Raw genomic sequence first — 56,921 nt, forward strand, 5'->3', positions numbered from 1 at the left:
GTCGGCTGCATTATAGACAAGCAGTTTAGCGGCTTCGACTTGTGTTGCCATGTCAGCCAATTTAAAGGCGATGCCTTGGTTAGCTGAAATCGGTTTGCCGAATTGTTCGCGTTCTTTTGCGTAAGCGACAGCGTATTCATAAGCCGCTTCTGCAATTCCCAGAGCCTGCGCCGCAATTCCGATGCGTCCGACGTTCAAGTTCGCCATCGCGATGCTGAAGCCTTTGTTTTCTTCTCCCAATAGGTTTTCAACCGGCACTTGCATATTGTCGAATGTCAATTGGACCGTTCTGGAACCGTGAAGGCCCATTTTCACTTCGTCTTTCCCGATGATCAGCCCCGGGAAATCTTTTTCTACGATAAACGCCGAGATGCCGCGTGTTCCCGCTTCCGGTTTTGTTGAAGCGAACACAATGTATGTATCAGCTTCACCGCCATTGGTAATAAATACTTTCGAACCGTTCAAAACGTAATGGTCGCCGTTCAGAACCGCTTTTGTTTTCAAGCTTCCTGCGTCCGATCCCGCTGAAGGTTCAGTCAAGGCAAACGCCCCTAAGTATTCCCCGGATGCCAGTTTCGGAATGTATTTTTGAATCTGTTCTTCATTGCCGAAGTTCAGGATCGGGTTAGTGCCGACCGAAGTATGCACGGACAAGATCACGCCGATAACAGCGCTGGCTTTTGATAATTCATGAATGGCGATGATATAAGAAGTGAAATCCATTTCAGAACCGCCGTACTTTTCTGGTGCGGTGATTCCCATCAAACCAAGTCCAGCCATCTTCTTCAGGATTTCCCGGGGAAATTCCCCTTCTTCCATCCGTTCAATAAAAGGTGTGATTTCTTCTTTGGCAAAATCACGGACCATGTTCCGCATCATTGACTGTTCTTCTGTAAAACGCAAATCCATTGTGGTGCCTCCCATTTTAACTGTATTCATAGAATCCGCGTCCCGTCTTTTTGCCAAGCCATCCAGCTTTTACATACTGGCGAAGCAGCGGGCTTGGGCGGTATTTGCTGTCGCCAAATCCGTCGTGCAGCACTTCCATAATGTAAAGGCATGTATCAAGTCCGATAAAATCAGCCAATTGGAGCGGCCCCATCGGGTGGTTCATGCCGAGGCGCATGATGTCGTCAATCGCTTCTTTTGTCGCTACGCCTTCTTGAAGCGTGAAGATTGCTTCGTTGATCATCGGCATTAAAATGCGGTTTGAGACAAAGCCTGGGAAATCGTTGCACTCTACCGGTGTTTTCGACAATTTAACTGTCATTTCTTCAACCGTTTTATATACTTCGTCGGTTGTGGCAAGACCGCGGATGATTTCCACCAGTTTCATCACCGGAACCGGGTTCATGAAATGCATGCCGATCACTTGTTCCGGACGGTTCGTGGCTGCTGCAATTTCTGTAATTGGCAGCGAAGATGTGTTCGAAGCCAGGATGGCATGTTTTGGCGCCACTTCGTCCAAGGTTTTAAAAATGCTGTGTTTGATTTCCATATTTTCGACTGCTGCTTCGATGACGATATCTGCGTCATGCGCGTCTTTTAAATCAAGGGAAGAAGAAATACGGCCAAGAACAGCCGTTTTTTCTTCTTCCGTCATGCGCCCTTTTTCCACATTGCGTGACAGGTTTTTCGTGATTGTCGCGATACCGCGATCATATGCTTCTTGTTTCATATCATTCAATTTCACATTAAAGCCGGATTGCGCACAAACTTGTGCAATGCCGGAACCCATTTGTCCGGCTCCGATCACCATTACGTTTTGAATCGCCATTGTCAGTTAGCCTCCTGTTTTGGAACTTCAATCATGATTGCGTCGCCTTGGCCCCCGCCTGAGCAGATGGCTGCGATGCCGATGCCGCCTCCGCGGCGTTTCAATTCATAAGCCAGCGTCAAAATGATGCGGGCTCCGCTCGCGCCGATTGGGTGGCCTAGTGCAACCGAACCGCCGTTTACGTTTACTTTTTCAGCGTCCAGGTTGGCAATTTGAGAACTTGCCAGTGCTACGGCTGCGAACGCTTCGTTGATTTCCACCAAATCGATGTCATCCAGCGTTTTGCCTGTTTTCTTCAGCAATTCGTTAATGACGATTCCCGGCGTTTCCGGGAATCGGTGCGGCTCAATCGCCACTTCGGTATGCGCTAAGATGGTTGCCAATGCAGGTTTGCCTTCTTTTTGCGCCCGTTCTTCGTTCATCAAGACAAGCGCAACAGCGCCGTCGTTGATGCCAGGTGCGTTGCCGGCTGTGATGGTGCCGTCTTTGCCGAATGCCGGTTTTAATTTCGCCAGCGCTTCAATGGTTGAATTCGCACGCGGTGCTTCATCAAAATCGACAGTGATCGGGTCACCTTTTTTCTGTGGGATTTCAATTGCAACGATTTCTTCTGCGAACAACTCTTTCGCTTTGACTGCGCGCTCATGTGAACGGGCAGACCATTCATCCTGTGCTTCGCGTGTCAGACTGAACGCTTCAGCCGTCGAGTTGCCGTAAGTTCCCATGTGAACTTTATCCGGATGGAACGAGCAAGACAATCCGTCATGGACCATCGAGTCAATGATTGGAGCGTCGCCCATACGAAGTCCCCAGCGTGCTTTAGGCATAATGTACGGTGCATTGGACATCGATTCCATACCGCCTGCAACGATGACTTCTTCGTCGCCAAGACGGATGATCTGGTCAGCAAGCGTAATACTGCGCATGCCGGATGCACATACTTTATTGATTGTTTCAGATTTGACGTTATACGGGATTCCTGCTTTTTTCGCTGCCTGGCGTGATGGAATCTGGCCTTGGCCCGCTTGAAGAACATTTCCCATGATGACTTCCTGCACGTCTTCCGGCTGAATGCCTGCGCGGTTCATCGCTTCTTTGATCGCGACACCACCAAGTTCACTTGCGGATAAAGTGCTCAAGTTGCCGCCGAATTTCCCGAATGCTGTACGTGCTCCATCAATAATTACTGTTTTTGCCATGATATTTCTTCCTCCCTTTGTAAACGTTTTCACCTTTGTGTAAAAAAATATGTGGGCCTTTCCTTGCTGCTGATGTGGAATATTGTCTTATCGCAGATAAAGTACTCATGACCGCAGATAAGTTGTTCTGAATCGCAGATAAAACTTTCGGAAAGCAGATAAAATGCTTACTCAAAAAATCGCTGCGCTAGCTTCGATTAAACATTTGCTCCTGCATCACTTCGCTTCGCTCCGTTGCTTCGTCGCAAATCCATACCTAGCATCGCTTAATACTATTGCCTCTGTTTCTGCATCGCTGCGCTGCTTCGAAACATGAAAGAGCGTTGCATCGCTGCGCTAGCTTCGAGAAAGTTACCGACTTTAGAATTAGTGCCGGTAATAACTTTGCGCCTGCATCGCTTCGCTAGCTTCGGCGCAAATCCTAATGGCCGAACCGGTTCGGCCATTAGGATTGACTGAACGCTCGCTCGGTTTTAAATCGAAACAAAAGGGAGCGCTACACTCCCTTTCATTTTCTTGCTTTATGATTCTATCTTATAGAATTTTCTTTCTTTTGGCAATTATTATTGAATCGTTGCCGGTTCTAATTCTGCTGTACGGTTGCCGATAACTGCCATTTCAAGCAATTCAGCGACATCGTATGTGCCGACTTTGTCTTCGACTTCTTTCGCTTTTGTTCCATCTGACAGCATTGTCAGGCAGTACGGGCAGCCGGAAGAAATCATCGTCGGGTTCACTTCAAGTGCCTGTTCGGTACGGGCAACGTTGACACGATGGCCTGCATCTTCTTCCATCCACATCAATCCGCCGCCGGCTCCACAGCACATGCCGTCCTGGCGGTTACGGACCATTTCGACCAATTCAACGCCTTCGATCGCTTTCAGGATTTCACGAGGTGCATCGTAAACGTCGTTGTAGCGGCCGAGGTAGCAGGAATCATGAAACGTAATTTTTTCATTAACCGGGAATTGCGGTTTCAAACGGCCTTCCTGCACCAATTCAAACAGCATTTCAGTATGGTGGTAAACTTCCGCTTTGAATCCGAAATCCGGATACTCGTTTTTAAAGATATTGTATGCGTGCGGATCGATTGTCACGATTTTCTTGACTTCCGCTTTTTCAAATTCTTTGATGTTTGCTGTTGCCAGCTCCTGGAACAGGAATTCGTTTCCTAGGCGGCGCGGTGTGTCTCCGGAGTTCTTTTCTTTATTTCCAAGAATCGCGAATTTCACACCGGCTTCGTTCATCAAGCGCGCGAACGAGATGGCAATTTTTTGTGAACGGCTGTCGAATGAACCCATTGATCCAACCCAGAACAGGAATTCGAATTCTTCGCCGGCTTTGTTCATTTCTTTTACTGTCGGGATGCTGACGTCAGGTGCTGCATCTCTCCAGTTTTCTTTTTCTTTGCGGTTAAGGCCCCATGGATTGCCTTGCTTTTCGATGTTGGTCATCGCACGCTGAGCATCTTTGTCCATTTTCCCTTCCGTCATAACCAAGTAACGGCGAAGGTCGATGATTTTATCAACGTGTTCGTTCATTACCGGACATTGGTCTTCACAGTTGCGGCATGTTGTGCACGCCCAGATTTCTTCTTCTGTGATGACGTCTCCGATCAGGCTCGGGCTGTATAGTTCATCGATGCTGATCCCTTCAGCACCGGCAGCCATCGCCAACTGATTGCCTTTTGTATTGTTGAACGCCATTGCAGGCACCCAAGGTTTTTGGCGGGTCATTACTGCCCCGGTATTCGTTAAATTGTCGCGAAGTTTGGTAATCAAATCCATTGGAGAGAGCATTTTTCCTGTGCCGGTTGCCGGACACATATTGGTGCAGCGCCCACATTCCACACAAGCATAGAAATCGATCATTTGTGACTGGCTGAAATCCGTGATTTTGCCGACGCCGAATGATGGCATGGCGTCTTCATCTTCTTCGTCTTCCATGGCTTCAAAGTTGATCGGCTTTAAGCGGCCGACATGATCCACTCGGTGGAACCATGTATTGACCGGTCCGAAAATCAAGTGCGCGTGCTTCGATTGCGGTACGTACACAAGGAATGTCAATAGGAACAAAAGATGCGCCCACCACATAACGTAGAAAATAGCGGCTGCTGCAGTTGCAGGAAGCCCAGAGAACAATGTGGCAAATACCGATGCGACCGGCTCGGTCCAAGCAGTTTCATGTCCTTGCCAAATCATGCTTGCGCCGTTTCCGACAAGAACGGAAACCATCAAGCCGCCGATGAAAATCAGCACTAAGCCCGATTTCCAGCCGCGCTTCAAACGGACAAGTTTTTCAATATAGCGTCTGTAGAATGCCCAGACGACAGCGACCAAGATCGTCAATGTCACAATTTCCTGGAAGAATGTAAAGGCCGGGTAAAGCGGTCCAAGCGGCAAATGCGCTCCTGGAACCAAGCCTTTGATGATAAAATCAATGGCACTTGCCTGTACCAGCAAGAAACCGTAGAAGAACATCACGTGGATCGTTCCGCTCTTCTTGTCTTTCATTAATTTCTTCTGGCCAAAGACGTTGACCATGACTTTACGAAAACGTTCTTTGAAGTTTTCTTCAAACTCCACTTTCTTGCCGAGCTTTATGAAATCATACCTGGTTTTCAGCAAATACAGAAACAGGTACACTGCATAAAACGTGATTGCAAGAAACAACACCCAGTTTGCTATGAGCAATGGCTCCATTATGATATCCCCCTTATGTTTGTAAATTCCAAAAATTCCTTATACAAAGTCTACGTGACTGTTGAAAGATTGTCGATACTATGTTCTATATTAAATATGAATGAGCATTCAGTCAATAGATAATGTGAAAGGGTTTACAATTTTTTATTATATAGAAGATTGGACTAAAATAAACCTTATAATTGGCGAATGTGCCCATAAAGGGTCGCCGAGTGATCATAGACTCTTATTAAATGCCCATAGATTCGCTCTGAGTGATCATACCGCCACATATCTGCTCATAGAATAAATGTCCGCAAAAAAACACCACTCAACGTGGTGTTCCCGTCTTTAAAAAATATACATATGTACCAAAATGCTGCTTCATCGATTCAACCTGCTCCTGCTGGACGCCAATGAGCACGCAGCTTGCAGGCCCTCCGGAAACTTCCAGGTCGACATCTGCTGATAAAGTCAGCTTCCGTCCAAACAGCCGCTCTGCTTCGTTCGCGATTCCTTTTGAGCCGACTGGCCACACCCGTTCAATGATGCCCTTATTCAGCGCGTCATGGATTTTCCCGAGGTCTGCAAGCTGTTCTGGTTTCTTTAGCACATCCGGACCAACTAGCGGTTTTCCATAAATGAACCATTGCAATCCTTCACACTGAAGTTCTCTCTTTTGCCGTCCAAGCAGCGTTACAGCTATCCCTGATTGCAAAGTCGGCATATTCGTTTCAGAACTTCCGGCAAGCTGCGGCGGTTCGATGCCAATTTCTTCGAATTGTTCCTTGATTCCTTCGACATAGCGGCCCCATTGTGCCTCGCCGCTGAAATTATGCAGTAAGACCACTTCCGGTTCACTTCCGGCTGCCCATTGTTCGAGCAGGGCGACCCGTGCCGCAAATTTGGCAGTCAGTTTATCCGGTGCAGCCACTGCATCCTGCGGTTTTTCTCCAATGGCGGCGGAATTATCCGATGTAATCACCCATTCGCCAAGTTTCAATTCGTGGCGCATTACCAGACCTTCTCTCCGACTTTATTCATAAACGGCAGAATGATGGCCGCTCCTGCCGCATTGATCGACGCGGCTACCAGCAAACCAGGCACCGATGCGTAAAAGAATGCCGGCGACAATAAGAAGTAAAACGGGAGAGCCGCAAGCAGCCCGTTGCACAGCACAAACACCGGCCATTTCAAAATGTCTTTGCCCACCGCATGCAACTTAGCGAAAATCCAGACCGCAGCCCACATTTCAATCGCAATAATGAGATGAAACGGTCCGAGCGGCATTCCGCCGAACAAAGCAGAAATCAAATGGCCAAACGCTGCGACCGTCCCTGCAAGCGGTGCTGACAGGAACAGCACTGCCACCAATGCCGGCAAGGAATCGAGTGCAATCGAAGCGATCCCGAGCGGAATTTTAATCATGCCACCGACCGCAGCTAAGCTGATGAACAAAGCGGCTAATGTCATTTTTCGAGTCGATAACTTAGTCATTCTTCTTCGCCCGTCCGCCGTTCTTGAACACTTTCGCACTGCGTACATATTCGTTGTCCGGAACGCCGACACGGGAATTGGCGACGCGCGCAGCCGCGAATAAATAATCCGACAAACGGTTTAAATAGCGCTGAACAACCACCGGAAAATCTTCTCCAGCTTTGGCCAAAGTCACTGTCTGGCGCTCTGCACGGCGTGTAATCGTGCGGGCGATATGGAGCGTCGCTGCTGCAGGCGAGCCTCCTGGCAAAATAAAGCGTTCCAATAGCGGCGGTTCTTCCATCAAATCGTCAATTCGCGATTCCAGCACTTCAACCGGCTCTTCGGTCATTTTATACTGAGGCTCTTTGCGGACATCCGCCAAATCCCCTCCGCAATCGAATAATTCATTTTGGATGGCTTCCAGGTCTGCCAGCAAATCCGGAAATTTTTCAGGATCGAGCTCCGTCATTGCTTTGCCAATGAACGAATTGACTTCATCGATGGTGCCGTATGCTTCAACGCGCGGTGCATCTTTGTCCGTGCGTGCCCCGATCAAGCTTGTTTGCCCTTTGTCACCGGTTTTTGTGTAAATCTTCATATTCATCCGCTCCTTTGATTGTTTGTGGTATACCGTACCAAATCCGTGTTGCCTGTTCGGCTCTTTTGAAAAGCTCTTGATACAGCCGGCCTATGACGTCGCGCAGTTGCCGTTCCAACGGATCCACCGGAACAATGCCGCGGTTCATATCCGTCAAAATCCACAGCTGCCGGTTGAACGGCTGGTTGGAAACCGCTTCGTCCACCAGATCCCTAATCCTTTGTTCATCCATTCCGTTTTCAAGCTGCGCTTTCACCCATTCCTCAACTCCGGCAACAACAAGAAACGGCGCCGCTTCGTCCGGCAATTCACCTTCCAGCCAGACATGTTCCCGGCTGCCCAACAACTCTTTTACCCATTGGCGTTTGCCATTAAAGGCTCCACCGAATACGATGTGCATGGCGCTCCCTCCTCATATGCTTCCCGGTTCTGCCAAACCAGCGTATAACAATGCCCGTGAAGCGCGGTTTGCTGCCGGAAATTCTGTCCGCTGGCTTTTTTCAATAAGTACCGGATTGGTCCGCCGTGGGTGACAATATAAAACTCATTTCCTTCCGGAAGAGCGAGGATTGCCCGGTCAATGCGCTTTATCATATCAACGAGGCTTTCCCCTCCAGGCGGCGCTAAATCGATTGGATTGTCTATCCAGTCCCGGTAGCGCTGGTCCCTGTTCAGTTCATCATACGTTTTCTTTTCCCATTCACCGAAATGGCATTCCCGAAAATCGGGATCCGCGTGATAATCAGCGTTTGGAAAAAGACGTTCGGCGGTTTGCCGGCAGCGCAGCAAGTCGCTGCCCCACACACTTTCTACGCCAAGGCATCCATTTGCTGAAAAAGGCAGCACCGCTTCATCGGTCCAGCCGATGTATTGCTTCAAGCCATTGCCTCTTGTCGGTGCGTGGCGGATCAGATGAAGAATAAAAGCACTGTCCATAACAGCAGCTCAGCCCCTTCTATATATGCTCCAAACAAGTCGCCGGTCACGCCGCCAAATTGGCGCAGGCACCATTTCCGGTAAAACCAAAGTACGAGCAGGAAACTCAAAAGAATACCAGCAGCCGGCATAAGCCCCGGCCAATAAATCAGTATGCCTGCACTAATCAATAAATACAGGCAAGCCGCAAGCATCAGCCACTTGCCATCTGCACGGTTGCGGAAAAAGGCGCCGAGACCATTGTTTTTAGCACTTTTGGTAGTGCTGAAAAGCAACAGTAGACCTGTTCTCGATAGCGCAGGTATCAGGAGGAGCAAAACAAGCGGCAGTTCGTAAATCAATTCGGCTGCCACAATGATTTTGCCAAGAACTGCGAACAGCAGCACCATTGTTCCGAAAGCCCCAATTCGCGGATCGCCCATGATTTCCAGGCGGCGCTCTCTGTCCTGATAGGAAAAATAAGCATCGCCCACATCGGCAAGGCCGTCCAAATGCAAGCCGCCCGTCGCTGCCGCTAAAAATAAGACGACCAGAAAAGCGGCAAGCAGCGGGCTCGCTTCCGAATAGTCTCTTAAGATAAAAACGATAAACAGAGAAGCGCCGCCCAGCAAGGCTCCCAATACAGGCAAGCTTGCATACATCGCGGTGACATCTTTCTTTTCAAGCGGCAATTCTTTTCTCACCGGTACCACTGAGAAAAATTGAAAAGCTAAGGCGATTCCATTGAAAAGATGCTTCATCATGGCTTCGCCTCCATGAGCTTTTCAACCGCCTGCCAGTTGATATGCTGCTTTACATGCTGCGCCCAACTAGCGTAACGGTCCTTTTCTTCCGAAAAGTTTGGCTCCGGAAGATTTTTCGCTTCCCGTACCGGGGCGAGAAAGGCACGCCGGAATTCCGGCTGATCAAAAAGGCCATGCAGATGTGTGCCAACAATCCTGCCTTGGCAGTATCCTTCGCTGCCTTTTTCATACCGAATCAATGGCGGAAATACGTTTGTGGAACGCCCGGTATGAATCTCATAGCCTTCTACCGGGACATCGGTTTCCTCCAACCGGACCATCCCTTTGCGCCTCTGGACAAATTTTTCTTCTGTAAAATAGGTCTTCATTCCAGGCACTAAGGCTAATCCCCGTTCCGTTTCCGCTTTAAGCCCATCATGGCCAGAAGGGTCCGACAAATATTCCCCGAGCATTTGAAAACCGCCGCATAAACCGACAATCCACGTTTCTTCCGGCAACGCTTTTAACGCTTCTTCAAGCTGTTGGCCTTTCCAATAGCGCAGATCCGCAATGGTGCTTTTCGTTCCTGGAAGAATCATAACGTCCGGTTGGCCGATTTCTTTAACCAGTTCCACCCAGCGGACCGATACATCCGGTTCCTTTAACAAAGCTTCAATATCCGTAAAGTTCGACAGGTAAGGGTGCTTCAAGACAGCAACATCAATCGGACGCCGCGAAAATGTTTTGGCCAATTCACGGACTCCAAGCGAATCTTCCTGTTCAATGCCGTGTTCCGGCATATAGGGAACCACGCCAAGAACCGGAATTCCTGTATACGATTCCAAAAAAGCGACTCCGTCTTCAAAAAGCCGGAGGTCTCCACGGAATTTATTGATTAGCAGCCCTTTTACCCGTTCAGGATGAGGCATCAATGCCAATGTACCGACGATTGAAGCAAAAACGCCGCCGCGTTCAATATCTGCCACCAGAATCACGGGGACGTCTGCGCGCTCAGCAACCGCCATATTCACCAGTTCCCGGTCGTTCAAGTTTACTTCCGCCGGACTGCCCGCGCCTTCGATGACAAGATGGGTGAAGTCTTGCGACAGATTCAAAAGCGCCTGGTCAATCGCCTCCAGACCTTGTTCATAAAAATGCTGGCGGTAATCCATGCCGTCCATAGCGGACAGCTTTTTGCCAAACAGCACGACTTGCGATTTCATATCATTTTCCGGTTTTAACAGAATCGGATTCATATTGACGGTTGCCACAATTCCTGCTGCTTCAGCCTGGACGCCTTGAGCCCGGCCGATTTCTTCTCCCCATACCGTAACGTAAGAGTTGTTCGACATGTTCTGGGATTTGAACGGCGCTACCCGATAGCCCTCTTCAGCCATGATTCGGCAAAAGGCCGTACAGATCATGCTTTTTCCGACATCGGATGAAGTTCCTTGCACCATGATTCCCTGCATTCCTTCACTTCCTTCTGTAAGCCACTCCATTTTCCACTTCATATGCCTGATCGGACCGGGCGACGAGCCAGAGATGAATCCGGCCCAGCCATTGCTGATACGTCCGGCCGCGAATAAAATCATCCAGTACTTCATTCGATACGATGACGAACAGCTCGGACCGGTTCCGGATTTGTTCGATCGTCTTTTGCAAATCCGACCATTTTTGTTCCATGCAGTCTTGCCGGCCCACGCAAGGATTCTCCTGCTCCCAGCCTTCGTATAATTCATTGGCGAGCCAAGTCGTCACACAATCCCACAAAACGACATCTTGTGGAGCGATTTCCGGAACTGCTCGTTCCAGATGGAGCGGCTGTTCGATGGTATGCCAGCCGTGTTCTTTCCGGTCGTCGCGATGGCGCCGTATGCGGTCTTCCATTTCTGCATCGTAAGCCTGGCCGCTGGCGAGATACACTTTTCTCTGGGCAGGCGTTTCACGGACCAGCCCTTCCGCCCAGGCGCTTTTCCCGCTCCTTACCCCGCCGCTGACGAAAATCAGTTGTCCTGCAGCCACTGTGCAATCGCTCCTCTCAGTTCTTCCATCTGATCGGCCGATTTCATGCCAATTCGGAACCACTCGCCGTCCATGCCGCGAAATGATTTCGTGTGGCGGAGCACAATCCCTTTTGCTAACAGTTTATCGAAAAAGCAGTCTGCGTCTTTCTCAGGCGGCAGCCGGAATGCCAGAAAATTCGCCGAAGAATCAGTTGTTTGGCAGCCGTTCCCGTTTAAAAAACGCACCATTTTGCTTCGTTCCGCTACCGCTTCTTTTACGACCTGATCCCGGTAAGATTGTTCTTTAAAACAGCCTGCCCCAATATGGGCTGAAATCGCATTGACGTTCCAGTGGGCAGCGCCTTGCTTCAATTCATCCAGGATTCCCGGTTTCCCGAGTGCATAGCCGAGACGAAGTCCCGGAATGGCGTACATTTTCGTCATCGAGCGGACAATGATGACATGCGGCAAGGATTTCTGCAGTGGAATCAGTGAAAATTCCTCTCCTGCAAAATCGATAAACGCTTCATCGAGCACCAGTTCACAGCCCGCTTTGGCACACGCGTCCGCCATTTCCAACAGTTCCGAACGCGTCAGCAGCCGGCCGGTCGGATTATGCGGATTGCAGATGTATACAGCAGCGCTCTCTTTTGCGGCTTGTGCGACCTGTTCAATTTCAAGGCACCAGCCGTTTGCAGCGGTTAGTTGGATCGCTTTGATTTCCGCTCCTTCCGCTTCCAGTGTTTTGCGGTATTCGGAAAAGGCAGGTTCAATCAAGACGACTTTCTTTCCGCGGTAACGGCGGGCCAGCCAGGTAAAAATCTCCGCTGCTCCGTTTCCCGCAATCACCCGTTCCGGCTCCACTTCATGGTAATTGGCAGCCGCACTTCGGAACGGCTCGCCGTCCGGATCCGGATAAGACCTTATGAGTTTCTGCATGGACTGCCAGCTTTCCCCGATAAACGCGGGCGGTCCGAACGGATGGACATTTTCGCTGAAATCCAAAATTCTTTGGGGCCGTTCCATGCCCATCTTTTTATACAAACGCTGCGGGTTCGCCCCGTGGTCAGGCAAGTTCAAGGATCAGCCCTCCTATAGCAAAAAGAATAAAAAAACAAATTGTTGCAATGTGCATATGGCGAACTGCTTCTTTTATGTGTCGGGCCTGAAGTCCGTATACCGGTGTTCCCATGCGGGCACGCACCGATTGGACTCCTTTGTATGTATTGACACCGCCCAATTGAATGCCCAACTGGACAGCTGTAGCGGCTTCGAGCCAACCGCTGTTCGGGCTCGGGTGCTTTCGTGCATCCCTTGCCCATTCACGGAAACGCTGACGCATGGTCAGCCCTCTTTCGTTGCGTGTTGCCAGCAGGATAACGGCACCTGTTATCCGGCTCGGGATGAAGTTCAACACATCATCCAAGCGCGCCGAGGCAAAGCCGAACTGTGAAAATTCTTCATTTTTATAACCCACCATCGAGTCGCATGTGTTTACGGCCTTATACAGCCAAAGCCCTGGCGCGCCAAGCAGAAAAGCCCAAAACAGCGGCGCCGTGACACCGTCGCTCGTGTTTTCCGAAACCGTTTCCACGACACCGCGGGTAATTTCACTTTCACCCAGATGCGCCGTATCCCGGCCGACGATCCAGGATAATTTTTCTCTTGCCAGGCCCCAGTTTTTATTGACCAAAGGCTGATAGACCTCTTCCGCTGCATCCCGCAGGCTCTTTTGTGCAAGACCAGCTGCGATTAAAACCGTCTCCACAAGAAAACCGAAACTCCAGTGAATGGCAGCGGCTCCTGCAATCAGCAAATAACTTGCCGCGAAAGCGAGTCCGGCAACAATCGCCACAAGACCAAACCCGTTTCGAAAAGCGTGAGGACCGCGATTCCATTTTTTCGTCAATTTTGAAATGAGTGTCCCGAGCCAGCGCACCGGATGCGGCCAATTTGGCGGGTCCCCGATGATGCGGTCGAGGAGCAACCCACAGCCAATGGCCAGAATATGGCTTACCATGATCCTTTTCTCTCCCGGTACAGTTCAATTGCTTCGACTGTACATTCGTAAACGCCACTGCCGATCAGTTTGCCAAGCTCCGTAATCGGACCGGCATACGGCAGGTGCTCCCCTTGCTGGGTCGCAGCAACGAGGATGCTGTCTGTCGATGTCCCTGTGGCCAAAGTGCCGGTCAAGGGATCTGTCACTTGTTCCTCGTGGAGCGCTTTCGTTTTTGCTTCTGTGGCCGTGATCATCGCCTGGATAAACGCTTCATCCGACAAATTGCCGTTGACCATAATCCAAGTATTGATGGTCCCAACCCGAACCTCGCGTTCAAGCGCTTTGGAAACGTCCACCGCATTTCCAACTCCGGCCGTTACGGCAATGACAACCGAACCAAACGGCGCTTTGTATTCTTTTACAATGGCATCCTCGGTCCGGACGGCTGTCATCATGCCGACCGTATCGGTCGTTTTAAATCCGAGCTCTTCAATAAATCCCGACATTTCAATGAAGCTATTATCGATATTGTAAGTCATATCGACATGGCGATTGATAAAGGTGCGGAACCATCCCGCCCCTGCATTGATTACCGCCGAAGAAACGGTCTTTAGCGGCACCGCGCTTTGAAACAGCACCATTTGAGGCGATACGACAAAATCACTGGCGCGTATCATTGTTTCTGCCACTTGTCGGCGGACGGACGGCAGCAGAGTCACTTGAGGCTTCGGCAATTCCGGGTGCGGGTAGTTGCTGATGCGCGTCTGGTAAACCGCTTCAATGTCCTCTTCCCGTACCACTTCATGCGGCTCGCCCATCCGGACAATGCGCCCTTCATCGAGCAGCAGCAACTGATCGCAGTAAATGGAAGCGATGTTGATGTCATGGAAGATCGAGACGATCGTCAGCTCTTTTTCAATCGCCTGCTTTTTGATGGTATCCAGCAATTCCTTCTGGTGATTGATGTCCAAATGATTGGTCGGTTCATCCAGCAGGAGGATTTTTGCATTTTGTGCCAAGGCTTGCGCGACAAACACGCGCTGCTGTTCCCCGCCGGACAATTGGTCAATCAGCGTATTTTCGTAATGGGTAATATTCATTAAGCGCATTGCTTCTAGAACCGCCTGTTCGTCTTCATCCGACCAGGAGGAAAACCAGCCGCTTTGGTGCGGATAGCGTCCAAGCGATACCGTTTCACGCACGGTATGCGAAAAAGCATGGGCATGAAGCTGCGGCAGCACCGCCATTTGCTTGGCCAGTTCCTTCGCGCCAAAGTCCGCAAGCGATTTGCCTTCGATTTCAATCTTGCCGCCCCTTGCCGGCAAGATGCCGCTCATCAATTTCATCAATGTGGACTTTCCGCTGCCGTTTGGCCCTAAAATGCCAAGAATCGACCCTTTTTCCACTTGGAATGAAATATTATTGACGATGTCTTTTTCTCCATAGCCGCCAACCAGTTCTGTAATTTTGAGCATGTTATTTCCCTCCTTTGCGCTGCCGGAAAAAGATGAATGCAAAGACCGGTGCTCCGATAAACGCAGTGATGACGCCGATCGGCAATTCTGTCGGCGAAATGATGGTGCGCGATACCAAATCGCAGACGATCAATAAGGCTGCCCCATTGATAAAGGACAATGGCAATACGTGGCGGTGGTCCGAGCCCCAAACGAGGCGTGTCATATGCGGCACGACCAAACCGACAAAGCCGATCGTACCGGAAACAGCCACTGCCGAACCGGTCAGGACAGAGCCGCTGATTAAAATCATCAGTTTGCTCTTTTTCACATCGACCCCTAAATGCTGGGCGCGTTCTTCCCCGAACAGCATGGCATTCAATTCACGACGTTGAAGCCACAATAGAAACGAGCCGATCAGCATAAACGGCAGGGACATCTGGACATAAGGCCAACCCCGCATCGAGACGCTGCCAAGCAGCCAGCCGATGATTTGGCGCAGCTCTTCTCCCGTCAATGCAATCATCAACGAGATGACCGAACCGAGAAAAGAGCTGAAAATGATTCCCGTCAAGATGACCGTTTCCATTTTCATCGAACGGTCGACCAATTTCGCGAATGACATGACCGCAAACATGGTCGCCAAAGCGCCAAGCATACTCATGACAGGCAATGTATAGTTTCCTAAAAACGGGACTGAAATGCCGAAAAAGAGCGTCATGACAGCGCCGACTGAGGCGCCGGATGACACTCCTAAAGTGTAGGGATCGGCCAATGGGTTTTTCAGCAAGCCCTGGAAAGCCGCTCCGGCAATCGCCAGCGAGGCTCCCACGAGGCCAGCCAAAACCACGCGAGGCATTCGGATGTTCCATAAAATATTGGCTGCTGTTTCATCCGATTTCGGATTCCACAGCACTTCCGGTGAAATCGTCACTGTTCCGACCGTCACTCCCAGCAGTACAGCCCCTCCCAAAAGGATGAAAGAGACAATGTACGCAAGGCTGTTTTTATTCACTGAAGACCTCCGGGTAAATCGCTTGCGCCATTTCCATCAAGCCTTCTGTCAATCTCGGGCCGGAACGGGTAACTTTATCAGAATCTACATTGTATACTGCATCTTCTTTAACAGCAGTCACTTCCGCAAATCCGTTGCGGGCTTTGATTTTTTCTACCGCATCCGGGACATAAGCGCCTTCTGTCGAAATGATGACGTCGGGGTTTTTCTCAACAATGGCTTCCGGGTCCATGCTGATCCAGCCTTCCAATTCCCCTGCCGTATTTTCAGCGTTGAGGATATCCAGCATTTCGTCCATGAACGTGCCGCTTCCGGTTGTATAAATTTCCGGGCTGCTTCCCACTTCGACGAATACTTTTTTCGGTTCTGTAATCGTATTTGCCTGTTCTTCGATTTCATCCACTTGGGCTTCCATTTCCGATACAAGGGCATCTGCTTCTTCCATGGCACCGGTTGCCTGTCCAATGACGGTCATTGTTTCATATACTTCATCGAAACTTTGTGCCTCTGAAACCACGTAGACCGCAAGGCCAGCATCACGCAATTGCTGAATTCCTGCTTCACCGACACCTAGGCCGCTTTCATGGGCCAACACCAAGTCTGGCTGCAGGCTGATGATTTTTTCAACATTGAATTCCTGTCCACCGATTTTCTCAACACTTGCCGCTTCTTCCGGATAATTATCAAAATCGGATACACCAACAATCTTTTCGCCCAAGCCAAGCTCATAAGCGATTTCTGTATTGGATGGCACCATCGAAACGACGGCTTCCGGTTCCGCTTCGATGACCACTTCTTCTCCCGTTGCATCCGTCATGGTTACCGGGAATTCCACTTCCGCAACTTCTTTTGGCGTGTCTACCGGCGTTTCTTCGGTTTCCCCAGTCGGTGCTTCTTGATCTCCGCATCCGGCGAGCAGCATAGCTGCCAATCCTGCACTTGCCCCAAACTTCCAGAACTTCTTCATGATGTATTCCTCCAATTGTGTAATTGTAAAAAAAGAAAAGACCTCCCGCTAAGCTGCGGGAGGTCTAAAAGGACGACATAAAAAGCGTATGCATCCAAGCCGGTCCTCGCAGGCTTAATGGGCGTTGTCTGTCATAAAGGCAGGTCTCCTGGCTTGTGATCATGGCGAACTGCACCTTCCCAAAGCGTTGCTTCAGTGGCCGTTTGCAGATTGCTCTCACATACAGTGGCGGGACCGCGCCGGAATCGAACCGGCTTCCCTTTTAACTCATGTTCTTAGACATAAGCACCTTCATGAATAAAGTATTCAGTTAATTAATACTATTATACACCAAAACTTTTGGTGTATCCTACATTTTGTCAGGAGCCGAAACCCCTACAAGTCTTAAGGCATTCGCCAAAGTCGTTTTAACGCCTGTAATCAAGGCAAGGCGTGCGCCTGTCAGTTCTGCATTGGATGCATCCAGTACTTTGTTGGCGTTATAGAAACTATGGAAATGTGCCGCCAATTCATGGATATACGTTGTGATGCGGTGAGGTGCACGCTGTTTTGCAGCATCTGCCACCACTTGCGGGAAATCACCGATTTTCTTCAACACATCGATTTCTTTTTCAGAAGTCAGCAGCTCCAGGTGATCTGTTGATGCTGTCAGCCCTTGTTCTTCTCCCTGGCGCAGGATCGAGCAGATGCGGGCATGCGCATACTGTGAATAGTAAACCGGGTTTTCATTGGACTGCGATACGGCAAGATCCAAATCAAAGTCCATATGTGTATCGCCTGAACGCATCGCAAAGAAATAACGCACGGCATCAAGGCCGACCAATTCGACCAATTCACGCATCGTCACCGCTTTACCGGTACGTTTGCTCATCTTCATTTTTTCGCCGTCTTTGTACAATTGAACCATTTGGATGATGCTGACTTCAAGCGTATCGCGGTCATAGCCAAGCGCTTCGATTGCCGCTTTCATGCGCGGGATATAGCCGTGGTGGTCAGCTCCCCAGATATTGATCAATTTGTCGAAGCCGCGGGACAGCTTGTCTTCATGGTAGGCAATGTCCGGCAGCAAGTATGTGTAGGAACCGTCATTTTTGATCAAGACGCGGTCTTTGTCGTCGCCGAATGTTGTCGAACGGAACCATGTTGCGCCGTCTTCTTCAAAAATATGGCCGTTCTCGCGAAGTTTCGCCAATGCCACGTCAATCTCGCCTTTTTCGTATAAGGAAGTCTCTGAGAACCAGACGTCGAACTCAACGCGGAAATCCGCCAAGTCTTTTTGCAGCTTCGCGAGTTCCACTTTTAAGCCATGCTTGCGGAATGCATCGAAACGCTCTTCTTTTGTCATATGGGCAAATTTATCGCCATGCTCTTTTACTAATTCTTCCGCGATGTCTTTGATGTCCTGGCCGCGGTAGCCGTCTTCCGGCATGTTCAATTCTTGTCCAAGCGCTTCGAAATAACGGGCTTCGATGGACAGCGCCAAATTGTTGATCTGGTTTCCGGCATCGTTGATGTAGTATTCGCGCGATACATCGTATCCGGCAAGATCCAATAAGTTGCATAGCGAATCGCCGACGGACGAACCGCGGGCATGGCCAAGGTGCAAATCGCCTGTAGGGTTAGCCGATACGAATTCCACTTGGATGCGTTCGCCGCCACCGGAATTGGTGCGGCCATAATCTTCTTTTTGCTCCAGGACGGTTTTTACAACATCCAATAAGTAATCTTTTTTGATCGTAATGTTGATAAATCCAGGTCCGGCAATGTCGACCGTTTGGATGTTCGCTGAATCTTTGTCAATGTTCCCAACAATCGCTTCCGCAATCGCGCGCGGCGCTTTTTTCGCCACTCGCGTCAATTGCATCGCAATGTTTGTCGCGTAATCGCCGTTCGCTTTATCTCTAGGCGACTCCAGGTGAACTTCAATCGGTTCCGGCGACAGCTCCGCTTTTTGAACCGCTTCGCTGATGGCCATCTTAATGTCGTGCTGCACTTTTTCTACTGCATTCATTGGTTTCCCTCCAAAAATTGAATTTCCATTTCGTATTCTCCGACATGAGCGGACCCCATCGCCAAGTCGTACCGGACTTTAAAGCGTGTATCGCTGATCGACAGCTCATGAGCTTTTGTCGTCAGCATAAAGGAACCTTGCTCATTCGTTAAGTTTCCCGTTTGCTCTTTATGTAATAAAAACGGTAGCCGCATCTGCAGGCCGCCGCTTCTCATGATGACTGCTTCGTTTTCGCTGATTTTCACCGTGGTCCGAATCGACAGTTCTTCCAACTGTTCTTCGTATTGCAAGTAGCGCCGGTTATTTTTCACCGTCAGCGTGCCCTGTGACCACAATTCCATCTGCTGATCTTCCACGTCCGGCTGGCGGATGATCGTCGTAAGCTTAATATTCACCGCTTTTTGCATGCCGCCGCCTCCTTTATGTAATAGCCTTTTCATTATAGCCCGATTTGCTGTTCTATTTCAATCACGTTTGCCCTTCAGTTTTTAGGCCATGAAATAAAAAACCACTCAGATGAGTGGTTTTCAATCGGTGCTTCTCCGATCGGCTACTGCGGATCATCGAATATAGGTTTTGACAAATGAAGGGCGCGGGAAAATGTTCGGCTTTTTGTCGATGCCTTCTGAAGTGCCGCGTTTCGCATGCGCATGGTTATAAGCCTGGGACTCTTGCCAATCGGTAAACGATTTTTCGTCTTTCCATAGGGTCAGGATGATGTACGTATCCGAATTGACGGGGCGCAAGACGCGGATGGCTGCGAAGCCCGGCTCTTTTTCCACCATGCCGGCCCGGTTTTGAAAGCGCGACTCAAACAGCCCGCGTCCTTCTTCCGTCACCGGAATGTTGTTGAATACTGCGTAAAAGCCGTCGTTGATGTCGCCGACTGCGTTCAATACTTGGTAGGCTTCAAACCCCTGCGGAGCCGCTCCGCCTTCGGATTCAAAAAGTACGGTCGATTCTTCGCCGTCCACCAAATAAATCAGCCGCGCATTTGGCGTCGCTGCGAGAAGCGCTACGCCTTGGTCGCGCTGGCCTGTCCATTTATACAATTCCATTGTCAGCACCTCTTCCAGATTAATAGTCTTTTTTATCTTACCGTTTTTCAATGAAAGATTCTATTTTGGGAGGTTTGTGGCAGCTTTTTGTTGACTTACGAGTAGCCAGAGCGGTTTTACGAGCGAGCAAGCCGGCTTTACGAGCGACTTTCTTATTCTAATGAGCAACTTTCAGGATTTTACGAGCAACTAGAACTCTTTTATGATCAACTAAGCTTTTTCACAGAAAAAAACCGGCCTCGAAAATTCCAGGCCGGCTTGATTATGTGCGGATGGCATCAGCCTCCTCCGCTTTTCTTATTGTCCAGCTTCGGCGGCTAGCTCCTCGGGTCGTAAGCCACTTCGGCTGTGCGGCTGAAAACATGCCGCTTCGCCAAATCGTCTTACGCCGGTCGGAGCTGACCAGCCACCTCCGCTTTTCTTACTGTCTAGCTCCAGCACCTAGTCCCTCGAGGCGCTTCGGCCTTCCTGCAAATGGCAAAGGACGCCATTTACTGTAAGTCCTCCAGCGCTTATCGGGACTGGACAGGTGCTTCCGCTTTTCTTATTTAACCCATCCAAGAATCATTTCACGGATGAGTTTGCTTGCGGTGTTGGCTGTCTGGTCGGAATGGTCATAGACCGGTGCCAGTTCTACAAGATCAAATCCGACAACGTTCACGCCGGAAGCTGCAATGGCGTGGATCGATGCCAATAGTTCGCGTGACGTGATGCCGCCTGCGTCGACTGTTCCAGTGCCTGGCGCATGCGCCGGGTCCAAGACGTCCATATCGATCGTGACATAGACGTTGCGGCCTTCAAGCGTCGGCAGCACTTCTTTCAACGGCTCGAGCACTTCGAATTTCGAGATGTGCATGCCTTGCTCTTTCGCCCATTCGAATTCTTCTTTCATGCCGGAACGGATGCCGAACGAGTAAACGTTTGTCGGTCCGATATGGTCCGCGATTTTACGGATCGGCGTGGAATGCGAATATTCTTCGCCTTCGTAGTTTTCGCGAAGATCGGTATGGGCATCAAAATGGATGATCGCCAAATCGTCGTATTTGCTCGCAACGGCTTTCATGACCGGCAGGGACACCAAGTGCTCGCCGCCCATGCCCATCGGGATTTTATTGTCCGCTAAAAGTGTGTGGACATAGGTCTCGATTTCAAGCAGCGATTTTTCCGGGTTGCCGAACGGCAACGGAATGTCGCCTGCGTCGAAGAATTTTACATCTTCCAGTTCGCGGTCAAGGTACGGGCTGTATTCTTCCAGGCCGATTGACACTTCACGGATTTTGTTCGGGCCGAAACGGGAGCCCGGACGGTAGCTGACCGTCCAGTCCATCGGCATGCCGTAAAGGACCGCTTTCGATTCTTCATAGTTCGGGTGGCTTTTGATAAATACTTTTCCTGAATACGTTTCGTCAAAGCGCATCTTATTCGCCTGCCAGATCTTTCACGAATTTCGGCAATACGAATGCCGCATTGTGCAATTCTTTTGTGTAGTACTTCGTTTCGATGTCGTGGAAACGCTCAGCCGGCACTTCCAGCGGGTTGTATTTTTTCGAACCGATCGTGAATGCCCAAAGGCCTGAGGGATAAGTCGGGATGTTCGCCAAGTACAATTTTGTAATCGGGAAGATTTCCTTTACGTCTTTTTGCACTTGCTCGATTAAATCGGCTTTAAACCAAGGGTTGTCCGACTGTGCAACAAAAATGCCGTCTTCTTTCAAAGCTTTTGAAATTCCAGCATAGAAGCCTTTCGTGAACAAGTTCACTGCCGGGCCAACCGGTTCCGTGGAATCCACCATGATGACGTCGTATTTGTTCTCGGATTCTGCGATGTGCATGAATCCGTCCCCAACGATGACGTCAACGCGTGAATCTTCAAGACCCGATGCGATTGAAGGCAAGAATTTTTTCGAGTACTCGATCACTTTGCCGTCAATGTCGACAAGCGTCGCTTTTTTAACAGATGGGTGCTTCAGCACTTCGCGGATAACTCCGCCGTCTCCGCCCCCGACAACCAGAACGTTCTCTGGGTTTGGATGAGTGAACAATGGAACGTGCGCCACCATTTCGTGATAAACGAATTCGTCTTTTTCAGACGTCATGACCATGCCGTCAAGGAATAGCATATTGCCCCATTCAGCCGTTTCTGCCATCTCCAAGTATTGGAAATCCGTTTGCTCGGTGTGAAGCGTTTTATTGATTTTCATCGTAATCCCGAAGTTCTCGGTTTGTTTTTCTGTATACCAAATTCCTGCCATCTATAATCAAACTCCTTTTCAGTCAAATTAAAACTACTTAAAAAAGTATAATTCTTTTCAACAAAAGTGCAATAAGTTTTTGTCCCGCTTTAACGGTCCGTATAACTTCCGCTTTTCCGAGCGGAAGATTACGGTCCGTAAAAGCCCGACTGGATCAACTAACAATCAGGGAGGCAAGGCCCCCTGATTGAGTTTCTCTTTGCACAGTCCTCTTTACCCGCTGCGCCTGCCAATATGCGCAAAATAAAAAGGTTTTCTGCGGAGAGAATGCATCTCTTCACAGAAAACCTTTTTAAGCCTGATGGCACGGAGAAAGAGACATGAGGCATTGGGCTTGGGTTTGTCGCAATGGCTCACGGCACTTGTCCGCTTCACAGGTGTCCTAGCTTTCTATTTAAAAGCTGTAACTATAGTTTACTGCGTTTATTGGCCGACTTCAACCGCCGAACAGAAGCAATCCAAAATGTCACAATTCGTACATTAAATTGGATTTTTTATACAGTCAACTCTTGACGAAGCTTTGGTTCGCTGCGTTCCCACATTTCAGCGTTGTGCGTTTTCAAATATTCCGCCAGCACTCGCTTCGAAGAATCGTCCATTCCTTCAACGATAATTTTGCGTTTCATCGATTTGTCCATCAAATTGACATGCTCCGCCAAAATCTTATAGCCTCGACGCTTTTCCCGGTTCACGACCATTTCACAAGCTGTGACGCCTGCATAGTAAGGTCCGGCCGGGTTGAAATCGATGGTGATCCAGACCAGCCAATACGGTTTGCCGCCCGCTGAGTCTTCGCGGTTCGTCGTAAACTTGATGCCTTTCTCGACCTGGCTGCGCGCATGCATGGCACCAATGTCAATAAATGCCGATTGTTCTTCGATGTCAATGAAAAGCGGGGATACGTTTTCAAGCGACAGGGATCCGATGCCATAGCCTTTGTGGCCGTCTGTCGGGTCGTTTTTTATAATAGTGAATCCTACTTTTTGTTTTGGTTTTTCTTCATTAGCCATGTGTACATTCCCTCCGTTCTGATATGATTGAGATATCTTCATCAAGGCTTATAAGATATTGTGCTGGATATTCCGCAAAACAGCTTCGCTTTCCCGCGGGAGTCTCCGCTGTTTTACTCCATATCTACAATACACTTCATTTAAGCCTAATTAAAAAAAGGAGCTGTATCTATTATGCCATACGTAACTGTCAAAATGCTCGAAGGGCGCACGGAAGATCAAAAACGCGCTTTAGTTGAGAAAGTCAGCGCCGTTGTTTCAGAAACAACCGGAGCACCGATCGAAAACGTCACGGTCTTTATCGAAGATATGAAAAAAACCGACTACGGCGTTAAAGGCAAATTATTTACAGATATCTAAAGAAAAGCGGATGAGCCCGTTCTGCAACTGGCTCTCTAAAAACTAAACAAAAACTCCCATCAAGGGAGTTTTTTCATTTGGCCCAATTCGTCAATAAAACCGAACGCCTCTTCAATTTCTTCTGCCGTGAAATTCAGCTTTGCTTTGACGACATGCAATTTTTCGATTTGTTCTGCGCGCTCCAAATGGTCGAAGTATAAAAGCGTCGATGTCAATTCCAAAAAGCGGCTGCTTTTTTCATTTAATTTTGCAGCGATTTCCGGGTTGTCGATCACCGATTCTTTCAAGGTGCCGCGGAAGTCTTTCCCTTCCTGGGTCACATTGTATTTATAGCGGACGTACGATCCTTTGTCTTCGAGTTCTTCGGATAAAAATCCCATATCGCATAATTCCTCAATGCGGGCCGTCAATTCTTCCGAGTAAGGGCCGTAAATGTGGAATTCGTACTTTTCCTGAAACGGCACCCCCATCTTCTTTAAGATGAAAATCATTTTTTGCAATTTCTTCCGTCCGGTGATCCCGTCCGCCGTGGCAATAAAATCCACGATTTTTGCGTGCTCCTGAAGCAACTAGACCCCTCCTTTTCTAAGCAATTCCAGTATTTTCTGTTTGGATGCTTTCTTTTTGCCATCTATTAATAATTCCGCAGGGAAGTACAATTTGTAATCGGTTCTTCGTTTTCCAGAAATCGCATCCACGATCTGCGACTGCCGGGACAATTCTTTGATTTCCCCTGAAGGCATCAGCAAATGGATCGGCAAACGTTCTTCTTCCTCGCCGGGGCGATAGAAATCGTACGGCAAATCGGACGTCGAGTCGTCAATCAAGTAATATTCCGGATCGATGCCCGCTTCCCGGAACAGCTGGGCAAGCTCCCCAAGTTTCCGGTAATCTTTGCCGGGATCAAAATCGACGTATTGGAACAGCCGGCGATTGACAAAGCGGTCGCTCAAATCTGACAGAATCGGATCGCGTTCCGTCATCCACAGCTGAAAGTATGTCATCAAGACGCCTTCATCGAGCGCCAAATAATCCTTCAATGTAAATGAACGGTCGAAAAACGCCATGAAATGAGTGGGCGGCTGCTTGAATTTATAGCCGTTTTCACTCAGCTCTTTGGCTCGCTGCAAAATCTTCCGCAAAATCACTTCCGCACTCCGTGCGACCGGGTGGAAATACACTTGCCAGTACATCTGGTAGCGGCTCATGATGTAATCTTCGACGGCGTGCATGCCGCTGGACTTGATGACCACCTGGTCGTCCACCGGGCGCATGACACGAAGAATCCGCTCCATATCAAAATGGCCGTACGAAACCCCCGTATAATAAGCATCCCGCTGCAAGTAATCCATGCGGTCTGCATCGATCTGGCTCGATATTAAGGAAACAACCTGTTTGTTGGCATAAGTTTTGGCAATGACTTCTGCCACTTTTTCCGGGAAGTCCGCGCCGACTTTCAGCAGGATCCCGTTGACTTCCGTATCCCCCAGCAAGATCTCCCGGGTAAATTCCTCATGGTCGACATGGAACACTTTTTCGAACGAATGCGAAAAAGGGCCATGGCCCAGATCATGAAGAAGCGCAGCGCATAACACAACGAGCCGTTCGTCTTCATCCCATTCCGGACGGCCATGAAAGATATCGTCTGAAATTCTTCGGACGATTTCATAAACCCCCAGTGAATGGCTAAAGCGGCTGTGCTCGGCTCCGTGGAATACCAAATAGGAGGTGCCAAGCTGCTTGATGCGCCGAAGACGCTGGAATTCACGGGAATTTACCAGGTCCCAAATCACTTGGTCGCGCACGTGTATGTATCGGTGAACCGGATCTTTGAAAACTTTTTCTTCAGCTAATTTTTGTGTTGCATAGCTCACAGGCGCACCTCCATTTTTTCTGCGTAACCAGTATTCTACACCTTCCGGAACCTTTCATTCAAGAGGTCCCCGGAAGCATTTTTTGGTTGCGTTCGACGACGCGGTTAAGATAAAAAGCGTAAAGCTCCGTCTCCTCAGCGGTGAGCGGCTGCGGAATCGGTGCGCCGATCAATTCGTACAAATTCAGCACAACTTCCGGGACCGTGATTTCTTTGCCGAGCAATTCGCTGAGCGACGCCATCACTTCCGGTTCGATTTCCGGATAGGCGAATTTCGTTTCTTCTCCGCCGATTCCTTTTTCGTAGAAATTGCGGATCAATTCCGCCCGTTCTGCGCCGGATCCTTCGACGCACAGGTACACCTGAACTGCAATGCCTTTGCGAATGCGGCGCTGAGAAATGCCGGCGAATTTTTTTCCGCCGATGCTTAAGTCGTAGGAACCCGGGCAATAAGAGCCGACGATTTCATAGGCATCAATCGACGCTTCCGGGAACAGCGCCTGCACCAGTTCCAGCATCATGTCGTAGCCGGCCGGAATGTCGATGGCGCTTTCTTTTTCTGACACCACCAAGGAAATGTTCAGCACCCCGGCGTCCAGCACGACAGCGAGGCCGCCGGAATTCCGCACAATCGGGTGGTATCCTTGTGATTGTAAATATTCCATACCCGCTTCGACATGCGGCAAACGGTGGTCCTGGATTCCGAGCACGACCGTGTCGTCATGGACCCACGTCCGTACCGTCGCCGGGCTTTTGCCGGACCCGACCAGTTCGCACAGCGTGTCATCTGCAGCGAATGATTCCAGTGCGGAACGATTTTTTGCGCTCAAGGACTGATCCCAGAAACGCCAAATTGGTTGTTGTGTAAATAAAGTCATGTTCAATTCTCCTCACGGGCTTTTTGCATACCTTTAGTTTACCCGACTCCCGCCCCCCTGAAAAGGCGCGGCAGCGGTGGCAAATTGGTGACAGCCATTTGTTTTACAGGAACTTGCAGGGCCAATGTGATAAACTGATTCTGTGAGATTCAGATCAAAGGAGTGTTTGAATAATGAATGAAGCTGCAATTACATTAGACGGCTGGTACGTCCTGCATGATTTCCGGTCCATGGACTGGGTATCGTGGAAAATGCTGACGGATGAAGAACGCCAATTCGCAATCGACGAATTCCAGGCATTTATGGACCGAGTGAACCAAGCTGATGAAAATAAAACAGGTGCACACGCATTGTACTCAATCGTTGGCCAAAAAGCCGACTTGATGCTGATGTTGCTTCGCGAAACGATGGACGAATTGCGCGAGCTTGAAACGGAATACAATAAGCTGACATTGATCGCTTATACGGTTCCCACGTATTCGTATGTATCGGTTGTCGAACTTTCCAACTACCTGGCTGGAAAATCAGACGAAGATCCATACCAGAACCCGCATGTCCGTGCACGCTTGTACCCTGAACTTCAGCGTTCACAGTACATCTGCTTCTACCCGATGGACAAACGCCGCGAAGGCGATGACAACTGGTACATGCTGCCAATGGACACACGCAAAGAATTGATGCTGTCCCACGGCAAAATCGGCCGCAGCTACGCCGGCAAAGTAAAACAGATCATTTCCGGTTCTGTCGGCTTTGACGACTACGAATGGGGCGTTACTTTGTTCGCAGACGACGTTCTCCAGTTCAAAAAATTGATCTACGAAATGCGCTTTGACGAAGTCAGCGCACGCTATGCGGAATTCGGTTCTTTCTACGTCGGCACACGCCTGGACGCAGAACGTACAGCTAAATTCCTGGAAGTATAAGATGCAAAAACCGCCCTCGGGCGGTTTTTTTCATTTATAGGCGGGTTTATTTTCTGGAGCGGCAGATTTACTGTCCGCTTGAGGGTAAATACTGTCCCTGTTCCCGATTTACTGTCCAGGACGAAAATTCCGGCCACTTGCTGGCTTTTGGATTGGTGTACCTCTTACCTTATAGTTTTCAGAATTCTGACATAATTATCCTTCACCCCTCCTCCTTCTAAACGGTATACTAAAAGAAAAACGGGGTGTTTGTATGTTCGTAATGCGCCAGACAAACTTTGCTAAATGGGCCCTTGCCCTGCTCCTGCTCGTATTGACCAGCAATTTCCTGTTGTACCGTTCGCCGCTTTCCGCATTCGTGATTCCGGAAGACACTTTCTGGGTGGTTGCCGGTTCGCTTGTTGATTTCGCTTTTGTCGCGCCGCTTTTAATGCTCGCCGCTTTCCGCTTATCAATCAAACACTTTCTCGCATTCGTTGCCGGAGGATTTGTGCTCGCCCGCTTCGTCATCCCCTCCCTTTATTTTGAACCGTTCACCACCTTGTTCTACATAGGCATTGGACTGGAAGCCTTGGTTTTATTGGCCGAGATCGCGTTCCTTGTTCTGCTCCTTTATCATGCACCGGCCATTGTCCGCACAATTAGAAGCCAGCCGGAAAGCCCGCTGTTTGCTTTGTTGCCGACCGCTTATGCGCGAATGAAACCAAATCCGCTTATTACGGTCATCTTATCCGAATCGCTCATCTTCTATTACGCGTTCTGTTCCTGGAAAAAGAAGCCGGCAGAAGGGACGAATCTGATTTCGCTCCATAAAAATTCGAGCGCCATCGCATTTTACATTATGCTGATTCATGCAATTGTCATCGAAACCATCGGCATCCACTGGTGGCTGCATGACAAATCGCCCATGCTCTCGATTGTGCTGCTGATCCTGAACGTCTATTCTGTCGTCTACTTCCTCGGTGAAATTCAGGCGATGCGATTGAACCCGCTGAAAGTAAGCGATGGCAAAATGTATCTTTCGTTAGGCTTAAGCAAACGGATGGAAGTTCCTCTCGATGCGATTGAAGCCATTCATTGGGGTGGAAAAGCGAATAAAGAAACACTTGCCTTTATCGCCCAGGACTTCGTCGAACCCGAACCGCAAGTCATTCTGGAATTCAAGGAGCCGCAGAAAGCGGTCCTCTTCTTCGGACGCACGAAGCACGTATCCAGCATCGCCCTCACTGTGGATGAACCAGCTAAATTGAAAGAGCTGCTCCAACAGCCTAGCTTGCTATTTCCCGGGAAATAAAAAAGGCCTTCGCCGAAGCGAAGGCCTTTCATATTTTATAAAGCTTTTGAAGCTGCGACGATCAACATGATCCAGCCTACGATAAAAGCCACTCCGCCGATTGGCGTAATAGCACCTAAAATTGAGATGCCTGTCAAACTTAATACATACAGGCTGCCTGAGAAAATAATGATTCCGGCAAGCATTAAATAGCCTGCCCATGACAAGGAACTAAGTGTACCGATCAACGAAGAACTCATTAGAATGCCCACAACCATCAATCCGACTGCGTGGAACATTTGATACTGTACAGCTGTTTGCCATGTGTCCAAATATTTATCTGCGACGCGCCCTTCAAGCAAATGCGCGCCAAAAGCGCCGAAAGCTACGGATAGCAGCGCATTAATCGCTCCGGCTATCAAGAAAAACTTCATTTGTATTCCTCTTTCCGATTAAAATTCAAACAGTGAATCACCGTTTGCGCCGTCTTCTTCCTGCAGTTTGCTGGCAGAAGAAACGGGCTGTACCTGTGGGGAGGCGAGCGGAATGGCACGCGGTTTAGTATCCATCGGCGATTGGTCATCTTCCAATAAAAGATCACACAATGCCCGGACCGCTGCAATCGACTCGCGTACTTTCGCCGGATCGCCTTTACGCGCCTGTGCGGTATGCTTTTCGATTTCACGCAAAATGCGCTGTGCATCGATTGCCATGAAAAATCCCCCTTTCCGTTTACATTCTTCCCTATTTTAGCACGCTTGGAGCCGAGCGTCAGTCCAAACAGAAATCTATCGGCTCCCCGCCGCGTGCTTGTAACAGTTCGTTCACTTTTGAATACGGCTTGCTCCCGAAAAAGCCGCGGCTCGCGCTCAGTGGACTCGGATGAGCAGCTTCTATGATCGAATGGCGCTCTAAATCAATCAGTGGCTTTTTCTTTTGCGCCGGTCGGCCCCATAACACAAAAATAACCGGCTCTTCACGTTCCGACAGCTTGCGGATGACTTCATCGGTGAATGTTTCCCAGCCTTGATTGCGGTGGGAATTGGCTTCGCCTGCTCTAACGGTCAAAACAGTGTTGAGCATCAGCACGCCTTGGTCCGCCCATTTCGTCAAAGTTCCGTCTTTCGGTTTTTCACAGCCAATATCTTCTTTCAATTCCTTGAACATATTGCGCAGGCTCGGCGGATGCATGACACCGGGCTGAACGGAAAAGCTGAGTCCGTGTGCCTGCCCGGGTCCGTGATAAGGATCCTGGCCTAAAATGACAACTTTCACTTCGCTGTAAGGGGTGTGCTTGAATGCATTCCAGATATTTTCCTTTGCCGGATACACCGTTTCATTGGCATATTGCTTTTTTAAAAACTCGCGCAGTTTCAAATAGTAGGGTTTGCTGAATTCTTCCCCGATGACTTCCTGCCAGTCGTTCTGAAAAATTTCCTTTGTCATGCACACCACTCCTTATTCTTTGAATTCGACTTTTACGTCATAATCTACGAGGTTAAACATTTGCTGTACAGAGCTGGCGGCGTTTTCTTCAGCTAATTCCAACACGCCCTGCCCTTTTGTTTCTTCAAGCATCAGTTTCTGCGCTTCTTCTGCCAGCTCATACGCTTCTGAAATATCGGCGCCGCCTCTGAACAATCCTTCATACGAATACACTTCCACCTGGTCCATGAACAATTCGGGACCGCCTAAAAAGTCGGCTTTTGGCAGCGTCAGCGTGGCGGTTTTCGCACTTTCGTCCAATTCGATATCATCTTCTGTCACACTAGAAAAATCAATTCCCGCTTTGACCGACCCCGGTATTACCACCAACAGCTGGCGTTTGGTTCCCGGCAGGTCGAGCCCGATTTCCTGGCCGAATACCGCATTGTCCTGGCGTTCAATAATCACTTTGGAGAACGCCTCCGCAGTAGCCAGTTCATTGAGATCCTGAATCTGCTCCAGAAAAGCGCCTTTGTCTTCCTGGAACGTGCTGCCTTTGATCATCCAAAATGTCCCTAGCGGCAGCGCCACGAGCAGCAATAACAACACCACAAGCAGCACCAAAAAAGAATTGCGGAAAACACCCATCATCAATTTCAAGGTCTTCCAAAAGCCGGATTCTTTTGTATCTTCTTTCCCTTTCACTTCATTTAATAAGCGTTCAATTTCTGTCAACTTCGGATCTTTTGCCACAGATAAACCCTCTTTCTACTATTCATTTCAACATGGCCCCGTGATAGGATGGAACAAGGGGGCGATGCTGATGGCAGACTTTCGCGAAAAAATAAAAACCATATCTTCTACCAAAGGTTCCACAGCACCGGAACCTGCCAAGCGGCTTGGCATGGGTTGTTTATTGATTGCGGTGCTGGCTGTTTCCATATTAACATTTTTCCTGGCCATCGGTCTTTTCCTAAACGGCAATTGGATCATGGGAATAGTTCTTTCTGTTTTCTTTTTAATGAGTGCGATGATTGCACTTGTACTCTTGTTTCCACATAAGTCTGATTCATTGTAAATGTTCCGATTTTTGTTAAAATAAAGTGATGAAACCAATCTATTTAAAGGAGTTTTAGCGATGACATTGAAAAAAACCTTAACGATCGCCGGGTCAGATACATCCGGCGGTGCTGGCATACAAGCAGATTTAAAAACGTTCCAGGAACACGGCACATATGGCATGAATGCTTTAACTGTCATCGTCACAATGGATCCTGAAAATGGCTGGAGCCATGGCATCCACCCGATTCCGGTCGAAACGCTTCACGCCCAGCTGCAGACTGCTTTTTCAACAGGAGTAGACGCATTGAAAACGGGCATGCTGCCAACTGTCGATATTATTGAAATGGCGGGCAAAGCCATTCAAAAATCCGGTTTGGAAGATGTCGTCATTGACCCGGTTATGGCATGCAAAGGCGAAGATGAAGTTCTATTCCCTGAAAACGTCGATGCCATGATCAAGCATTTGCTTCCGGTCGCTAAAGTGGTAACACCAAACCTTGTGGAAGCAGGCCAGCTTTCGGGCCTTGGCACGCTTCGCACAGTTGATGATTTAAAAGCGGCTGCCGAAAGAATCCACGCTCACGGTGCAAAATATGTTGTCATCAAAGGCGGCAAACAATTGCAGCATGAAAAAGCGGCAGATCTTTTGTTCGACGGCAAAACGCATTACCTGCTGACTGCTGAAAAAACCGATACAACTTACAACCATGGTGCCGGCTGTACATTTGCTGCAGCCATTACAGCCAACTTGGCAAACGGCCAATCGGTGAGTGATGCAGTGCTGAATGCCAAAACTTTCGTTTCCGCTGCCATCCAGCACGGCTGGAAACTGAACGAATATGTTGGCCCGGTCATGCACGGAGCTGCGAATCAATTCGACAAACCTGAAGTGCAAGTCACTGAAGTTTAAATAAGCAAAGAGGCCGCTGCTGCGGCCTCTGGTCTTTTATACAAAGAAATTTACTTGAAATGTGAATGAACAGTCAACCGAAAATGCCGGATCCTCCGTTTCAGCCGGACGCGTTCCGCGGGCTCGCGCCGAAGCTTGCGAGGGCAAGCCTTTGCGACGAAGCTAGCGCAGCGATGCAACGCTCTTTCATGTTTCGAAGCTAGCGAAGCGATGCAGAAACAGGAGCAGGGGTTTTTCGCCGGCTTCCACTCTGGATCCTGAATCTGAAGGCTATCCAGAGGTGTCGCTTTTCCTCTTAGGAATATCTGTTTAAGCTCCAATCGGAATAACATTCACGATCGCTTCAAAGAGAGACGCCCCAACCGGTTCGGCCACGGAGACTCCTGTGGGACAGCGAAAGCTGAAGACCCCGCAGTTGCGAAGCGGCGAGGAGGCTGAAGCTGAGCCCACGGAAAGCGCAGTGGCCGGTCCGGTTGGGGTTTATGCATGTCTATTAATTTAAGCTTTATCTACAGTCTGAGAGGCCGCTGCTGCGGCCTCTTTTTTTATAGATCTTTAATCATGAAAACCTGCTTGGTTGCCACTTCGAAACCCAAGTTCCTAAGGATTTCATAAGTCACTTTATTTTTCGTGACCGGGATGTTCACTGCCGTCCGGCTAATGGTATCTGTAAAACCTTTAAAGACGTGATTGATCAATTGTTGTGCAATCATTTCCCGGTTTGAGGCATCCGGTGCCGTCTCACACTGGTAAAGGACAGTCGCTGCATGAACGCCTTCCCCGTTGACCGTCTTCCGGAAATAAGCATAACCAACCGGCTTTTCCTTGTCATCAAGCGCCAGAAGCGCTTCTCCGTCCCGCACGCTTTGCCATTGAGTCTGCCACGGGAAATCGTGCCGGTAAAAAGGCAGTTCAGAAGTTTGTTCGGGGGTGACCGATGCGATTGAAACTCTTTCTTCAGAAGGGAGAGATAAGTCCACCGCTCCATTGAGCCGCAAAAAATGCACTTCATCGGTGACGGTATAACCCATTCTTTTATACAGTTCGATAGCTTGGTGATTCTCGCTGACCGCTTCCAGAGTTGCCCGGTGGATGCCCGCCTCTTTTAAAATTTCAAGTGTCGACTGCATCAATTTCTTTCCAACGCCTTTTCCTCTCATACTCGCAGCTACTCCCGTTCCGCCATTCCAGGAAATTTTCATCCCGTCCTGATTACGGATGCCGTTTCGCACCAGCCCAACCGGTTGCCCCTCTTCAAAAGCAACTACAGAAAGATCCGGCGATAAATCTTCAATCTCCGCTCTTTTCGCAAAAACTTCCGGTGTTGTTGTCATATCAAAAACATAGCCTTCAAAACCTTTGTTCCATGCCTCCACACATTCTTCGATTGTACACTCTGATACTCTTTTGATTTCAAGCATTTCCACATTCCCCTTCTCCCTTGAAATTCCCTTGCTTTCTTTAAAAATTTTCGACATTTCGCTTTTCTTTTCCTTTGTATTTTTGAATACTTCATTCTACCTTGTATAACAAACTAGTTGATTTCTTCCTTTCACCATGCTATGTTGTATTACAAAGTAGTTGTTTTTTAACTCGCTATCTTGTTTTACAACCTACTTGAAAGGAGTGAACCCATGTCTTCAAGCCAAATGTTAAAAGGAATTTTGGACGGCTGTCTGCTTGGCATCATCAGCAAAGGCGAAACCTATGGCTACGAAATGATTGAAAAGCTCGAGATCTACGGCTTCCGGATGGTCAGTGAAGGCAGTATTTATCCAGTATTGATGCGGCTGCAAAAAGAAGGATTTGTCCAATCCGTGATGAAAGAATCGCCAAGCGGACCAAAACGAAAATATTACACGCTCACTGCCGCCGGCCAAGAAGAATACGAACAGTTCAAAACCCGTTGGGAAAGCTTATCCGATTCAGTCAACCGACTCGTAAAGGAGGAAAACGAATGAAGCTAACAAGAGAAAGCGAAGAATTCATCGCTAACTTGAAAATGTATTTGATGACTTCCGGAAAAAACGACAAAGAGATCGATGAGATTGCTGTAGAATTGCGCGACCACCTGGAAGATGCAGAAAGCCGGGGAAAAAGTTTGGACAGTGTCACCGGTGGTTCGCCTGAAACTTATTTGAAAAACCTCAGCAGTGAAATGAAAACTGATGTTTTCGGTGTAGTCAAGGCTTTGCCAATGTTGGTTTTGCTGGTCCTGGCCTACTTCATCACTGGTTCTGCCATCCGCGGTGATTTAAGCTTTTCTATGCTGACACTTATTTCTTATCCGGTAGTCACTTTCTTCAGCTTTGCCGCTTATATTTATATCTTCAGGAAAATGAGTGTAAGAAACTGGTCCACTAAGAAGGAATTGTTGATTTTTGTAGCAATTCAGATCTTTACTGTTATCGCACTTTCTGCCCTACTGTTTTTCGATACTTTTATAGGCGAACCCCTTTACACCCCATCACGGGAAATAATGTGGATCATCGCCGCACTTGGCGTAGCCGTTTTCATCGCTTCTGCTATTTGGTCAAGGACATGGATTACGATTGTCCTGCCGTTATTTTTATTCGGTCCGGATTTCGTCATGCAATTTATCCAGGTCGGCGAAATCGAAAGGCTCTATATTAGTGCGGGCAGCATGTATGTGGGCCTTGCCATCGTTATTCTGGTTCTCTATTTACAAAACAAAAAACAGAACCCTCACAATGCGTGAGGGTTCTTCGTTTATTTCATTAAAGTATTTCTTCTTTTTTCAGGCGCACCATTTGTTCGCGCAACTGATTCCGGTTCCATTCCACAATTTTGTCTTCTGCAGCCGCTGCTTTCCGTTTCTTTTTCACTTTCGGATTTTTGGACTGCAAATACCCTTCCAGCATCAGCGACACTGCCAAAATCGACAAGGCGATAAACAGGACCGGGAACAAGGGCAGCCAAGGCGCGCCTTGCAAATAGCGGAATGTCGAGCCGAACAAACCCGCCCATTCATAGGAAATGGACATCGGCGGATCGCCGAATATCGGATCGTAGCTTACTTTAGTGCCCCCAAGGAATAAATCAAACAAGCTCAAATGCGCCAAGATGATGAACGTTTCAATCACTTGCTGGCCGTACAAAACAGCCAGCTTCTCCCTCATTTGCGGATACATATGCTTGCGGATGATGCGCATACGCCCCGCTCCCAGAACTTTTGAAGCCAGTATGTATTCCTGGCGGCTTAAGAGTGCCGCTTCATTGCCGACCAGCACCGCGACAATCGGAACTGTCAGCAGCGCCATCAAAACAATTTGGATGCCGATGCGTTCCCACATTCCGGTCGTAAAGCCTTCCGCCGGCATCCAGAGCACCGAGTAAAGGACAAAAGAGGCGAAAAGAGTCAAAGGCACGTAATGCAGCGAATCGGCCAGACCGCTGATCCACATGCGCTGCCGCTGCAGATAGGTCCCCAGTACATAACCGAGCGGCACCGCAATCAGCATCCGCAGCGCCGCGATTGCCAGCGCGGATAGAATGGTGTATTTTCCCCCCAGCATTAATTTTCCGAATAAGTCATAACCGTATTGGTCCGTACCAAGCGGATGGCTCCATTGCGGCGAAAGCGGTGGGCCTTCCACCGCCCTCCCATTTTCCGTAATAAATAAAGTCTGCTTTGGCACATTGCCGAATAAGCCTTCGTAAATAAAACTTCCCGCCAGGAAAAATGCCAAGATGCTAAAGCCGATGATAAAATAAGGACGTTTCCACATTTATCCCACTTCCTTTCCGCGGTAATGCCGGAGAAAGAACCATTCTCCTATGCTGTAAACGAGGAACATCGGGATAAAAAAGCTGAATACTGCTACCAGAAAAACTTCCGGTGAAATATTGTCTTTCATGAACAGCATGATGCCCGGCATATTGAACATCAATTCCAGTACGAACAGGTTCGACAACATGAACCATAAGGTTTTCTTCGACTGGAAAAAAACACTGATGACGGCGTTCCGGAACATATGCACCAACACGATAAACGCTCTAGAAAATCCCAGCGAACGGGCCAGCTCCACATACATTTGGCGCTCTTCCTCCTGGAAGGTCAACATGCTCAGCCGGTATAATTGAATTGCCGGCAAAAGCATTAAACAAAGGACAGGAAGCCAGTAAATCCGGTCCCCTCCTACAACAGCTATTTTTGAAATCAACACATCTGTCTGCTGGTAAATCAGGATAACGCCGAGCTGCGCCAGCATAATGACCAGCAAATCCGGAATCGACTCCAGAAAGTACAACGTGCCTTTGATCCGTTCACGTGCTGTTTCCGGCAACAGCATCGTTATCACTGTAAACAGCATAGCGAAAAAAACAGCTGTTGCAAAAGCCAAAAATAGAATTTGAAGCGAATAGCTTATGTATTCGGCAATGGTCGGGAACAGCAGGATATCGCGCTGCGTTCGTATATTGAATACCGCAAAATCCTGAATCGGCCATATATTGTTTAAAACGGACTGGATGGAAGCCATATATTGCTTAAACTGCAGTTCTCCAGCGAGCAAGCCTTTCACCAAAGTCGGAAGTCCGCTGATAAGTACAATCCCCACAATTGAAAACACAAATCTGATTAATAAATTCACCGGCGACATTCCTTTGATTCAATTTTTCAAATATTATTTCTTTCGTTAATGATAGCATTATTTCGGGTTCCGTAAAGCATCCTAATCGCATTCTTCTATAATATTCCCTATACTAAAAGAATACGGACTGCCGGAGGAGTGAACAAAATGGAATTAGTAGAAGTTAAAAAACTGCAAGTGGAGCTGGATGCTTTCGCAAACAGAGACGTTTATCTGCACTTGGAAACAACCAATGGCTCATATGCCACACATTTCAATGAAGGATTTTTCAACGCCGGGGCTTTTATCCGCAATGTCGTGATCAATTACGAATTGGGGAAAGTGGTCGGTGAAAGCCCGCACCGCGTCGGCTTGAAGTTGCCGCATGGCTGGGTTTACGCCCAGGGAATCACCCACTACGAACTTGATGAGCAAGGCCGGCTCTTGCTTGCAGGACACGACGGATCAGGAAAATTGGCGGTGGCGCTGCAAATCAGCGAAACACCGTTCAGTTATTAAGGAGGGAACAAACGATGACAATTCCAAAAGAACGGCATGTACTCGTCGTCTTCCCTCACCCGGACGATGAAGCATTCGGCGTTTCAGGAACAATTTCTACGCATATCAAACAAGGGACACCCGTTACATACGCGTGCCTGACACTCGGCGAAATGGGGCGCAATCTTGGCAATCCGCCTTTCGCTACCCGCGAATCGCTGCCACAGATCCGCAAGAAAGAATTGATCGCTTCTGCTGAGGCAATGGGCCTTGCCGACTTGCGGATGATGGGTTTGCGCGATAAAACAGTGGAATTTGAAGATGATGAAAAGATGGTTGGGATGATGGCTGATTTGATTGCTGAATTGAATCCTTCCTTGATCATCACTTTTTATCCGAATCTTTCGGTGCACCCGGACCACGAAGCAACAGCCCGTGCCGTAGTGCGCGCTGTCCGCCGCATGGAAGACCGCCCGAAATTGCATTGTGTGGCATTTGCCAACAATACACTGGATGTTCTCGGAAACCCGGATGTCGTATATGACATTTCACCGGTGCGCGACCAAAAAATGAATGCCATGAAAGCCCACATTTCCCAAACCGCCTGGATGCTTGAAGAAATGGAACATAAACTGGCGCAAGGCGACACTGAAACGGAAAACTGGCTGACAAAAGAACGTTTTTACAACTACCGTTGGGACCAGGATTTCGAGGAATCCTTCTAAGCCCAAACACCCCTATTTTCTTTTTGAAAATAGGGGTGTTTTTTTATGCTGTTTTCAGATAATATAAACTTTGATTGTAAGCATTTTCAGGGGAGAAAAATGCTGTATAATTACTATTCATCACGTGTTTTCATGCACAAAGAAAAGGGGTTTATTTGTGAAAAAGTTTCCAGTTTCGACCTGGCTCTTATTTTTAATTCCATCGCTGCTCGGCATACTGCTGTTCTTGGTACCTATTCCAACTATTGACGAAGAAGGACAGACTGTATGGATGGTTACGATTGCCGTTCTTGCCAATGCGATGGCCGGAGCAATCGAATCCATAGCGCCTTGGATTATGTTAATCATTTTAATAATTGCAGCTGTCGGCTCACTAGTCGTGATTACCCGCAAAGTAAAAGAAGGACATAAGGTCTCATTTTTCGACCGATTATTCAACGTTAATTTATTTTGGACAATTGTCCGCATCATTGGTGCCGTTTTCGCCATCATGGTATTATTCCAAATCGGGCCTGAAGCGGTCTGGAGTGCAGATACCGGCGGACTCTTGCTATCTCCTGACGGGTTATTGTCTTTCCTCTTCACTATCTTTTTGTTTGCCGGCTTGTTCTTGCCTCTTTTGATGAACTTTGGTTTATTGGAACTGTTCGGAACAATGATGGTGAAAATCATGCGTCCGCTTTTCCGTCTGCCTGGCCGTTCATCCATCGATGCACTTGCGTCATGGGTAGGCGACGGAACCATCGGCGTGCTGTTGACCAATACACAGTACATTCAAAATAAGTATACGCAGCGTGAAGCTGCAATCATCGGTACTACATTTTCCGTTGTATCCATCACATTTGCGATTGTGGTTATCCAGCAAGTCGGACTCGGTGAATACTTCCTTCCTTATTATGGAACGGTCATTTTGACAGGGATTGTACTGGCCCTTATTATGCCGCGCATTTTCCCGCTTGCACAAAAACCGACGACATTCATGAATGGCAAGCCGCAAGAAGCCATGTCTGAAGAAGTGCCGGAAGGCTATAATGTGGTGTCTTATGGTGTTGAAAATGCTTTATCCAAAGCAAATGATAACAAATCTGTAGGCGAATTCTTCAAGGACGGTTTTAAAAACGTTTTGGATATGTGGATCGGTGTTGCGCCTGTCGTCATGGCGTTCGGTACAGTCGCATTGATGCTGGCTACTTACACGCCTATTTTCACCATTCTCGGAAAACCATTTGAACCATATTTGATGCTGCTGGGTATTCCGGAAGCTGCGGAAGCTGCACAACTTATGGTTGTCGGATTCGCAGATATGTTCCTGCCGGCCATTCTAGCTGAAGGCATGATTGAATCCGAACTGACGCTGTTCGTCGTTGCTACGATGTCGGTTACGCAATTGATTTACATGTCAGAAGTCGGCGGCTTGCTGCTCGGCTCGAAAATCCCCGTCAATATCTTTGATTTACTTGTCATTTTCCTGCTTCGTACAATTATCGCTTTGCCGATTGTTGCTGGAATTGGACATCTGTTATTTTAAATCAAGCTGAAGGCCATTCGCAAATTGCGAATGGCCTTTTTTAGTAGGTCTCCAATAAAAAAAGGAAACGATGATTACATCGTTTCCCCTTCTTTGATTAAACAGTCACCAATTTTTTTTTTAGTTTCTCCAGCATGTCCGCAGTCATCGAATCAAGATCGTATGCTGCTTTAAAGCCCCATTCTTTTTCGGCTGCTGATGCATCAATATTGTCCGGCCAGCTGTCAGCAATTGCTTGTCTGATCGGGTCGACATCATAGGCCATTTGGAAATCCGGAATGTGCTTGCGGATAGAAGCCGCGATTTCATCCGGTTCAAAACTCATTGCTGTTACATTAAAGGCATTGCGGTGCTCCAGTTTTGCTGGATCTGCTTCCATCAAGTCGACGATCGACTGAAGCGCGTCCGGCATGTACATCATATCCATGTAGGTGCCTTTGGCAATATAAGACGTATAGCTCTTCTGCTCAATCGCTTTGTAATAGATGTCCACTGCGTAATCAGTCGTTCCGCCGCCCGGCTGTGCCACATAGGAAATCAACCCAGGGAAACGGACGCCGCGGGTATCAAGGCCGAATTTTTGGAAGTAATAATCACAGAGCAGCTCTCCGGCTACTTTGTTGACGCCGTACATCGTCGTCGGGCGCTGAAGCGTGTCCTGCGGCGTATTCTTCTTTGGTGTAGAAGGCCCGAATGCTCCAATGGAACTTGGCGTGAAAAATTGCATATCGAGTTCTCTTGAAGCCTCCAGTGCATTGACCAAACCGCCCATATTCAAGTTCCAGGCAAGCAACGGCTTTTCTTCAGCAGTAGCAGACAATAAAGCCGCCATGTGCATCATCGTATCGGCGCCGAAATCTTTCGCCAAATCGTGCATTCTTTGTGCATCTGTTACATCCAGCAATTCAAACGGCCCTTGGGCATCGCTTGCAGGACGGATGTCTGTAGCCAAGACATTATCCTGTCCATAAATATTCCGCAGCTTTTCCACCAATTCCGATCCAATTTGTCCAAGTGCCCCTGTAATCATTATTCGCTTCATTTTAATAATCTCCTCTCAGCCAAAACAATTGTCCTCTGTAAAAACACATGAATATTTATAAATTCGTTGTCTTATTAAGCTTTATCTTGTAGTCATTATAAATTGTTCTCTTTAAAAAAACAATATTTTTAAGTTTTAGCCTTCAGAAATATGCCAAACTATTCATTTGTATGCCCAGATTCTTGGTGCTATAATGATACAGTTCGTCAAGAACTGAGCTTTTGCATTTCTGGTTCGCCTTTTCTACCCATTAAACCAAGTATTCCACTGTGTTTTGTTTTCATAGTTTCCATTTATATAAAAAAGGGTATTAAAAGCGACATGAACCTGTACATAATTAGAAATTCAAAAGCTTAAACAAAAAAATATTATAGGAAAAAGAGGGGATTTATTATGAAGAAATTCAGTTTACTGCTGTTGTTATTGCTTGCCGCTGTTATATTGGCTGCTTGTGGAGGCGGTTCGCCGGAAGAAGATCCAACAACAGACGATGCAGCGGGGTCTGGCGGCACAGAAGAAGATGTCCTGGCTAAAGTGAAAGAAGAAGGCAAATTGGTTGTCGGTACAGAAGGAACATATCCTCCTTTCACTTTTCATGACGACTCCGGCAAATTGACCGGTTTTGACGTAGAGATTGCACAGGAAGTCGGCAAACGTATAGGCGTTGAAGTCGAATTTTTGGAAACGCAATGGGATGCCATGTTTGCAGGATTGGATTCCGGCCGCTTTGATATGGTTGCGAACCAAGTCGGCATCAACCCTGAGCGTGAAGAAAGCTATGATTTTTCAGATCCGTATATCACCTCTACTGCCGTACTGGTAGTGGCAAAAGACAATGAAGAAATCAAAAGCTTTGAAGACCTGGAAGGAAAACTTTCTGCCCAGTCACTAACAAGCAATTATGCTGAAACTGCCCGTTCTTTTGGCGCTGAAATTGAAGGTGTGGAAGGCTTTAACCAAGCCATTGAATTGCTGAACTCCGGCCGCGTTGACGCAACTGTCAATGACAATTTAACCGTTCTGGACTTTTTGAAACAGCGTCCCGATGCCAATATCGAGATCGTGGATGAAGCTTCTGATGCAGCGAAAAGTGCCTTGTTATTCCGTAAAGGCAGCGGCGCTATTATTGAAGAAGCAAACACAGCCCTAGCTGAAATGATTGAAGACGGCACATACGACGAAATTTCCGAAAAATGGTTCGGCGAAAATGTACTTGAATAATATTTTTTCTGACCCGGTTAGGCTGGAACGTCTCTCGGACATTTCCCAATCCGCCTGGCTGCCGTTGCTGGAAGGGCTGGTCCAGTATACGATTCCTTTAACGCTGATTGCCTTTGTACTCGGGCTGATTTTAGCTGTACTGACTGCACTTGCCCGTATTTCTACAGTAAAAATCCTGCAATGGATCGCCCGCGTGTATGTCTCCATTATCCGTGGGACTCCATTGCTGGTTCAGCTATTCATTTTGTTTTACGGACTTCCGACAATCGGAGTGGTCATCGATCCGTTCCCGGCTGCGATTCTTGGATTTTCCTTGAACGTCGGGGCTTATGCTTCCGAAGTGATCCGGGCGTCCATTTTGTCCATCCCGAAAGGCCAATGGGAAGCGGCAAATACAATTGGCATGACGTATACCCAATCGCTTCGCCGTGTCATTTTGCCGCAGGCAGCTCGCGTATCCATTCCACCCCTTTCAAATACGTTTATCAGTTTGGTGAAAGATACATCGCTGGCATCACTCATTCTCGTTACGGAAATGTTCCGCATCGCCCAGCAGATCGCCGCGACCAATTACGAGTTCCTCCTGCTATACGGCCAAGCGGCTTTAATCTACTGGGTTGTCTGTTTCTTATTGTCAGTCGGGCAAGGCAGACTGGAACATCGTTTTGACCGTTATGTTTCCCGATAATAAAGGCAAAGTAAGATTGCAGTAAGGAGCGAGATATGATATCCATCAGAAATTTACACAAAAAGTTCGGTGATTTGGAAGTATTGAAAGGCATTGATGTCGATGTGCAAAAAGGCCAAGCGATTGTCGTCATCGGCCCTTCCGGATCCGGCAAAACGACTTTTTTGAGGTGCTTGAACATCCTGGAAGTCCCTACTGCCGGATCGGTTACCATTGACGACCAGACCGCTGATTTTTCGAAGCCTTTTTCCAAACGCCAGATTACAGCTTTCCGAAAACAATCCGCGATGGTCTTCCAGCATTATAACCTGTTCCCTCATATGACGGCGCTTGAAAATGTCATGGAAGGACCGGTGATCGTCCAGAAAAAAGATAAAGCAGCTGCACGCAAAAAGGCTGAAGAGATTTTAACAAAAGTCGGCCTCGGCGACAAAATGGATTATTATCCGTTTCAATTGTCAGGCGGCCAGCAGCAGCGCGTCGGCATTGCGCGAGCGCTCGCATTGGAGCCAAAAGTGATGCTGTTTGACGAGCCGACGTCAGCGCTTGATCCGGAACTGGTCGGCGAAGTGCTGCAGGTCATGAAAGACCTCGCTTCTGAAGGCATGACAATGGTCGTCGTCACACATGAAATGCGCTTCGCTAAAGGCGTTGCCGATGAAGTGCTCTTTATGGACGGCGGCAAAATTGTTGAACGCGGAAAACCGGTAGATATTTTTAACAACCCGAAAGAAGCACGTACACAGCAATTCTTGAACTTAATCGAAAAAACAGATGTAATTTAAAGCGACGCTGCCTTATAAAGGCAGCGTTTTTTGTCCTTGTTTGAATAATTATTCTTTTTATCGATTTTTTATTCCACTCTGATTGCCTTCCCCATTTTATAAGCTGTATACTGATAACAATGTGTTTATTCTAAAAGTAAGGGGAAATAAATCTATGCAATCAGCTGTAATGACCAAAATTGAATCGCTTTACGAAGAAATGGTGTCCGTACGCCGCCATCTCCATATGCATCCTGAACTATCCCACCAGGAAGTCGAAACGCCTGCTTTTATTGCAGACAAGCTTGAGGAAATGGGTGTAGAAGTACGGCGCAATGTAGGCGGGCGCGGTGTCGTTGGGACGATCCGCGGCGCTAAACCCGGCAAGACGATCGCTTTTCGGGCAGATTTTGATGCGCTGCCAATCGATGATAAAAAAGATGCAGCTTATAAATCCACGGTTCCCGGTGTCATGCACGCATGCGGCCATGACGGGCATACGGCTGGCCTTTTGGGCTTTGCTAAAGCGATGGTTTCAATGAAAGATGACCTTCCTGGAACCATCGTACTGATTCACCAGTTCGGCGAAGAATTGTCGCCCGGAGGTGCGCGCGGCATGATTGAGGACGGCTGCCTGGACGGCGTCGACCTGGTTTACGGAGCCCATATCCAGAGCAAGATGGAAAACGGCCGCGTCTATGTGCGTGACGGCTTTTTACAGGCTTCTGAAGATGCCCTTAAGATTGTCGTCAAAGGATACGGCACGCACGGCGCTGAACCTCATACCGGCGTTGATCCTATCCTCGCAGCCAGCCATATCATGGTGGCCTTGCAGTCCATCGTCAGCCGCAATGCCGACCCGCTCAAGGAACTTGTCGTTTCTATCGGCAAATTTCATGCCGGCGATGCGGACAATGTGATTCCAAGCGAAGCTGTGATGGAAGGCACCATCCGCGTATTCGACCCGGCACTCCGCAAGCTTGCCGGTGAGCGCGTGGCAGCCATTGCTGAGAACGTGGCACGTGCCATAGGCGCCAGTGCGGAAGTCATCGTTGAAACCGGCTATGACGCGCTGTGGAACGATCCTGAAGCGATGAACATCGTACGCAGTGCAGCAATCGAAACGCTTGGCGAAGAAAAAGTCATCGAGACCAGCCCGATCATGCCGGTTGAAGACTTTGCCTATTACACACAAGTAAAGCCCGGTGCTTACTTTTTTGTCGGCGCGAAAATGGAAGACGACAGCTTGAGCTTCCCTCACCATCACGAAAACTTTGATTTCAATGAAGAAGCAATGCTTGTGGCAGCAAAAGTGTTTGCAGCGACTTATTTTAAAGCACAAGCGATGTAAAATAGCTGAAGCGGATGCCTTGTGCATCCGCTTTTTTGGCGGAGAAGCGTATTTATCCGTTAACCGGGCGTATTTTAACTTTTACTGTGCATATATTCTCTGCTACCGGGCGTATTTTAACCTTAACTGGGCGTAACTCTGCCAACCCAATAAAAAAACCCGCCAAGATGGCGGGTTTTCGTCTTTTTAGTTGATTACGCCGAGTTCTTTTCCGACTCTTGCGTAGACTTCAATTGCATTGTCGAGCATTTCTTTTGAATGCGCTGCTGTCGGCATGTTGCGGACGCGTCCTGTGCCTTTGGCAACTGTCGGGAAGACGATTGATTTTGCATAAACGCCTTCTTCAAACAGACGCTTCGAAAATTGCTGCGTCAGTTTTTCGTCGCCGATGATGCAAGGCGTGATCGGCGTTTCGGAATCTCCGATATTGAATCCAAGCTCTTTCAAGCCTTTTTTCAAGTAGTCGCCGTTATCCCAAAGCTTATCATGCAGTTCTGTAGAATCGATGATCATCTGCAATGCAGAAATGATGGCTGCTACGTCGCCTGGTGTTACCGCAGTTGAGAACAAGAATGGACGCGAACGGACTCTCAGCCAGTCGATCAGATTTTGTTTCCCGGCTACGTAACCGCCGACAACTCCGACTGCTTTCGATAAAGTTCCCATTTGCATATCGATTTCTTTTTCAAGGCCGAAATGTTTCACAGTCCCTTTCCCTTTGCCGGTAACGCCCGATCCATGCGCATCGTCAACATAGGTAATCAAGTCGAATTCTTTAGCGATTTCCACGATTTCCGGAAGCTTTGCAATGTCGCCGTCCATTGAGAACACGCCATCGGTGATGACCATAACTTTATTGTAAAGGCCGGATTCCGTTGCTTCTTTCGCTTTCGCGCGAAGGTCTTCCATGTCCGAGTGTTTGAATGCGATGATTTTCGCTTTTGATAAACGGCAGCCGTCAATGATCGAGGCGTGGTTCAATTGATCAGACAAAATTGCATCGTTTTTATCCATGACTGCAGAAATCGCTGCCATATTGCAGTTAAAGCCGGACTGGTAAGAAATCGCAGCTTCTGTGCCTTTGAACTCGGCCAATTTCTCTTCCAGTTTGATATGCAGATCAAGCGTACCGTTAATAGAACGGACTGCACCTGCACCGACACCGTATGCATCAATGGCATCTTTGGCCACTTGCTTCAAGTCTTCGTTCGTCGCAAGCCCCAAATAGTTGTTTGAAGACAAATTGATCAATTCTTTGCCGCGCACTTTGATAATCGGTCCATTCGGTCCTTCTACTGTATCTACTTCATTATATAAGCCCTGCTCTTTCAGTTCGTTCAGGTTTGTTTCTAAAAATGCATCCAATTTTTTCGACAATGTCCTCTTCCTTTCGCAAGCAATTTCACTTTCCATCTTATCATAACGCAAATTTTTCCCAAAAGAAAAAGCGGACCGAGGTCCGCTTCTACTTTATTTTTTGCCGTTATTTTTGCCTTTGCCTTTATTCGGGTTAGCTGTTTTGTATTTCACTTCATAAGTGAATTCCTTCGCTTCTTTTTGCCCTTCTGCTGCTGCATAGGAAGTGATCATTTTCACATTGCCTTCGCGAAGCACTTGCTGAAGATCCAATGCCTGTTTGTTCGTTACATTGTATGGATCCACATGGAAGACGCGTTGTTGGCCGTTTTTCTTCGTTTGGATGAATGTGGTCGTGAAGTCGACATATTCACCTTTCAATTGGCCAAGTGACTGGAACGCATCTGTCGACGTTCCCGCATTCGAGAAGTTGCCCAAGTTCACGTTTTTCACGTACCAGCCTGCATTATTCGAACCCCAATCCGTCAAATTGCGGAATGAAATCAGGACGTCTTTGCCAGCATACGCTGAAAGATCGAATGTTTCCGTAGTCCAATTGCCGTTCGTGCCTGTGAATCCAGGTACATTTTCTTTGATTGTCGGGTAGCCTTCTTCCACTACATCGCTGCGTGTGTTTTCGTTTTGGAGAGATGTCCATGTTTCACCGTTATCTGTAGAAACTTGCACCATTCCGAAATCCCACTGCTCTTCAATGTCGTAGAAATGTTCAAACGTCAATTTTGCATCCGTTGCAGGAACTGTTGCGCCGAAAATCAATGCCTGATCGGCTTCGTCTCCGTTATTGGCATGCAGCACTTTAGCGCCAGAACCTTTTGGATCCGCTACTGTGCTCCATTGCAATGGAAGGAAATCAACGCCGTCAAATTCCAATCCGCGGACATCTTTTCCGAAGTTGAATTCTTTAAAGTCACCGCCCCAAGCTGGAACGCCTTCTTTTTCAAATGTTTTCGCTTTTTCAAAATCGACTGTTTTGCCGCGGACACTGTCGCCTACCGGAAGATTGCGCAAGTCGATGCTGTCGATATTGTAGTCGCTGCTCACTTTGGAATCATCCAACGTCAAAGCGGTCATGAAGTCCTGGTAAACTTCCGTAAATGTTTTGTCAGAACCGTATCGCTTCAATGTTTCGTTGACGCTCGTCATGCCTTGGCTCGTTCCATCAACTGCAAGCTCGCGGATGAATTCTTTGCCGAATTTATCGTACATATAAAGTGTGAACAAGTAAACTTGGCCATAGTCTGCAATGGTTTCCGGACCCGTCGCTGCTGTTCCGTGCTCATCCCAGTTGACCAGTGAGTTTTCCGGATGATCCAGGTAGAAATTGATGGATCCTTCGCCGTGGCCATATCCGCCAAGGTATTCAGAGAATGTGGACATCCCTTCGTTCAACCACGTTTCTTCTGCACCGTCGTTGTCCGCATGGATCAAATGCTGCAATTCATGAATAGTTGTTCCAAAGAATGTGCTTTCCAGGCGAGTTTCCCATGAGTTTGTGTCGATAGTGATGATGTTGCGGTCTGTATAGTTCTCAAGCGTCTGCCAGAAGAAGCCGGCTACAAAGAATGGATACGATGGGTCGTTCCAGCCTTCATCCTGCACATTATCGACAAGCATGATGACTTTGTCGGAGCCTTCGTAATAGCCTTCAGGAAGCCCTACCATGCCTGGAAGAGGAGATTTAGAACCATCTAAACTATCTGGTGTTCCAAAAAAGTCAGTCGCTTTCGGATAAATATTGCTGTCGAACTCAGCGCGCAATTTATCCACTTGCTCTTGAGTTACTACATCAGCCGGTTTTGGATTGTTCGGTCCATACGCCAAATCGTTGGCAACCCAGATTTCCACGTTATCGCCGATGCTGCGAAGCGTGAATTCTTTAAATGAAAGGTTGCGGTCAAGGAAAAGCTTTGTTCCGTGGTCTTCCGTGAACGTGCTGTCATTTTTCGAATCGGTTTCTGCTGACTTCACTTCATCTGCTTGCGCTTTAATCTTTTTATCTGCTTCCTTTTGGAATTCAGGATCCAATGTTAACTGGTTTAATTGCTGATCGATATCGATCTTGTTATCGTATTTTGCCGTGTTCCAGTTGGATGACGATGGAACCGGTTCTACAGGTGCCGCTGCTGCTGCCGGTACTAGTAAGGATAATGTTAGTGCGCTAGCTGAAAGGACCGAAGCCCATTTGCTCATCTTCATGTTGTTTTCCTCCTACGAATTGTCAGAATCTTATCACTAAATAAGATATTAACATGTTTGACAATTCAGAAGAATATGCTGATTGATATATTTCGTATATCGAAATGTAAGGCAATGTTATCTACAAAAATACCCATTAAATAAAATAATTTGATATTTTTATTAAAATAAGATCTGCATAAAAAGAAAAAACCGCCACAAGGGCGGTTTTCAAAATTATTTCAATGCATTGGTTAAGTCTTCGATTAAGTCTTCTAGATCTTCAATCCCTACAGAAATGCGTACTAAACCTTCTAAAATACCAAGCTCTCCGCGGCGCTCTACTGGAATTGACGCGTGCGTCATTTGAGCCGGAACCGAAATCAGGCTTTCTACCGCGCCCAAGCTTTCCGCAAGCGTGAAGTATTTCAGTTTCGCCAGCATTTCATCCGCTTTTTCTTTGCTGCCCACATCAAATGAAATCATTGCACCAAAACCGGTTGCCTGTTTTTTCATTAATTCGTGGCCAGTATGTGTTGAAAGGCCAGGGTAAATCACTGCGTTTACTGCTTCATGCTGATCCAGGAATTCAGCAATTTTTTGTGCGTTCGAAACCGCTTCTTCCATGCGGATGCCAAGCGTTTTCAATCCGCGGATCAATAGCCATGAATCCTGTGGCCCGAGTATCGCTCCGACAGAGTTCTGTACAAAATGGAGGTCCTGTGCCAGTTCTGCCGAATTGACGACAACCAGTCCAGCGACAACGTCACTGTGCCCGCCGATGTACTTCGTCGCGCTGTGCAGGACGATATCTGCGCCAAGTTTGATCGGGCTTTGCAAATAAGGCGTCATGAACGTGTTGTCGACAATCGTCAGCATATTCTTCGATTTTGCAAAAGCTGAAACTTCTTCGATATCCGTTACTTTTAATAAAGGATTGGTCGGTGTTTCAATAAAAATCGCTTTTGTGTTTTCTTTGACTGCTGCTTTCACTGCCTCCAAGTCGCCTGTATCCACAAACGTGAATTCAAGGCCGAAACGGTTTAGGACTTTATTGACAACACGGTATGTACCGCCGTAAACGTCGTCTGTCAAAATGATATGGTCCCCTGCTGAAAACAGCATCATGACCGAAGAAATGGCCGCCATTCCTGAACCGAACGCAAAGCCGGCATGGCCATATTCTACGTCTGCAATCAATTCTTCGAGTGCGTGGCGCGTCGGGTTCCCTGTACGTGAATATTCATAGCCCTTGAACTTGCCGACTGCTTCCTGCTTATACGTACTTACTTGATAAATCGGTGTAGAGACTGCTCCAGTCGCTTCGTCTCCGAAAATCCCGCCATGAATTAATCTTGTTTTTGGTTTCATGAATGATCCTCCTAAAATGTTCTTCCGTAAATGTTCTGGCTCATATAACGTTCGCTCGAATCAGCAAAAACGGTCACGATGTGGCTTCCGGGCTTTGCCGTTTCGGCTTCTCTCATCGCCGCTACAAACGCTGCACCAGAGGAACTGCCGACAAGCAATCCTTCTTTTCTCGCCAACTCTCCAACTGCTGCAAATGCTTCTTTATCTAAAATCGTATGGATGGAATTGAAATGTGAACGGTCCATGTAATCCGGCAAAAACTCCATGCCGATGCCTTCTGTCAAATGCGGTCCTGATTCGCCGCCGTTGATGGTTGAGCCTTCTGGTTCCACAATGACGGTTTTGATCGCTTCGTTTTTGGATTTCAGGAATTTGGATGTTCCAGCGAATGTACCTCCGGATCCTGCCCCTGCCACAAACACATCGATATTGCCGTCAAGCGCTTCCCACAGTTCCGGCCCAAGCGTCCGGACATACGTATCCGGATTTGCCGGATTGGAAAACTGCGACGGTGAAAAGGCATTCTGCTGCTCGGCCAGTTCGTTGGCTTTCGTAATGGCGCCTTTCATGCCCAGTTCAGTCGGCGTATTGATCACTTCTGCGCCAAGCGCACGCATCAAGGCCTGTTTTTCCTGGCTGAATTTTTCCGGCACCACAAACTTCACATGATAGCCTTTGCCGATTGCCGCAAGCGCCAAGCCGATTCCGGTATTTCCGGCAGTCGGTTCGATCATCGTCCCGCCCGGCTTCAAGACTCCCCGGCGTTCCGCGTCCTCAATCAAAGAAACACCCAGGCGGTCTTTCACACTGCCGCCTGGATTGAAAAATTCTAATTTAGCAAAGATGCGGCAATTGTTCGGAATGTCGACATGCGTCAATTCCAATAAGGGTGTATTGCCAATCAACTGCTGGATTTCGGTTGCAAATTTCATGCCCATTCTCCTTAAACAGTTTCTTCGGCAAATACTTGGCGCCACTCATCTTTTTTCGCCAGCATTTCACGCGCCAATTCTTTTGCACCTTCTAAGCTGTGGCTCGCTGCCCAGCCGCATTGCACTTCGTTGCAGGCCGGCACTTCGTCCGCTGCAATGACATCTTTTAATGTGTTTTCCAAAATGCGCAAAATGTCTTCGAAATCATCATGGTTAATAACAGACAAATAATACCCTGTCTGGCAGCCCATCGGCCCGATATCAATGATTTGGTCTGAATGGTTGCGGCTATGTTCAGCCATCATATGCTCAAGCGAGTGAAGCGCGGGCATATCCATATGCTCTTTGTTCGGCTGTTTGAAACGGATATCGTATTTGCGGATGGTGTCGCCGTTAGATCCTGTTTTTTCCCCTGCTAAACGTACATATGGTGCTACCACTTTCGTATGGTCCAGATTGAAGCTTTCTACATTCATTTTTTTCATGAATTTCGACTCCTTATAAGTTGATTTTAATTTCCAGATTCCAGCAGCCAGCTTAACGGCCGCTTTCGCTTTTCTTTGTGTCCAGTTTTGACGCCTAGCCCCTCGAGTCGCTTCAGACTTACCTGCGATGGCAAAGTGCGCCATCACCTGCAAGTCTTCCAGCGCTTGTCGGAGCTGGACAGGCGCCTCAACCTTTCTTTGTCCAGACTCCATCGGCCAGATTCTCGGGACATAAGCCAACTTGGCTGTGCGGCAAAGAGCGCCGCTTCGCCAATCTGTCTTATGCCTTTCGAATCTTAACGGCCGATTTCGCTTTTCTTAGTGTCCAGTTTCGGCGCCTAGCTCCTCGGATCGTAAGCCACTTTGGCTATGCGGCTGAAAAGCGCCGCTTCGCCAAATCGTCTTACGCCTGTCGGAGCTTAACGAGGCGCCTCAACCTTTCTTAGTCGCGTCTATTAACCAAACATACCCGTTCAGTTGGGTGAACTCAACTGAAAAGCCTGCCGCTTCGATTAATTCTTTCATGGCCGGCAATGTGGTGTAGTATTCCCGGTTCAGATCTTCCACCAGGTTAACATATCCGCGCGATGCTTCAAAATCCACTTTCTGCTGTTTGGCTTGGAGCGATTCAAATAATGTATCTGCGAATACCACTTTCCCGCCAGCCGGCAATTTTTCTGCGTACAAACGAAAAGCCTGGGCTTTTTCTTCATCTGTTAAATGGTGGAAAGCATAGGTGCTGACAAAAGTCTTCGCTCCAATTTTATCATCAAACTGAAGAAAATCCCCGTCCACCAATGTTAAATCGGGAAGTTTTTCTGCGGTTACTTCGCGCATGGCTTCGTTCGGCTCGATGCCTGTCACTTGAAGCCCGCGTGCCAGCAATTTCTCTGTAAGATTTCCTGTGCCAACTCCGAATTCCACTACCGGGCTGATGGCTAAATCAGCCACTGCTTGCAATATTTCATCGTATTTCACGAAAACATCTTCATATTCTTTATCTTTTCCATATACTGAGTCGTCGTATGTGTGAACCCATTCATCAAATATTTCTACGAATTCGCGCCCCATTTTAAATGCCCCTTTTGGATACTTATATTTATAAAACCAATAGCCTTACTAGGTTTTATTTATACCATATTTAAGAAGGCGTTTCAACTTTCTGAAACGCCTTCTTAAATTTTTAGAACGGGCGGGATGTTGTCTTTTTTATCAATAATTTTCTTAAGCAGCCGTTCAAATTGCGGCAATGAAATTTGTACGATTCTGCCCGTCAACAAAGCGACTGCGACTGTGCCAACGCCGACCGGTCCACCGAGCAGCCAGCCGACCAAAGCGACAGTCACTTCAATGCCCGCCCGGACGACGGTTATGCTGAGGCCGGTCTTTTCGACAAGGATCAGCATCAAGCTGTCACGCGGCCCTGCTCCGATCCGCGGCGAAACGTAAAGGCCGACGCCATAGCCGGAAATTGTGATACCAGCAAGAAAAATGAGGATTTGGCCGACCAGCGTTTCAATATCCGGGATGAGCCAGTTGAATATATCGATAAAAATTCCGACCAACAGCATATTCAAGAATGTGCCGATTTGAGGAATCTTCCGCGTAAACAGCATCGTCGAAACGATTACTGCCAAACCCACGATAATGGCCCATGTACCGATTGTTAAGCCAAAATTTTTATAAAGGCCGACATTCAATACATCCCAAGGGCTGATGCCGAGCTTATCTGCTTTGATGATCATCGTAAATCCTAAAGCCAAAACAATCAGGCCGCTAATAAAAAACAGCCAGCGGTAAAAAAATGCACGCCCCATTGCCATCCTTCTTTCTATTATGTACTAATAAAAAGCCACCCATTCCCAAAAGAACGGATGGTTTTTATTCCTGCTTATTCAACTGTGACAGCGGCATAGCGCCCACGGGTCACTTCAATCAAGTCAGCAGGCGACAATTTCAACTGCATGCCGATTTTTCCTGCAGAGACGATGATGTCTTCCAACTCTTGCGCTTGTTCAGCGACAAACGTCGGAAACAGCTTCTTCATGCCGAGCGGCGAACAGCCACCGCGAATATAGCCGGTCAATCCCAGAATGTCTTTCACCGGCACCATTTCAATCTTTTTTTCACCAGCCGCTTTTGCTGCAGCCTTCAAATCAAGTTCTTCTGCTACCGGAATCACAAAGACATAGTTCTGTTTTGAGCTGCTGGCAGCGACCAAGGTCTTGTAGACGGTTTCCGGCGGATACCCGATTTTAGCCGCCACTGAAACGCCGTCAATCTTGCCGTCTTCCGGATCATATTGCAGCACTTCGTGCGCAATTTTCTCTTTATCAAGTATTCGTGCTGCGTTGGTTTTCGCGATTTTTTTCGCCATGGGCTACACCTCTATCTGATCTGCATGCCATTAGCATAGCACCATTTTCAGAATCTTTCTATTCGTTCTGCCCCAATAATTTCTTCAATGCATCCGCCATCGCGGTATTCACCGGCGCATCATCTTGCTTTTTCAAGTATTGATTGACGTCTTTTTTCGTCGCTTTTGATTTACTCGCATTGCGGCGCTTTTCAAAAGCCGACAATTTTTCACGATGTCCGCATTGGCAGGCGAACATTTTGCCTTCCCCTTCGCCGCGCATTTCCATGCGCTTGTGGCAAACCGGGCAGCGGGCATTTGTCTGGACCGCCACTTGTTTTTTGTAGCCGCATTCGCGGTCTTGGCAGACGTACATTTTGCCGCGTTTGCCGTTGACTTCCAAAAGCGGCTTGCCGCAATCCGGACAGGTTTTGCCGGTGACGTTGTCGTGCTTGAATTTCTTATCGCTTTTCTTGATGTCCGACACAGATTTCTGGGCGAACGCAATCATCTCTTTCATGAACTGCTCTTTTTTCATTTGCCCTTTGGCGATTTTATTGAGCTGCTGCTCCCAGTCTGCTGTCAGTTTCGGCGACTTCAAATCTTCCGGCACGAGTTCAAGCAATTGGCGGCCTTTTGAGGTAATCGTCAAGTCTTTGCCTTTTTTCTCAATCAGGAAGGTATTGAACAATTTGTCGATGATGTCGCCGCGCGTCGCAACCGTTCCGAGTCCTCCGGTTTCACCGAGCGTCTGGATCAATTCTTTGGATTCGCCTGCCATAAATTGCGCAGGATTTTCCATTGCGCCAAGCAGCGTTCCTTCATTGAAGAATGCCGGCGGCTTTGTTTTGCCGTCTGTCAGCGCGATGCCTTTGATGTGAAGCTTCTGCCCTTTTTCAAACGGCGGCAATGTCGTGTCGCCGTCTTCATCGTCGTCATTGTAGACGCGTTTCCAGCCTTCGTTGCGGATCGTATTGCCTTTGGTCTGGAAGGTTTCGCCGCCCGCTGTGATTTTCACCGTCGTCTGATCGTATTCGTACATCGGGTAGAATACCGCCAGGAAACGTTTGACGATCATGTCGTATAGTTTATGCTCTTTGTCCGATAAGTTATGGAGCTGCGGCGTTTCTTCCGTCGGGATGATGGCATGGTGGTCGCTGACTTTATTGTCATCGATCACGCCTTTTTGCGGAGCCACCGGCGTTTTCAGGATCGTCGCTGCAAGCGCGCGGTACGGGCCGACCTGCACGGCTTTGATGCGGTCTTTCAGCGTGTCTCTCATATCGGACGTCAAATGCTTCGAATCAGTCCGCGGATATGTCACGATTTTATAGCGCTCGTACAAGCCCTGCAGCGTGTTCAGCGTTTCTTTCGCCGACCAGCTATAGCGCTTGTAGGCTTCTTTTTGAAGTTCCGTCAAGTCGAATAAAGGCGGGGCCGGCTGTTTTTTCGGCGTGACTTTCACGTCAGTGACGGTGCCTTCATGCGTATTGTTCAGCTTGTTGAAGAGCTTGTCGATTTTTTCTTTATCGAACGACTGCGTCGAATTGCCGTCGGTCCAGGTGAATGCAGCTTGGTCCGTAATCGCCTGCATGCCATAATACGGCTTCGGCTGGAAGTTGCGGATCTGCTTTTCGCGTTCGGCAATCATGGCAAGCGTCGGCGTCTGCACGCGTCCGGTCGATAATTGCGCATTGTATTTCACTGTTAGTGCGCGCGTCGCGTTGATGCCGACGACCCAGTCCGCTTCCGCACGGGCAACCGCTGCCTGGAACAGGTTCTCATAGGCTTTGCCGTCTTTCAAATTGTTGAAGCCGTCTTTGATCGCTTTATCGGTGACAGACGAAATCCACAAACGCTTAATCGGCTTGCGCGTTTTCGTTTTCTCCAAAATCCAGCGCGCGACAAGTTCCCCTTCGCGTCCGGCATCGGTCGCAATGATGACTTCATTGACGTCGCTGCGGTTTAATTGTGCCTTTACGGCATTGTATTGTTTCATCGACTGTTTGATTGGCACCAGTTTGAACGGTTCCGGAATGATCGGCAAGTTCTCCATTTTCCATTCCTTGAAGTCGTTGTCGTATTGTTCCGGCTGTGCTTGCGTCACCAAATGGCCGAGCGCCCACGTCACGATATACTGTTTGCCTTCCAAAAATCCATTGCCTTTTTGTGAACATCCGAGCACGCGCGCAATATCACGCGCCACGGATGGTTTTTCTGCTAGAACTACTGATTTCAATTTATTCACCCTCATTTCGTATAGCGTATATTATAACACCTTCCGGTTTGGCTGGCTTTTCGTGGGGGTTAGAGGTGTGAAAAGCGTATTTCCTAGATAACGGGGCGTATTTTAACCTTTACTGTGCGTATTTTTCGATAACCGAGCACATTTTAACCTTTATCGAGCGTATTTTACACTGACAAAAAATCCATTGATATTCACCTGCGAAAAAGGTATTATATCTTCAATTCAAATGAAAGGATTGATGTCTTTGCATATTATTGAAAGGCGGCGCCCTTATCGGCTTATTTATCAGCAAGCACTGTTGGCACGCACTTCGCCGTCGCACAAAAGCTATCCACTATTAAAAGAGAAAGTCCGAAGACGTGCAGCCGGATTCGCCGGCGAAATCCAGTTTGATCGAGTTTGTGGCGAATATGGAGAGGAGATGCAATTTAGATTAATCCCTGATTTCAAGACGGCTACACACCAAATTGATGCCATCTGTATTTTCCCTTCTTTTATTGCCATAGTAGAAGTCAAAAATATTAGCGGCCATATTCATATGGATGGAACGAACAGACAGTTTTTCCGCATATTAAACGGAGTTATGACTGGCATGACAAACCCTGATGATCAGCTTTACCGGCACGAAAAGTTGGTTCGCCGTTTGATTGGCGATAAAGTGCCGATTATTGGCATTGTTGTCTTTACGAATTCTTCAGCCATATTGGAAATAAAAAATATCAAACGAAGAGTCATTCATCTCTCCGGTCTTCCATTTGTATTTGATGAACTGGTTTCCCGTTATCGAACCTCCCCCACAATCGAAATAGAACATTATTTCAACTCTCTCTTATCTATGCAACCCCCATTGCAAATCCATACTCCGCCTTTAATTTCTTATCCTCTTTTAGAAGGCGTTTTCTGCCCTGACTGCCCCTATACTAAAATGAATTATTCCCGCAACTTTTGGCGCTGTCCCTTATGCGCAAGAAAACAAGCAGATGCTCACTTATTGGCACTGCAGGATTACCGGCTGCTAATTGGCTCTACTATATCGAATTTAGAATTCCGGCGGTTTACTGGCATGCAGTCCCGCACAAATGCATGGGCTATCCTTCAAAGCTGCGGATTTCAGAAAATCGGCAATAAGAAAAGTCGGCGCTATGTAATTCCTGAAATGGACCTTCGAAAAAGTTCGGATTAGGCTTTAAAAGCGTATTTACAGTACAACTGTGCATATTTTAACCTTAATCGAGCGTATTTCTTTATAACCGAGCATATTTTAACCTTTACCGAGCGCAATTCCAAAAAACCAACAAAAAAACCTCCCGCGGGAGGTTTTTCTTCTGCTATTTAAGGATTATCAATCGTTTCCTTTGATAAATTCTGGCTCATTTCAGCGTATTGGACGAAAACGCGGGCCAATTCGCGCAAGCGGTCGTGGACGTCTTCGTTGATGATCGTGTTCGTGTCATCGAAATGGCTCGTGTGCGTGTAGACGTAGTTCGGCGTCACGAGGCAGCGGAAGTAGTCGAGAATCGGCTTTAGCTGGTTTTCGATGACGAGATGGTGCTGATAGGTGCCGCCGTTTGCAACGATTGATACCGGTTTGTAGCGCATCGTGCGCGGATGCAGCATATCGAATGTGTTTTTTAAGACGCCTGGAATCGAGCCTTGGAAAATTGGTGTGGCGATGATATAGCCATCCGCGGTTTCAA

The 56,921-nt window shown here is 48.0% G+C and carries 59 protein-coding genes and 1 riboswitch (2 of these 60 running past the window's edge); of the genes, 15 read left to right on the forward strand and 44 right to left on the reverse strand.

Annotation, left to right across the window (positions count from 1 at the left end):
* The 23 genes from HU147_RS13090 to HU147_RS13200 form a co-directional block, all read right to left on the reverse strand.
* Positions 1-909 carry the 5' portion of an acyl-CoA dehydrogenase gene (locus HU147_RS13090; protein ID WP_224076728.1) on the reverse strand. The gene continues 228 nt to the left of window position 1, outside the view, so only the first 909 of its 1,137 coding nucleotides appear in the window; it begins with the start codon at positions 907-909; its stop codon lies beyond the left edge, outside the window.
* Positions 910-925: 16 nt separating this feature from the next.
* Positions 926-1,777 carry a 3-hydroxybutyryl-CoA dehydrogenase gene (locus HU147_RS13095; RefSeq protein WP_224076668.1) on the reverse strand — a complete coding sequence of 284 codons (852 nt, stop codon included), beginning with the start codon at positions 1,775-1,777 and terminating at the stop codon, positions 926-928.
* Between the two features lie 2 nt (positions 1,778-1,779).
* The gene (locus tag HU147_RS13100) at positions 1,780-2,976 is read right to left on the reverse strand and encodes an acetyl-CoA C-acetyltransferase (RefSeq protein ID WP_224076669.1); all 1,197 of its coding nucleotides are present in this window, start codon (positions 2,974-2,976) and stop codon (positions 1,780-1,782) included.
* 563 nt (positions 2,977-3,539) lie between these two features.
* Positions 3,540-5,678: a (Fe-S)-binding protein gene (locus tag HU147_RS13105; RefSeq protein WP_224076670.1), complete on the reverse strand. Its 2,139-nt coding sequence runs from the start codon at positions 5,676-5,678 to the stop codon at positions 3,540-3,542.
* Positions 5,679-5,988: 310 nt separating this feature from the next.
* Positions 5,989-6,672, reverse strand: a complete 684-nt coding sequence (locus HU147_RS13110) for an alpha-ribazole-5-phosphate synthase (RefSeq protein ID WP_224076671.1) — start codon at positions 6,670-6,672, stop codon at positions 5,989-5,991.
* A complete protein-coding gene (locus HU147_RS13115; protein ID WP_224076672.1) occupies positions 6,672-7,154 on the reverse strand; it encodes an ECF transporter S component in 483 nt (160 codons plus the stop codon). Before HU147_RS13115 ends, HU147_RS13110 begins: the two co-directional genes overlap by 1 nt.
* Positions 7,147-7,734, reverse strand: a complete 588-nt coding sequence (locus HU147_RS13120) for a cob(I)yrinic acid a,c-diamide adenosyltransferase (RefSeq protein ID WP_224076673.1) — start codon at positions 7,732-7,734, stop codon at positions 7,147-7,149. Before HU147_RS13120 ends, HU147_RS13115 begins: the two co-directional genes overlap by 8 nt.
* Complete coding sequence (locus tag HU147_RS13125) at positions 7,709-8,134, reverse strand: bifunctional adenosylcobinamide kinase/adenosylcobinamide-phosphate guanylyltransferase (protein ID WP_224076674.1); 426 nt, start codon at positions 8,132-8,134, stop codon at positions 7,709-7,711. The genes HU147_RS13120 and HU147_RS13125 overlap by 26 nt, the downstream gene beginning before the upstream one ends.
* Positions 8,086-8,670 (reverse strand): histidine phosphatase family protein, encoded by a 585-nt coding sequence (locus tag HU147_RS13130; protein ID WP_224076675.1) that lies wholly within the window; start codon positions 8,668-8,670, stop codon positions 8,086-8,088. Before HU147_RS13130 ends, HU147_RS13125 begins: the two co-directional genes overlap by 49 nt.
* Complete coding sequence (gene cobS / locus HU147_RS13135; protein ID WP_224076676.1) at positions 8,643-9,413, reverse strand: adenosylcobinamide-GDP ribazoletransferase; 771 nt, start codon at positions 9,411-9,413, stop codon at positions 8,643-8,645. The genes HU147_RS13130 and cobS overlap by 28 nt, the downstream gene beginning before the upstream one ends.
* Positions 9,410-10,864 carry a cobyric acid synthase gene (locus HU147_RS13140; RefSeq protein ID WP_224076677.1) on the reverse strand — a complete coding sequence of 485 codons (1,455 nt, stop codon included), beginning with the start codon at positions 10,862-10,864 and terminating at the stop codon, positions 9,410-9,412. The genes cobS and HU147_RS13140 overlap by 4 nt, the downstream gene beginning before the upstream one ends.
* 4 nt (positions 10,865-10,868) lie before the next feature.
* Positions 10,869-11,417: a bifunctional adenosylcobinamide kinase/adenosylcobinamide-phosphate guanylyltransferase gene (locus HU147_RS13145; protein ID WP_224076678.1), complete on the reverse strand. Its 549-nt coding sequence runs from the start codon at positions 11,415-11,417 to the stop codon at positions 10,869-10,871.
* Entirely contained in the window at positions 11,399-12,478 is a 1,080-nt protein-coding gene (gene cobD / locus HU147_RS13150; protein WP_224076679.1) for a threonine-phosphate decarboxylase CobD, read from the reverse strand. Before cobD ends, HU147_RS13145 begins: the two co-directional genes overlap by 19 nt.
* Entirely contained in the window at positions 12,465-13,418 is a 954-nt protein-coding gene (gene cbiB, locus HU147_RS13155) for an adenosylcobinamide-phosphate synthase CbiB (RefSeq protein ID WP_224076680.1), read from the reverse strand. The genes cobD and cbiB overlap by 14 nt, the downstream gene beginning before the upstream one ends.
* Complete coding sequence (locus tag HU147_RS13160; protein WP_224076681.1) at positions 13,412-14,875, reverse strand: adenosylcobinamide amidohydrolase; 1,464 nt, start codon at positions 14,873-14,875, stop codon at positions 13,412-13,414. Before HU147_RS13160 ends, cbiB begins: the two co-directional genes overlap by 7 nt.
* Position 14,876: 1 nt before the next feature.
* Positions 14,877-15,827: a FecCD family ABC transporter permease gene (locus tag HU147_RS13165; protein WP_263427858.1), complete on the reverse strand. Its 951-nt coding sequence runs from the start codon at positions 15,825-15,827 to the stop codon at positions 14,877-14,879.
* Between the two features lie 34 nt (positions 15,828-15,861).
* Positions 15,862-16,836 carry an ABC transporter substrate-binding protein gene (locus HU147_RS13170; protein ID WP_224076683.1) on the reverse strand — a complete coding sequence of 325 codons (975 nt, stop codon included), beginning with the start codon at positions 16,834-16,836 and terminating at the stop codon, positions 15,862-15,864.
* Between the two features lie 121 nt (positions 16,837-16,957).
* Positions 16,958-17,144, reverse strand: a riboswitch (cobalamin riboswitch).
* A gap of 41 nt (positions 17,145-17,185) precedes the next feature.
* Positions 17,186-18,847, reverse strand: a complete 1,662-nt coding sequence (argS, locus tag HU147_RS13175; protein WP_224076684.1) for an arginine--tRNA ligase — start codon at positions 18,845-18,847, stop codon at positions 17,186-17,188.
* The gene (locus tag HU147_RS13180; protein WP_224076685.1) at positions 18,844-19,287 is read right to left on the reverse strand and encodes a DUF1934 domain-containing protein; all 444 of its coding nucleotides are present in this window, start codon (positions 19,285-19,287) and stop codon (positions 18,844-18,846) included. The genes argS and HU147_RS13180 overlap by 4 nt, the downstream gene beginning before the upstream one ends.
* Positions 19,288-19,407: 120 nt before the next feature.
* Positions 19,408-19,905, reverse strand: coding sequence for an antibiotic biosynthesis monooxygenase family protein (locus tag HU147_RS13185; protein WP_053167065.1), 498 nt, complete (start codon positions 19,903-19,905; stop codon positions 19,408-19,410).
* A 544-nt stretch (positions 19,906-20,449) separates the two neighbouring features.
* Positions 20,450-21,322, reverse strand: a complete 873-nt coding sequence (speB, locus tag HU147_RS13190; protein ID WP_224076686.1) for an agmatinase — start codon at positions 21,320-21,322, stop codon at positions 20,450-20,452.
* Between the two features lies 1 nt (position 21,323).
* Positions 21,324-22,157, reverse strand: a complete 834-nt coding sequence (speE, locus tag HU147_RS13195; RefSeq protein ID WP_036802922.1) for a spermidine synthase — start codon at positions 22,155-22,157, stop codon at positions 21,324-21,326.
* A gap of 494 nt (positions 22,158-22,651) precedes the next feature.
* Complete coding sequence (locus HU147_RS13200; RefSeq protein ID WP_224076687.1) at positions 22,652-23,167, reverse strand: YwhD family protein; 516 nt, start codon at positions 23,165-23,167, stop codon at positions 22,652-22,654.
* Positions 23,168-23,341: 174 nt separating this feature from the next.
* Between HU147_RS13200 and HU147_RS13205 the strand changes: the two genes are divergently transcribed.
* Positions 23,342-23,527: a 2-hydroxymuconate tautomerase gene (locus HU147_RS13205; RefSeq protein WP_224076688.1), complete on the forward strand. Its 186-nt coding sequence runs from the start codon at positions 23,342-23,344 to the stop codon at positions 23,525-23,527.
* A 59-nt stretch (positions 23,528-23,586) separates the two neighbouring features.
* Here HU147_RS13205 and HU147_RS13210 read toward each other — a convergent pair whose 3' ends face one another.
* The 3 genes from HU147_RS13210 to HU147_RS13220 are packed head-to-tail and all read right to left on the reverse strand — an operon-like array spanning position 23,587 to position 26,278.
* Entirely contained in the window at positions 23,587-24,096 is a 510-nt protein-coding gene (locus HU147_RS13210) for a YwgA family protein (RefSeq protein ID WP_224076689.1), read from the reverse strand.
* The gene (locus HU147_RS13215) at positions 24,097-25,401 is read right to left on the reverse strand and encodes an HD domain-containing protein (protein WP_224076690.1); all 1,305 of its coding nucleotides are present in this window, start codon (positions 25,399-25,401) and stop codon (positions 24,097-24,099) included.
* A 58-nt stretch (positions 25,402-25,459) separates the two neighbouring features.
* Complete coding sequence (locus tag HU147_RS13220) at positions 25,460-26,278, reverse strand: lipoate--protein ligase family protein (protein WP_224076691.1); 819 nt, start codon at positions 26,276-26,278, stop codon at positions 25,460-25,462.
* A 173-nt stretch (positions 26,279-26,451) separates the two neighbouring features.
* Between HU147_RS13220 and hemQ the strand changes: the two genes are divergently transcribed.
* A complete protein-coding gene (gene hemQ / locus HU147_RS13225) occupies positions 26,452-27,201 on the forward strand; it encodes a hydrogen peroxide-dependent heme synthase (RefSeq protein WP_036802934.1) in 750 nt (249 codons plus the stop codon).
* 253 nt (positions 27,202-27,454) lie between these two features.
* Positions 27,455-28,495 (forward strand): beta-carotene 15,15'-monooxygenase, encoded by a 1,041-nt coding sequence (locus HU147_RS13230; protein ID WP_224076692.1) that lies wholly within the window; start codon positions 27,455-27,457, stop codon positions 28,493-28,495.
* Positions 28,496-28,530: 35 nt separating this feature from the next.
* Here the strand turns inward: HU147_RS13230 and HU147_RS13235 are convergent, their stop codons facing one another.
* Genes HU147_RS13235 through HU147_RS13250 form a run of 4 tightly spaced genes read right to left on the reverse strand, consistent with a single transcriptional unit; the run spans position 28,531 to position 30,652 of the window.
* Positions 28,531-28,908, reverse strand: coding sequence for a DUF423 domain-containing protein (locus HU147_RS13235; protein WP_224076693.1), 378 nt, complete (start codon positions 28,906-28,908; stop codon positions 28,531-28,533).
* Between the two features lie 18 nt (positions 28,909-28,926).
* The gene (locus tag HU147_RS13240) at positions 28,927-29,187 is read right to left on the reverse strand and encodes a YwdI family protein (RefSeq protein ID WP_224076694.1); all 261 of its coding nucleotides are present in this window, start codon (positions 29,185-29,187) and stop codon (positions 28,927-28,929) included.
* A gap of 58 nt (positions 29,188-29,245) precedes the next feature.
* Positions 29,246-29,920, reverse strand: coding sequence for a uracil-DNA glycosylase (locus tag HU147_RS13245; protein WP_224076695.1), 675 nt, complete (start codon positions 29,918-29,920; stop codon positions 29,246-29,248).
* A 12-nt stretch (positions 29,921-29,932) separates the two neighbouring features.
* Complete coding sequence (locus HU147_RS13250) at positions 29,933-30,652, reverse strand: DUF4230 domain-containing protein (protein ID WP_224076696.1); 720 nt, start codon at positions 30,650-30,652, stop codon at positions 29,933-29,935.
* Between the two features lie 70 nt (positions 30,653-30,722).
* On the opposite strand from HU147_RS13250, the gene HU147_RS13255 reads away from it, so the two are divergent.
* Both HU147_RS13255 and pdxK read left to right on the forward strand, forming a co-directional pair.
* Positions 30,723-30,977, forward strand: a complete 255-nt coding sequence (locus HU147_RS13255; RefSeq protein ID WP_224076697.1) for a hypothetical protein — start codon at positions 30,723-30,725, stop codon at positions 30,975-30,977.
* A gap of 60 nt (positions 30,978-31,037) precedes the next feature.
* Positions 31,038-31,871, forward strand: coding sequence for a pyridoxine/pyridoxal/pyridoxamine kinase (gene pdxK, locus HU147_RS13260; RefSeq protein ID WP_224076698.1), 834 nt, complete (start codon positions 31,038-31,040; stop codon positions 31,869-31,871).
* Positions 31,872-32,416: 545 nt separating this feature from the next.
* On the opposite strand, the gene HU147_RS13265 is transcribed toward pdxK, so the two are convergent.
* Positions 32,417-33,292 (reverse strand): GNAT family N-acetyltransferase, encoded by an 876-nt coding sequence (locus HU147_RS13265; protein ID WP_224076699.1) that lies wholly within the window; start codon positions 33,290-33,292, stop codon positions 32,417-32,419.
* A 213-nt stretch (positions 33,293-33,505) separates the two neighbouring features.
* On the opposite strand from HU147_RS13265, the gene HU147_RS13270 reads away from it, so the two are divergent.
* Positions 33,506-33,832: a PadR family transcriptional regulator gene (locus HU147_RS13270; protein ID WP_224076700.1), complete on the forward strand. Its 327-nt coding sequence runs from the start codon at positions 33,506-33,508 to the stop codon at positions 33,830-33,832.
* Positions 33,829-34,590, forward strand: a complete 762-nt coding sequence (locus HU147_RS13275) for an HAAS domain-containing protein (protein WP_224076701.1) — start codon at positions 33,829-33,831, stop codon at positions 34,588-34,590. Before HU147_RS13270 ends, HU147_RS13275 begins: the two co-directional genes overlap by 4 nt.
* Before the next feature lie 19 nt (positions 34,591-34,609).
* Here HU147_RS13275 and HU147_RS13280 read toward each other — a convergent pair whose 3' ends face one another.
* Both HU147_RS13280 and HU147_RS13285 read right to left on the reverse strand, forming a co-directional pair.
* On the reverse strand, positions 34,610-35,620 hold the full coding sequence (locus HU147_RS13280) for an ABC transporter permease (RefSeq protein WP_224076702.1): 1,011 nt from the start codon (positions 35,618-35,620) through the stop codon (positions 34,610-34,612).
* The gene (locus tag HU147_RS13285) at positions 35,621-36,493 is read right to left on the reverse strand and encodes an ABC transporter permease subunit (protein WP_224076703.1); all 873 of its coding nucleotides are present in this window, start codon (positions 36,491-36,493) and stop codon (positions 35,621-35,623) included. It lies immediately after the preceding gene.
* Between the two features lie 138 nt (positions 36,494-36,631).
* Between HU147_RS13285 and HU147_RS13290 the strand changes: the two genes are divergently transcribed.
* The 3 genes from HU147_RS13290 to HU147_RS13300 all read left to right on the forward strand — a co-directional run bounded on the left by HU147_RS13290 (position 36,632) and on the right by HU147_RS13300 (position 39,214).
* On the forward strand, positions 36,632-36,982 hold the full coding sequence (locus HU147_RS13290) for a YojF family protein (RefSeq protein ID WP_036802957.1): 351 nt from the start codon (positions 36,632-36,634) through the stop codon (positions 36,980-36,982).
* Between the two features lie 14 nt (positions 36,983-36,996).
* Entirely contained in the window at positions 36,997-37,686 is a 690-nt protein-coding gene (gene bshB2 / locus HU147_RS13295; RefSeq protein WP_224076704.1) for a bacillithiol biosynthesis deacetylase BshB2, read from the forward strand.
* A 157-nt stretch (positions 37,687-37,843) separates the two neighbouring features.
* Positions 37,844-39,214 carry a YjiH family protein gene (locus tag HU147_RS13300; protein WP_224076705.1) on the forward strand — a complete coding sequence of 457 codons (1,371 nt, stop codon included), beginning with the start codon at positions 37,844-37,846 and terminating at the stop codon, positions 39,212-39,214.
* A gap of 97 nt (positions 39,215-39,311) precedes the next feature.
* Here the strand turns inward: HU147_RS13300 and HU147_RS13305 are convergent, their stop codons facing one another.
* The gene (locus tag HU147_RS13305; protein ID WP_224076706.1) at positions 39,312-40,256 is read right to left on the reverse strand and encodes an L-threonine 3-dehydrogenase; all 945 of its coding nucleotides are present in this window, start codon (positions 40,254-40,256) and stop codon (positions 39,312-39,314) included.
* 393 nt (positions 40,257-40,649) lie between these two features.
* On the opposite strand from HU147_RS13305, the gene HU147_RS13310 reads away from it, so the two are divergent.
* From HU147_RS13310 to HU147_RS13325, 4 genes are all read left to right on the forward strand, one after another.
* On the forward strand, positions 40,650-41,477 hold the full coding sequence (locus HU147_RS13310) for an amino acid ABC transporter substrate-binding protein (protein WP_224076707.1): 828 nt from the start codon (positions 40,650-40,652) through the stop codon (positions 41,475-41,477).
* Positions 41,464-42,165 (forward strand): amino acid ABC transporter permease, encoded by a 702-nt coding sequence (locus HU147_RS13315; protein ID WP_224076729.1) that lies wholly within the window; start codon positions 41,464-41,466, stop codon positions 42,163-42,165. Before HU147_RS13310 ends, HU147_RS13315 begins: the two co-directional genes overlap by 14 nt.
* 35 nt (positions 42,166-42,200) lie before the next feature.
* Positions 42,201-42,950, forward strand: a complete 750-nt coding sequence (locus tag HU147_RS13320) for an amino acid ABC transporter ATP-binding protein (RefSeq protein WP_224076708.1) — start codon at positions 42,201-42,203, stop codon at positions 42,948-42,950.
* A 154-nt stretch (positions 42,951-43,104) separates the two neighbouring features.
* Entirely contained in the window at positions 43,105-44,280 is a 1,176-nt protein-coding gene (locus HU147_RS13325; protein ID WP_224076709.1) for a M20 metallopeptidase family protein, read from the forward strand.
* 186 nt (positions 44,281-44,466) lie between these two features.
* On the opposite strand, the gene HU147_RS13330 is transcribed toward HU147_RS13325, so the two are convergent.
* The 9 genes from HU147_RS13330 to HU147_RS13370 form a co-directional block, all read right to left on the reverse strand.
* Positions 44,467-45,657, reverse strand: coding sequence for a glycine C-acetyltransferase (locus HU147_RS13330; protein WP_224076710.1), 1,191 nt, complete (start codon positions 45,655-45,657; stop codon positions 44,467-44,469).
* Positions 45,658-45,750: 93 nt separating this feature from the next.
* Positions 45,751-47,853 (reverse strand): immune inhibitor A domain-containing protein, encoded by a 2,103-nt coding sequence (locus HU147_RS13335; protein ID WP_224076711.1) that lies wholly within the window; start codon positions 47,851-47,853, stop codon positions 45,751-45,753.
* 216 nt (positions 47,854-48,069) lie between these two features.
* Positions 48,070-49,203, reverse strand: coding sequence for a bifunctional cystathionine gamma-lyase/homocysteine desulfhydrase (locus tag HU147_RS13340; RefSeq protein WP_224076712.1), 1,134 nt, complete (start codon positions 49,201-49,203; stop codon positions 48,070-48,072).
* A gap of 11 nt (positions 49,204-49,214) precedes the next feature.
* Complete coding sequence (locus HU147_RS13345) at positions 49,215-50,135, reverse strand: PLP-dependent cysteine synthase family protein (protein WP_224076713.1); 921 nt, start codon at positions 50,133-50,135, stop codon at positions 49,215-49,217.
* Positions 50,136-50,146: 11 nt separating this feature from the next.
* Positions 50,147-50,620 carry an S-ribosylhomocysteine lyase gene (locus HU147_RS13350; RefSeq protein WP_224076714.1) on the reverse strand — a complete coding sequence of 158 codons (474 nt, stop codon included), beginning with the start codon at positions 50,618-50,620 and terminating at the stop codon, positions 50,147-50,149.
* Positions 50,621-51,052: 432 nt separating this feature from the next.
* The gene (locus HU147_RS13355; protein WP_224076715.1) at positions 51,053-51,691 is read right to left on the reverse strand and encodes a class I SAM-dependent DNA methyltransferase; all 639 of its coding nucleotides are present in this window, start codon (positions 51,689-51,691) and stop codon (positions 51,053-51,055) included.
* A 104-nt stretch (positions 51,692-51,795) separates the two neighbouring features.
* The gene (locus HU147_RS13360; protein WP_224076716.1) at positions 51,796-52,437 is read right to left on the reverse strand and encodes a YczE/YyaS/YitT family protein; all 642 of its coding nucleotides are present in this window, start codon (positions 52,435-52,437) and stop codon (positions 51,796-51,798) included.
* A 74-nt stretch (positions 52,438-52,511) separates the two neighbouring features.
* Positions 52,512-52,997 (reverse strand): Cys-tRNA(Pro) deacylase, encoded by a 486-nt coding sequence (gene ybaK / locus HU147_RS13365; protein ID WP_224076717.1) that lies wholly within the window; start codon positions 52,995-52,997, stop codon positions 52,512-52,514.
* A gap of 58 nt (positions 52,998-53,055) precedes the next feature.
* A complete protein-coding gene (locus HU147_RS13370) occupies positions 53,056-55,230 on the reverse strand; it encodes a DNA topoisomerase III (protein WP_224076718.1) in 2,175 nt (724 codons plus the stop codon).
* A gap of 220 nt (positions 55,231-55,450) precedes the next feature.
* Here HU147_RS13370 and HU147_RS13375 point away from each other — a divergent pair, with 220 nt between their 5' ends.
* Complete coding sequence (locus HU147_RS13375) at positions 55,451-56,407, forward strand: nuclease-related domain-containing protein (protein WP_224076719.1); 957 nt, start codon at positions 55,451-55,453, stop codon at positions 56,405-56,407.
* 149 nt (positions 56,408-56,556) lie between these two features.
* Here the strand turns inward: HU147_RS13375 and HU147_RS13380 are convergent, their stop codons facing one another.
* Positions 56,557-56,921: the 3' portion of an NADPH-dependent FMN reductase gene (locus tag HU147_RS13380; RefSeq protein ID WP_224076720.1), read on the reverse strand. Its footprint extends 199 nt past the window's final position; only the last 365 of its 564 coding nucleotides appear in the window; its start codon lies beyond the right edge, outside the window; the stop codon is at positions 56,557-56,559.

Source organism: Planococcus chinensis, from assembly GCF_020071995.1.
Taxonomy (GTDB): domain Bacteria; phylum Bacillota; class Bacilli; order Bacillales_A; family Planococcaceae; genus Planococcus; species Planococcus chinensis_A.

Excerpts from the sequence above, each read along its gene's own strand:
- HU147_RS13095 (WP_224076668.1), bottom strand. The coding sequence starts at position 1,777 with ATGGCGATTCAAAACGTAATGGTGATCGGAGCCGGACAAATGGGTTCC.
- HU147_RS13100 (WP_224076669.1), bottom strand. The coding sequence starts at position 2,976 with ATGGCAAAAACAGTAATTATTGATGGAGCACGTACAGCATTCGGGAAA.
- HU147_RS13105 (WP_224076670.1), bottom strand. The coding sequence starts at position 5,678 with ATGGAGCCATTGCTCATAGCAAACTGGGTGTTGTTTCTTGCAATCACG.
- HU147_RS13110 (WP_224076671.1), bottom strand. The coding sequence starts at position 6,672 with ATGCGCCACGAATTGAAACTTGGCGAATGGGTGATTACATCGGATAAT.
- HU147_RS13115 (WP_224076672.1), bottom strand. The coding sequence starts at position 7,154 with ATGACTAAGTTATCGACTCGAAAAATGACATTAGCCGCTTTGTTCATC.
- HU147_RS13120 (WP_224076673.1), bottom strand. The coding sequence starts at position 7,734 with ATGAAGATTTACACAAAAACCGGTGACAAAGGGCAAACAAGCTTGATC.
- HU147_RS13125 (WP_224076674.1), bottom strand. The coding sequence starts at position 8,134 with ATGCACATCGTATTCGGTGGAGCCTTTAATGGCAAACGCCAATGGGTA.
- HU147_RS13130 (WP_224076675.1), bottom strand. The coding sequence starts at position 8,670 with ATGGACAGTGCTTTTATTCTTCATCTGATCCGCCACGCACCGACAAGA.
- cobS (WP_224076676.1), bottom strand. The coding sequence starts at position 9,413 with ATGATGAAGCATCTTTTCAATGGAATCGCCTTAGCTTTTCAATTTTTC.
- HU147_RS13140 (WP_224076677.1), bottom strand. The coding sequence starts at position 10,864 with ATGCAGGGAATCATGGTGCAAGGAACTTCATCCGATGTCGGAAAAAGC.
- cbiB (WP_224076680.1), bottom strand. The coding sequence starts at position 13,418 with ATGGTAAGCCATATTCTGGCCATTGGCTGTGGGTTGCTCCTCGACCGC.
- HU147_RS13160 (WP_224076681.1), bottom strand. The coding sequence starts at position 14,875 with ATGCTCAAAATTACAGAACTGGTTGGCGGCTATGGAGAAAAAGACATC.
- HU147_RS13170 (WP_224076683.1), bottom strand. The coding sequence starts at position 16,836 with ATGAAGAAGTTCTGGAAGTTTGGGGCAAGTGCAGGATTGGCAGCTATG.
- argS (WP_224076684.1), bottom strand. The coding sequence starts at position 18,847 with ATGAATGCAGTAGAAAAAGTGCAGCACGACATTAAGATGGCCATCAGC.
- HU147_RS13180 (WP_224076685.1), bottom strand. The coding sequence starts at position 19,287 with ATGAAAAGGCTATTACATAAAGGAGGCGGCGGCATGCAAAAAGCGGTG.
- HU147_RS13185 (WP_053167065.1), bottom strand. The coding sequence starts at position 19,905 with ATGGAATTGTATAAATGGACAGGCCAGCGCGACCAAGGCGTAGCGCTT.
- speB (WP_224076686.1), bottom strand. The coding sequence starts at position 21,322 with ATGCGCTTTGACGAAACGTATTCAGGAAAAGTATTTATCAAAAGCCAC.
- speE (WP_036802922.1), bottom strand. The coding sequence starts at position 22,157 with ATGGCAGGAATTTGGTATACAGAAAAACAAACCGAGAACTTCGGGATT.
- HU147_RS13200 (WP_224076687.1), bottom strand. The coding sequence starts at position 23,167 with ATGGCTAATGAAGAAAAACCAAAACAAAAAGTAGGATTCACTATTATA.
- HU147_RS13205 (WP_224076688.1), top strand. The coding sequence starts at position 23,342 with ATGCCATACGTAACTGTCAAAATGCTCGAAGGGCGCACGGAAGATCAA.
- HU147_RS13220 (WP_224076691.1), bottom strand. The coding sequence starts at position 26,278 with ATGACTTTATTTACACAACAACCAATTTGGCGTTTCTGGGATCAGTCC.
- hemQ (WP_036802934.1), top strand. The coding sequence starts at position 26,452 with ATGAATGAAGCTGCAATTACATTAGACGGCTGGTACGTCCTGCATGAT.
- HU147_RS13230 (WP_224076692.1), top strand. The coding sequence starts at position 27,455 with ATGTTCGTAATGCGCCAGACAAACTTTGCTAAATGGGCCCTTGCCCTG.
- HU147_RS13235 (WP_224076693.1), bottom strand. The coding sequence starts at position 28,908 with ATGAAGTTTTTCTTGATAGCCGGAGCGATTAATGCGCTGCTATCCGTA.
- HU147_RS13240 (WP_224076694.1), bottom strand. The coding sequence starts at position 29,187 with ATGGCAATCGATGCACAGCGCATTTTGCGTGAAATCGAAAAGCATACC.
- HU147_RS13245 (WP_224076695.1), bottom strand. The coding sequence starts at position 29,920 with ATGACAAAGGAAATTTTTCAGAACGACTGGCAGGAAGTCATCGGGGAA.
- HU147_RS13255 (WP_224076697.1), top strand. The coding sequence starts at position 30,723 with ATGGCAGACTTTCGCGAAAAAATAAAAACCATATCTTCTACCAAAGGT.
- pdxK (WP_224076698.1), top strand. The coding sequence starts at position 31,038 with ATGACATTGAAAAAAACCTTAACGATCGCCGGGTCAGATACATCCGGC.
- HU147_RS13265 (WP_224076699.1), bottom strand. The coding sequence starts at position 33,292 with ATGCTTGAAATCAAAAGAGTATCAGAGTGTACAATCGAAGAATGTGTG.
- HU147_RS13270 (WP_224076700.1), top strand. The coding sequence starts at position 33,506 with ATGTCTTCAAGCCAAATGTTAAAAGGAATTTTGGACGGCTGTCTGCTT.
- HU147_RS13275 (WP_224076701.1), top strand. The coding sequence starts at position 33,829 with ATGAAGCTAACAAGAGAAAGCGAAGAATTCATCGCTAACTTGAAAATG.
- HU147_RS13280 (WP_224076702.1), bottom strand. The coding sequence starts at position 35,620 with ATGTGGAAACGTCCTTATTTTATCATCGGCTTTAGCATCTTGGCATTT.
- HU147_RS13285 (WP_224076703.1), bottom strand. The coding sequence starts at position 36,493 with ATGTCGCCGGTGAATTTATTAATCAGATTTGTGTTTTCAATTGTGGGG.
- HU147_RS13290 (WP_036802957.1), top strand. The coding sequence starts at position 36,632 with ATGGAATTAGTAGAAGTTAAAAAACTGCAAGTGGAGCTGGATGCTTTC.
- bshB2 (WP_224076704.1), top strand. The coding sequence starts at position 36,997 with ATGACAATTCCAAAAGAACGGCATGTACTCGTCGTCTTCCCTCACCCG.
- HU147_RS13305 (WP_224076706.1), bottom strand. The coding sequence starts at position 40,256 with ATGAAGCGAATAATGATTACAGGGGCACTTGGACAAATTGGATCGGAA.
- HU147_RS13310 (WP_224076707.1), top strand. The coding sequence starts at position 40,650 with ATGAAGAAATTCAGTTTACTGCTGTTGTTATTGCTTGCCGCTGTTATA.
- HU147_RS13315 (WP_224076729.1), top strand. The coding sequence starts at position 41,464 with ATGTACTTGAATAATATTTTTTCTGACCCGGTTAGGCTGGAACGTCTC.
- HU147_RS13320 (WP_224076708.1), top strand. The coding sequence starts at position 42,201 with ATGATATCCATCAGAAATTTACACAAAAAGTTCGGTGATTTGGAAGTA.
- HU147_RS13325 (WP_224076709.1), top strand. The coding sequence starts at position 43,105 with ATGCAATCAGCTGTAATGACCAAAATTGAATCGCTTTACGAAGAAATG.
- HU147_RS13335 (WP_224076711.1), bottom strand. The coding sequence starts at position 47,853 with ATGAAGATGAGCAAATGGGCTTCGGTCCTTTCAGCTAGCGCACTAACA.
- HU147_RS13340 (WP_224076712.1), bottom strand. The coding sequence starts at position 49,203 with ATGAAACCAAAAACAAGATTAATTCATGGCGGGATTTTCGGAGACGAA.
- HU147_RS13345 (WP_224076713.1), bottom strand. The coding sequence starts at position 50,135 with ATGAAATTTGCAACCGAAATCCAGCAGTTGATTGGCAATACACCCTTA.
- HU147_RS13350 (WP_224076714.1), bottom strand. The coding sequence starts at position 50,620 with ATGAAAAAAATGAATGTAGAAAGCTTCAATCTGGACCATACGAAAGTG.
- HU147_RS13355 (WP_224076715.1), bottom strand. The coding sequence starts at position 51,691 with ATGGGGCGCGAATTCGTAGAAATATTTGATGAATGGGTTCACACATAC.
- HU147_RS13360 (WP_224076716.1), bottom strand. The coding sequence starts at position 52,437 with ATGGGGCGTGCATTTTTTTACCGCTGGCTGTTTTTTATTAGCGGCCTG.
- ybaK (WP_224076717.1), bottom strand. The coding sequence starts at position 52,997 with ATGGCGAAAAAAATCGCGAAAACCAACGCAGCACGAATACTTGATAAA.
- HU147_RS13370 (WP_224076718.1), bottom strand. The coding sequence starts at position 55,230 with ATGAGGGTGAATAAATTGAAATCAGTAGTTCTAGCAGAAAAACCATCC.
- HU147_RS13375 (WP_224076719.1), top strand. The coding sequence starts at position 55,451 with ATGAAAGGATTGATGTCTTTGCATATTATTGAAAGGCGGCGCCCTTAT.